Below are 56,437 nucleotides of genomic sequence, written 5' to 3'. Positions count from 1 at the left end.
TGGTTTTGCCAGCGCCGGACGGGGCGGAAATGATGTACAGGGTGCCAGTGCTGTGGGTCATGTCGGGGTAGCCTTACTCAATGTTCTGCACTTGTTCGCGCATCTGCTCGATCAACACTTTGAGGTTGACCGCAGCCTGGGTGCTGCGCGGGTCGAAGGCTTTGGAGCCCAGTGTATTGGCTTCGCGGTTGAGCTCCTGCATCAGGAAGTCGAGGCGTCGACCGGCAGCGCCGCCGGACTTGAGCACGCGGCGTACTTCAATGATGTGGGTGCTCAGGCGGTCCAGTTCTTCGGCGACGTCGCTTTTTTGCGCGAGCATGACCATTTCCTGTTCCAGGCGCTGCGGGTCGAGCTCGGCCTTCATGTCGGCAAAGCGGTCGAGCACCTTCTGACGCTGGGTGGCGAGCATCTGCGGAACCAGTTCGCGCAGGGTCACCACGTCTTCTTCAATCGACGTCAGGCGATCGTTGATCAGCCGGGCCAGCTCCGCACCTTCGCGCTCGCGGCCAGCCTTGAGTTCCTTGAGGCCTTCATTGAACAGGGCCAGCGCCTCGGCGTTGAGCGCTTGCGGGTCGCTTGCGTCAGCGACCAGCACGCCAGGCCAGGCCAGCACTTCCAGCGGGTTGAGGGCTGAAGGATTGTTGATCAGGCTGGCGACGGTCTCGGCGGCGGCGACCAGTTGCGCGGCGCGTTCGCGGTCGACTTGCAGCGGTTTGCCGGCGGTTTCTTCGGTGAAGCGCAGCGTGCATTCGAGTTTGCCGCGCGACAGGCCCTGACGCAGCGCTTCGCGCACGTTGCCTTCGAGGTCGCGAAAGGACTCTGGCAGGCGCAGGTGCGGTTCCAGGTAGCGGCTGTTGACCGAGCGCAGCTCCCAGCTCAGGGTGCCCTGGCTGCCGGCTTTTTCGACGCGGGCGAAGGCGGTCATGCTGTGCACCATGGAGGTACCTCGCGATTCAGGCCGGCGCCGAACCCTGCGGGCTCAACGGACCTGGTTAGATGAATTAAAGCCTACAGGCTGCAAAGGCGCAGGATTGTAGCGCAGTGCGGCGGATGCTCCCAAATGGCGCGTGTGACAAAGCGCTGCAGGTCGTCGCAGAGCGCGGTTCAGAGCCCTCGCTCGTCGCCCGGGTTTTTTAGAAGTGCCCAGGCGCGCCCGGTCGCCCTATAATGCTCGGCAGATTTCCGTCCTCCGTACAGGTGTTCCCCTATGAAACGTCCAAGTGGTCGCGTTGCCGATCAGCTCCGCTCGATCCGCATTACCCGCAACTACACCAAACACGCCGAGGGATCTGTACTGGTCGAGTTCGGTGATACCAAGGTGATCTGCACCGTCAGCGTCGAAAACGGTGTGCCGCGCTTCCTCAAGGGGCAGGGCCAAGGCTGGCTGACCGCCGAATACGGCATGTTGCCGCGCGCCACTGGCGAGCGTAACCAGCGCGAAGCGAGCCGCGGCAAGCAAGGCGGCCGTACGCTGGAGATCCAGCGTCTGATCGGTCGTTCCCTGCGCGCTGCGCTGGATATGTCCAAGCTGGGTGACGTGACCCTGTACGTTGACTGCGACGTGATCCAGGCCGACGGCGGTACGCGTACTGCCTCGATCACCGGCGCCATGGTTGCGCTGGTCGACGCCTTGAAAGTGATCAAGAAGCGCGGCGGCCTGAAAGGCGGTGACCCGCTCAAGCAGATGATTGCTGCCGTGTCGGTGGGCATGTACCAGGGCGAGCCCGTGCTGGATCTGGACTACCTTGAAGACTCGGCTGCCGAGACCGACCTCAACGTGGTGATGACCAGCACCGGTGGTTTCATCGAAGTGCAGGGCACCGCTGAAGGCGCGCCGTTCCAGCCTGAAGAGCTGAACGCGATGCTGGAGCTGGCGAAAAAAGGCATGAGCGAAATTTTCGATCTGCAAAAAGCTGCATTGGCCGACTGAGTATTCGAACTCATTCCAGGATAAGGAGAGCGCCATGAATGACGACCAGCTACCCGCACCCGCACCGAGCCAGGAAGTCAGGCAATGGGCGATGTTCTGTCATTTGTCGGCGTTTCTCGGCTACTGGTTTCCGTTCGGCAGCCTGATCGGGCCGCTGATCCTGTGGCAGATGAAGCGCGAGCAGGACCCGTTCATCGACGCGCAGGGCAAGGAAGCGCTGAATTTCCAGATCACCGTGGCGGTGGCGGCTACGATCTGTATTCCGCTGATGTTCGTATTGATCGGCATCCCGCTGTTCGGCTTGCTGGTGATCGCGGCGGTGGTGCTGACCATCATTGGCGGCGTCAAGGCCAATGAGGGTGTGGCTTACCGTTACCCCTTCACCTGGCGGCCGATCAAGTAATGGTCGGTGAGGATTCCTTTGTGGGAGCGAGCCTGCTCGCGATAGCAGTCTGACAGTCACCGCGTCGGTGTCTGGTCTACCGTCATCGCGAGCAGGCTCGCTCCCACATTGAATAATCAGCACCCATAGAAAAGCCGACATCTCTGTCGGCTTTTTTGTAGCTGCGAAAAAACGCTTAGATCGTCAGCGTCCAGTCGTAGTCCACGATCAGTGGCGCGTGTTGCGAGAACCGCGGCTGACGTGGCAAGCGAGCACTGCGTACAAAGCGGCGCAGGCCCGGGGTCAGCAGCTGGTAGTCGAAACGCCAGCCCAGGTTGAGCATCTCGGCCTGTTCGTTGTCTGGCCACCAGCTGTACTGATCGCCTTCGCGGCTGACTTCGCGCAGGGCGTCGACATATCCCATGTTGCCGACAATCTCGTCCATCCAGGCACGCTCTGGCGCCAGGAAGCCCGGGGATTGCTGGCTGTCGCGCCAGTTCTTGATATCCAGCTTTTGTTGCGCGACGTACAGCGAGCCACAATAAATGTACTCGCGACGTTTGCGCCGCTGTTTATCCAGATAACGGGCGAAATCGTCCATTAGCTTGAACTTCTGGTTCAAGTCTTCATCGCCGTTCTGCCCCGAAGGGAGCAGCAAGGTCGCGATGCTGACCTTGTCGAAATCGGCTTGCAGGTAGCGCCCGTAGCGGTCGGCCGTCTCAAAGCCGAGACCGCTGATGACAGCCTTCGGTTGCAACCGCGAGTACAAAGCCACGCCACCTTGGGCGGGAACTTCGGCATCGCAGGCATAAAGGAAGTAGCCATCCAGTTGGAAGGCTGGATCGTCCAGTTCAAAGGCGGAGGCGCGGGTGTCCTGCAGGCAGATGACGTCGGCATTCTGTGCCTGCAACCAACTGAGCAAACCACGCTCGACTGCAGCCTGAATACCATTGACGTTCACACTGATGATCCGCATAAATGGCCCCAAAAATCGCGTGCGTGTATGATACACGGCGTCTACCTAATTAGCTAAATCCGTGGTATTTGGGGTTTTTTTCATGCAAGCGTATCAGCGCGACTTCATTCGTTTTGCCATCGATCGCGGCGTTTTGCGCTTCGGTGAGTTCACCCTGAAGTCCGGGCGTACCAGTCCTTACTTCTTCAATGCTGGCCTTTTCAACTCGGGTTCTGCGCTGGCGCAGCTGGGTCGTTTCTACGCGGCAGCCATCGTCGAGAGCGGCATTGCGTTCGATGTGCTGTTTGGCCCTGCGTACAAAGGCATTCCTTTGGCGGCGACCACTGCCGTGGCATTGGCTGAGCACCATGGCCGCGATCTGCCATGGTGCTTCAACCGCAAGGAAGCCAAGGCCCACGGCGAAGGCGGCAGCCTGGTCGGCGCGCCATTGACCGGCGACGTGCTGATCATCGACGACGTGATCACCGCCGGTACCGCAATCCGTGAAGTGATGCAGATCATCGCTTCCCAGGAAGGCGCCAAGGCGGCCGGCGTGCTGATCGCGCTGAACCGTCAGGAGCGTGGCAACGGTGAATTGTCGGCAATCCAGGAAGTGGAGCGTGACTTCGGTATCCCGGTGATCAGCATTGTTTCGCTGAATCAGGTGCTGGAGTTCCTCGCCGACGATCCACAGCTCAAGCAGCATTTGCCGGCGGTAGAAGCCTATCGCGCGCAGTTCGGCGTCTAACGCCATTCCCCTTGTGGGAGCGAGCCTGCTCGCGATGAGGCCTTCACATTCAAATTGATGTGACTGAAAGACCGCTATCGCGAGCAGGCTCGCTCCCACAGGGAAAGCACAAACAAAAAGACCCCGCTCAGCCAGGCTGAGCGGGGTCTTTTTATGTGTGTTGCTTACGGACGCTTGCGATTGCTGATCAAGGTGCCCACACCGGTGTCGGTGAAAATCTCCAGCAGAATCGCATTCGGTACCCGGCCATCGATGATCAGCGAGCTGCCGACGCCGCCCTGTACGGCTTCCAGCGCGCAACGGATCTTCGGCAGCATGCCGCCGTAGATGGTGCCGTCGGCGATCAGTTCGTCGACCTGCTGGGTGCTCAGGCCGGTCAGGACCTTGCCGGACTTGTCCATCAGGCCGGCGATGTTGGTCAGCAGCATCAGCTTTTCAGCTTTCAGCGCTTCAGCAACCTTGCCGGCTACCAGGTCGGCGTTGATGTTGTACGACTCGCCGTTGACGCCGACGCCGATGGGCGCGATCACCGGGATGAAATCGCCTTTGACCAGCAGGTTCAGCAGGTCGGTGTTGATGCCGACCACTTCGCCCACCTGGCCGATGTCGATGATTTCCGGCTGGGTCATCTCCGGTGTCTGACGGGTGACGGTGAGCTTCTTCGCACGAATCAGCTCGGCGTCTTTGCCGGTCAGGCCGATGGCGCTGCCGCCGTGGCGGTTGATCAGGTTGACGATGTCTTTGTTCACCTGGCCACCGAGGACCATTTCCACCACGTCCATGGTCTGGGCGTCAGTGACGCGCATGCCGTCGATGAAGTGGCTCTCGATCGAGAGGCGCTTGAGCAGGTCGCCGATTTGCGGGCCGCCGCCGTGAACCACCACCGGGTTGATGCCCACGGCCTTCATCAGCACGATGTCGCGGGCGAAGCCGGTTTTCAGCTCCTCGCTTTCCATCGCGTTGCCGCCGTATTTGATCACCAGGGTCTTGCCGACATAGCGGCGAATGTAAGGCAGCGCTTCGGACAGGACCTTGGCGGTGTTGGCGGCGGCTTCGCGTTCGATGGTCATTCGGGGCTCCGGCACTTCAATAAAAGGCGCTTCAAAAAGTCAAAACGGTAGTTGGAGGTCAGGTGCAACACGTTTCAGTTGGGTGTGGAACACATCCTTGATGCGCTGCAGTTCGGCGTCGTTATCGGCCTCGAAACGCAGGACCAGCACCGGTGTGGTGTTGGACGCGCGAACCAGGCCCCAGCCTTTGGCATAGTCGACTCGCACACCGTCGATGGTGGTCAATTCGGCGCCGTCGCCCCAACGGGCATCGTGCAGTGCATCAATGATGCTGAATTTGCTCTCTTCGGTCACATGGATATTGATTTCTGGCGTAGAAATATCGTTCGGGAAGGTCTCGAACAACTCTTGCGCGCTGGATTTTTCCTTGCTGAGGATCTCCAGCAGCCGCGCGGCGCTGTAAATACCGTCGTCGAAACCGAACCAGCGCTCCTTGAAGAAGATGTGCCCGCTCATTTCGCCTGCGAGCAGGGCGCCGGTTTGTTTCATCTTCTTTTTGATCAACGAATGACCGGTTTTCCACATCAGCGGGCGACCGCCGTATTCCTTGATCAGTGGAGTCAGGCGACGGGTGCATTTGACGTCGAAGATGATCTCGGCGTTCGGGTTGCGTGCAACCACATCCCTGGCAAACAGCATCAGCAGACGGTCCGGGAACACGATGTCGCCGGTATTGGTCACCACGCCGACGCGGTCGCCGTCACCGTCGAAGGCCAGGCCCAGGTCGGCGTTGGTTTCCTTGACCTTGGCGATCAGGTCCACCAGGTTCTCAGGCTTGCCCGGATCCGGGTGGTGGTTCGGGAAGTTGCCGTCGACGTCGCAGAACAACGGGATGACTTCGCAGTTCAGCGCTTCGATCAGCTGAGGCGCAATAACCCCGGCAGCACCGTTGCCGCAGTCGACTACCACTTTCAGGCGTCGGGCGAGTTTGACGTCCTGGACGATTTCGGTGGTGTAGCGGTCGAGGATTTCTACTTTGGTGATGCTGCCCTTGCCGCTGCTCAGGTTGTTGGTTTTCAGGCGTTCGTGCAGGGCCTGGATCTGTTCGTTGGCCAGGGTGTCGCCGGCAATCACGATTTTGAAGCCGTTGTAGTTCGACGGGTTGTGGCTACCGGTAAGCATTACGCCAGACTTGCCGGCCAGCACGTTGGCTGCGTAATAGAGCGCCGGGGTTGGCACCAGGCCGACGTCGCTGACGTGGCAGCCGCTGTCGTGCAGGCCCTGAATCAGTTGCTCGACCAACTCCGGGCCGGATAAACGACCGTCACGGCCAACGGAGATGTTCGGTTCGTCCTGGGCCAGGGTCTGGGAGCCGATGGCACGACCGATCCAGTAAGCGGTTTCAGCGGTCAAGAATTCCGGGACGGTGCCGCGAATGTCGTAGGCGCGGAAGATGCTGTCGGGGAACTTCGGTGCAACTTGGGCTGGACTGCTCATCTGTGGGAATGCTCCATTTCGAAAGTGGCGGGACCTGCCTGCGAACAACGTGTCGACAGGTTCAAACTGAAGGGTATGACGGCGTTTTCCACAGAGAGTTCGTGGTGCGAAAAGGCCATGCTGCCGCTAACAGCGGGGCTTTGGCCAGCCAATGCCTTGATTTTCGGTGCTAAACCTTACAGATGACAATTTGAAATTTGTGGTGAGGGCGCTTGCTCCCGCTCCTACAGGGAGGGCTTCAGCGGATCAGTGGCTGCCCGAGTGACCGAAGCCACCCGCGCCGCGCTGGGTTTCGTCGAACTCTTGAACCAGCTCGAAGTGCGCCTGAACCACCGGCACCAGCACCAGTTGGGCAAGACGTTCACCCACCACGATGTTGAAGTCGGTCTGGCCGCGGTTCCAGCAGGAGACCATCAGCGGGCCCTGGTAATCGGAGTCGATCAGCCCGACCAGGTTGCCCAGCACGATGCCGTGCTTATGGCCCAGGCCCGAGCGCGGCAGGATCAGCGCTGCTAGGCCCGGATCGCCGATGTACACCGACAGGCCGGTCGGGATCAGCAGGGTTTCACCTGGCTTGATGACGGTGTCCTGTTCCAGCATCGCCCGCAGGTCGAGGCCGGCGGAGCCTGGCGTGGCGTACTGCGGCAGCGGGAATTCGCGGCCAATGCGTGGGTCGAGGATCTTGGCTTGTAAAGCGTGCATGCGAGTTAAACCTGGTTCAGACGTTCGGCGATAAAAGTGATCAGCTGGCGGGCGATTTTGCCCTTGCTGGTCTGGGCGAAGAGCGTTGCGTGCAACTCCCGGTCGATCACGCTGCAAGCGTTTTCCTCGCTGTTGAAGCCAATGCTCGGGTTGGCCACGTCGTTGGCGACGATCAGGTCGAGGTTTTTGTCTTTCAGCTTGCGTGCAGCGTAGTCGAGCAGGTGTTCGGTTTCGGCGGCGAAACCGACACTGAACGGACGGTCGGGGCGTGTGGCAATGGTCGCCAGAATGTCTGGGTTGCGGACCATTTGCAGCAACAAGCCGTCGCCGTTCGTAGGGTCTTTCTTGAGTTTTTGTGGGGCGACAACTTCCGGGCGATAGTCCGCTACCGCGGCAGAAGCGATGAACAGGTCGCAAGGGATCGCGGCTTCACAGGCGGCGAGCATGTCGCGAGCGCTGACCACGTCGATCCGGGTGACGCGATCCGGGGTTGGCAGGTGCACGGGGCCGGTGATCAAGGTCACTCGGGCGCCGGCTTCAACCGCGGCTTCGGCCAGGGCAAAGCCCATTTTCCCGGAGCTGTGGTTGGTGATGTAGCGCACCGGGTCGATGTTTTCCTGGGTCGGGCCGGCGGTGATCAATACGTGTTTGCCGGTCAGCGCCTGGCGCTGGAAGCAGTCGGCGGCGCATTGCGCCAGGTCGTTGGCTTCGAGCATGCGGCCCATGCCGACGTCGCCGCAGGCCTGGCTGCCGGACGCCGGGCCGAAGACCTTGAAGCCACGACTTTCGAGCAATTGGGTGTTGGCCTGGGTGGCCGGGTCGCGCCACATGGCCTGGTTCATCGCCGGGGCCAGCGCGACGGTGGCGTCGGTGGCCAGTACCAGGGTGGTCAGCAGGTCATTGGCGATGCCTTGGGCCAGGCGCGCGATCAGATCGGCGGTGGCCGGCGCGATCAGTACCAGGTCGGCCCATTTGGCCAGCTCGATGTGGCCCATCGCAGCTTCGGCCGCCGGGTCCAGCAGGTCCAGGTGGACCGGGTGCCCGGAGAGTGCCTGCATGGTCAGCGGGGTGATGAACTCGCTGCCGCCGCGGGTCATGACCACGCGCACTTCGGCCCCCTGGTCGATGAGTCGGCGAACCAGCTCGGCGCTCTTGTAGGCGGCAATGCCGCCGCCGACGCCGAGAACGATGCGTTTCCGATACAGCCGCTGCATAGGCCTGCCTTTCAATTCATTGATGACTACGTGGCGAAACCCCTCCCCAGGGTGAAATCGCCCGCAAAAAAGATGGACTACGATATCACAGCGACCGCAACGGAACAGCGGCGCCCACACACATGGAGGTGCTATGAGCATTCGCGATTGGCCGGCGGCAGAGCGTCCGCGGGAGAAGCTTCTGGAGCAGGGTTCGGCGAGCCTTTCGGACGCCGAGTTGCTGGCCATCTTTCTACGCACCGGGGTGACCGGCAAAAGCGCAGTCGATCTGGCGCGCCACCTGTTGCATCAATTCGGCAGCCTGCGCACGTTGCTGGAGGCCGATCAGCAGACGTTCGGCAGCCAGCTTGGGCTGGGGCCGGCAAAGTTCGCCCAATTGCAGGCGGTGCTGGAGATGGCGCGGCGGCATTTGGCGGAACGCTTGCGTCGCGACTCGGTGCTCAAGAGCCCGATCGAAGTGCGCAATTACCTGAAGGCGATGTTGCGCCATGAGCCGCACGAGGTGTTTGGCTGCCTGTTTCTGGACTCCCGGCATCGGGTGCTGGCGTTCGAGATACTGTTTCGCGGCTCGATCGACAGTGCCAGCGTCTACCCGCGTCAGGTGGTCAAGCGTGCACTCGCGCACAACGCCGCTGCGCTGATCCTGTGCCACAACCATCCGTCAGGCAGCGCCGAGCCCAGTCAGGCGGATCGAGCGCTGACCAAGCGCCTGCAAGAGGCGCTGGACCTGATCGATGTTCGGGTACTCGACCATTTCATTGTCGGTGACGGCGATCCGCTGTCGATGGCCGAGTACGGGTGGATGTAGTCCGGGACTATTTCAGGCTGACTTTCGAGTAATCCTGACGGCCAAACGGGCTGACCTGGTAGCCCTGAACGTCCTTGCGCGTCAATGCGTAGGCGGTCGGGTGCGCCAGTGGCAGCCACAGCGCCTGTTGCTGGATCTGCGTCTGGGCCTGTTCGTAAAGCTTGCTGCGCACGCCTTGTTCGGTTGTGGTCTTGCCGGCGCTGATAACCTTGTCCAGGCCCGGGTCGCAGAAGCGGGCGAAGTTGGTCCCGGACTGGACCGCCGCGCAGGAGAACTGTGGCGTGAGGAAGTTATCCGGGTCACCGTTGTCGCCGGACCAGCCCATGAACAGCAGGTCGTGTTCGCCGGCCTTGGCGCGGCGGATCAGTTCGCCCCATTCAATCACCCGGATTTCCGCCTGTATCCCGACTTCAGCCAGATCCGCCTGCAACAGCTGGGCGCCAAGGCTGGGGTTCGGGTTGAGCAGGCTGCCGGAAGGGCGGGTCCAGATCGTGGTTTTAAAGCCCTCCTTGAGCCCGACCTTGGCCAGCAATGCGCGCGCCTTGGCGATGTCCTTTGGATAACCTGGCAGGTCCTTGGCGTAGCTCCAGGTGTTGGGCGGGTACGGACCGTTGGCAGCTTGTGCGGTGTCTTCGAAAACGGCCTTGAGGTAGCTGGCCTTGTCGAAGGCGAGATTGATCGCCTGGCGGACTTCGGGTTTATCCAGCGGTGGGTGCTGGCTGTTGATGGCCACGAACGCGGTCATGAACGCCGGTGTGCTCTCGACCTTCAGGGTCGGTTCCTGAGCAGCGGCCTGCACGTCCAGTGGTTTGGGCGACAGGGCGATCTGGCACTCGTTGCGCCGCAGTTTCTGCAAGCGCACGTTGGCGTCCGGGGTGATGGCGAATACCAGGCTGTCCACTGCCGGTTTGCCGGCAAAGTAGTCGCGGTTGGCCTTGTAGCGAATCGACGCATCTTTCTGGAAGCGCCCGAAGATGAACGGGCCGCTGCCGATCGGCTGGCTGTTGAGCTTCTCGGGCGTGCCGGCCTTGAGCAACTGGTCGGCATACTCGGCCGAGTAGATCGAGGCAAAACCCATGCTCAGGGTGGCAAGGAAGGTCGAGTCGGGATGGTCCAGGGTAAAGCGCACGGTCAGCGGGTCCAGCGCGTCGATTTTCTTGATCAGCGCGGGCAATTGCATCGATTGAGCATGAGGGAAGCCACTTTGGGCGACTTTGTGCCAAGGGTGGGCCGGGTCGAGCATGCGCTCGAAGCTGAACTTCACGTCTTCGGCGCTCAGGTCACGGGTGGGGCTGAAGTACTCGGTGTGGTGGAATTTCACCTGTGGGTGCAGCTTGAAGACATACGTCAGGCCATCGGTCGACACTTCCCAGCTGTCGGCCAGGCTGGGGACGACTTTGCCGCTGGCGGCATCGAAATCGACCAGGCGGTTCATCAGCACGTCGGCCGAAGCATTGGTGGTGGTCAGCGAGTTGTATTGAACGACATCGAACCCTTCCGGACTGGCCTCGGTGCAGACGCTTAAAGCGGCAGCCTGGGCCAATGGGCTCAGCAAGAGTGGGGCGAGCAACAACGGTAGGGCAGCGAGGCGCATGTGTGAGTTCCTGTGCAGATCGAAGGCCCATCTGCGAGTGCAGTCTGGAAAATGGCTACCCTAGTGGGCTCTTTTACAAATGACTATCCCCTTTTTCATTTTGTGACGTGCGTCCGGCTTGTTTTTTCGGCAAAATTTGCGCCGTATGAGCCCCAGTGCAAAGCCAATCAGAGTAGATTGGCACGGGAAAACCGTCTGCGCAGACGTGGATGTCGGTACTCTGCGACGAGCGGTCGCGGCCATCGACAGCCTTTGTTCAAGGCGTCTGGCGCCGTAAAACCAGGGTTTTTGAAAAGTCTGTTCACACCGATAGTTGTTGCTACGGGGTCTTTCTGGTATAAAGCAGCGCTCTTTTCTAGGGGCCCGGTTCCTTCACTGTAGGTGTAGCCGGTAAGACCCTTAAAGAAACGCGGCGCCTGGCGCCAAATGACTGAGAGATTAAGCGGCCAACCCATGCCGGGTTGGGCATGTGGTTTTAGAGGGCTGAGGCATGTCGAGAGTCTGTCAAGTTACCGGTAAGGGTCCGGTGACTGGGAATAACATTTCCCACGCAAACAACAAAACCCGTCGTCGTTTCCTGCCGAACCTGCAGCATCACCGCTTCTGGGTTGAAGAAGAGAAACGTTTCGTGCGTCTGCGCGTATCTGCCAAAGGCATGCGTATCATCGACAAGCGTGGCATTACTGTCGTGCTGGCCGAAATCCGCAAAGCTGGCAAGATCTAAGGGAGCTAATCATGCGTGAATTGATTCGTTTGATTTCGAGCGCCGGTACTGGTCACTTCTACACTACCGACAAGAACAAGCGCACTACGCCGGACAAAATCGAGATCAAGAAATTTGATCCGGTTGTTCGCAAGCACGTGATCTACAAAGAAGGCAAAATCAAGTAATTGATTTTTCCCTCTTGAGAAAAAGGCCCGTATCGCAAGATACGGGCCTTTTTTGTTGTGGTCAGAAAAGCCTCAGGCCTTCTGTTCAAACGCCACGTAGATCTTGCGGCACGGCTCCAGCACCTCCCAGGTGCCGCGGAAACCGGCCGGAATGACAAAGCGATCGCCCGCCCGCAGGGTCTTGGCATTGCCGTCGTGGTCACGCAGCACCGAAACCCCCTGCACGATTTCGCAGTATTCATGTTCGGTGAAATTCACCGTCCATTGCCCGACTTCACCTTCCCACACGCCGGCGTTCAACTGACCGCACGGGCTGTTGTAGTGGTTATAGACGGCTTGCTCGGGGTTGCCCTTGAGGATTTTTGCGGGGTCCGGGCGGTAGCGCTCGGCGGCTGTGGTGGCCTGGCTGAAGTCGACGATGTCGTGGATGCTCATTCTTGTAATCCCCCGTGATTGCGGCGCGAGTGGCTGAAAAGCAAAGTCTATGTTTATTAAAATGAACATCGCAAGGCCGTTTACCGGACTTATGTCAAATATATTGAAACATGAGGGGCCGCTGGTTTAGGGTGGCAGTTGCCTTGGGCCGAATTGAAGACTGGCCGGGCAGAATTCCTGTAGGTGCCTGCGTAGATCGCGTGGCGCTCGTATTCAATAAGAGGAGGACTCTCGTATGACTACCTTGACTCGTGCCGACTGGGAACAACGCGCCCGCGACCTGAAGATCGAAGGCCGTGCCTACATCAATGGCGAATACACCGCAGCGGTCTCCGGCGAGACCTTCGACTGCATCAGCCCCGTCGATGGCCGTCTGCTGGGCAAGATCGCCAGCTGTGATGCCGCCGACGCCCAGCGCGCCGTAGAAAACGCTCGCAGCACGTTCAACTCGGGCGTCTGGTCGCGTCTGGCACCGGCCAAGCGCAAAGCCACCATGATTCGTTTCGCCGGCCTGCTCAAGCAGCACGCCGAAGAGCTGGCGCTGCTTGAAACCCTGGACATGGGCAAGCCGATCAGCGATTCCCTGTACATCGACGTTCCGGGCGCGGCGCAAGCGCTGAGCTGGAGCGGTGAGGCCATCGACAAGATCTACGACGAAGTGGCCGCCACCCCGCATGACCAACTGGGTCTGGTGACCCGTGAGCCAGTGGGTGTGGTTAGCGCCATCGTGCCGTGGAACTTCCCGCTGATGATGGCCTGCTGGAAACTCGGCCCGGCGCTGTCCACCGGTAACTCGGTGATCCTCAAGCCGTCCGAAAAGTCCCCGTTGACCGCCATTCGCCTCGCGGCGCTGGCCGTTGAAGCCGGTATCCCGAAAGGCGTGCTGAACGTGCTGCCAGGCTACGGCCACACCGTAGGCAAGGCGCTGGCCTTGCACATGGACGTCGACACGCTGGTGTTTACCGGTTCGACCAAGATCGCCAAGCAACTGATGATTTATTCCGGCGAATCGAACATGAAGCGCGTCTGGCTTGAGGCCGGCGGCAAGAGCCCGAACATCGTGTTTGCCGATGCACCGGACCTGCAAGCTGCGGCCGAGTCCGCTGCCAGTGCCATCGCGTTCAACCAGGGCGAAGTCTGCACCGCCGGTTCGCGTCTGCTGGTCGAGCGTTCGATCAAGGATAAATTCCTGCCGCTGGTGATCGAGGCCCTGAAGGCCTGGAAACCGGGCAACCCGCTGGATCCGGCGACTAACGTCGGCGCGCTGGTCGACACGCAACAGATGAACACCGTGCTGTCCTACATCGAATCCGGTCACACCGACGGCGCCAAACTGGTGGCGGGCGGCAAGCGGATCCTTCAGGAAACCGGTGGCACCTACGTTGAACCGACGATTTTCGATGGCGTGAGCAATGCCATGAAGATCGCCCAGGAAGAGATCTTTGGCCCGGTGCTGTCGGTCATCACCTTCGACAGCGTCGATGAAGCGATCCGGATCGCCAACGACACGCCGTATGGCCTGGCCGCTGCTGTCTGGACCTCGGATATCTCCAAGGGCCACCTGACCGCCAAGGCCCTGCGTGCCGGCAGCGTGTGGGTCAACCAGTACGATGGTGGCGACATGACCGCGCCGTTTGGTGGTTTCAAACAGTCGGGCAACGGTCGTGACAAGTCGCTGCATGCGTTCGACAAGTACACCGAGCTGAAGGCGACCTGGATCAAGCTGTAAACCATTCAGGGAGCCTGTTCTGAATCAGGCTCCCTGAACGATGCAGATCCCCTGTGGGAGCGAGCCTGCTCGCGATAGCGGTATGACAGTCGACGTCAATGTTGAATGTTGCGCCGTCATCGCGAGCAGGCTCGCTCCCACATTTGTTTTGTGCCGTTTGTAAAAAATAATTATCCACAGGAGCGTGGAGCATGCGTTGGGCGACTTATTTCGCCGTGTTGGCCTCTGTCCTGAGCGTCGGCCTGGCACGGCGCAGCTGCGATCTTGGCAATGCAAGTCGCACCACCTGACGGGGATGTTTTCTAGAGCATCCGCTCCAGCCCCACCGATTTGCTGAGCCAGGCATTGAAATGTCGCCACCAGCTCCCCGGCTCACGGCTCAGGGTGTGTGGCTGGCCGTTGTCTTCAGTGACCCACACCATCCGGCCGTTCTCTAGCCGGGCCTCGTAACTCAGGGCCGGTGACATACCTTGCAGGGCCAGTTCGCGAACCTGTTCGGTGAGTTCCGGGCTGTCCACCAATACCCCGACTTCAGTGTTCCAGAGCACCGAGCGCGGATCGAAATTGAATGAGCCGATGAACGCCTTTTGTCGGTCAAAGATCATCGCCTTGCTGTGCAGGCTGGAAACGGAGCCACGGGAGGCGGCGCTGTGGAACAGGTTCGGACCACTGCCGACATGCTCGCCGGGTTGACGGCGCAACTCGAACAGCTTCACGCCATGTTCCAGCAGCGCCTTGCGGTACGGCGCGTAGCCACCATGCACGGCGGGCACGTCGGTTGCGTCCAGGGAGTTGGTCAGCAAGCTGACGGAAACCCCGGCATCCGCGCGTCCCGTCAGGTAGACCAGCCCCGTTTGGCCTGGGACGAAATAGGCCGAGATCATGATCAGCTCGTTACTGACGCCTTGTAACTCGGGCGCCAGTTGGGTGGTCAGCAGCAGTTGCGGATCCGGCTCGTCCTTGGCCAGCACTTTGCTGGGGGCGTCCCACAGTGCCTGGTTCCAGGCCCAGATCAATTCGCGCCGCCAGACATCCAGGCGTGGATGGGTCTGGTAAATCTTCAGTTGCTGGTACAGCGCATGGTTTTGTTGGCGGGTGCCTTCCAGCGACTCCTGCAGTCGCAGTCGGGTGTTGGCCAGATCCTTTGCCGTGGGTTTGCTCGAGATAAACTCATCGATCGGTTTGCTCAGGGCGCTGTTCCAGTACTGGTCGAAACTGTGCCCGAGCTGCTCGGCCACCGGGCCGATGCCGAGCATGTCGATGTCGGTGAAGTTCAGGTCGGGCTCGGCATCGAAGTACTCGTCGCCCAGATTACGGCCACCGACAATGGCTGCGCTGTTGTCCGCCAGCCACAGCTTGTTGTGCATGCGCCGATGCTGCAAAGACAGATTGAACAGCCGCCCCATGGTGCGGGTCAGCCCGGTGCTGCGCCCCAGGTGCAGCGGGTTGAACAGGCGAATATGAATCTGCGGATGCGCAGCAAGGGTGGCGATGATCTGGTCCAGGCCATCGCTGGTGGTGTCGTCAAGCAGAATGCGTATGCGCACGCCGCGATCGGCAGCCTTGAGCAGCTCCGCCGCCAGCAACCGTGTGCTGACACCGTCGTGGACGATGTAGTACTGCAAGTCGAGGCTGCTTTGCGCATTGCGAATCAGTTCGGCACGCGCCATGAAGGCTTCACTGCTGTTGGGCAGCAGGCGGAAGCCGGAACGGCCCTGATACGTCGCAGCCTGTGCCTGGATCGAGCGCCCGAAGGCGGAGTCCGCCGCTGGCAGCGCTTGGCTCGGCTCGTGATGCACGGCGAGAGAGGTGCAGCCGCTCAGCAGCGAGATGAGCGGCAGAAGAAGCAGGGCTTGTCTGGGACGCAAATCGGAGTTTCCGCGAATGGACAGGACTCGGAGTATGGCACGGCATTTGGCAATGCTCCGTGAATGCTCAAGCGTCGGTTGATGGCCTCATCTGTCCCGTTGAGTGCTGTCCTGCTGCTCGGCCAGCAATCTGATCGCCGTCGCGCCGACCTTGCGCACCGCTTCTTCAATCTGCGGTGTCGGTTTGGCCGAATAGTTCATGCGCAGGCAATTGCGGTATTTGCCCGAGGCGGAAAAAATGCTGCCGACCGCAATCTGTACGCCTTGATCGTTCAGCGCACGATTCAGTTTCAAGGTGTCGAAACCTTCCGGCAGTTCGACCCACAGCATGAAGCTGCCTTGCGGACGGCTGGCACGGGTGCCAGCGGGAAAGTAGCGGCTGACCCAGTCGAGCATCAAGTCGCGATTGCGCTGGTATTGCGTGCGCATCCGTCGCAAATGCGGTTCGAAGTGACCGCCCTTGAGGAATTCCGCAATCGCAATTTGTGGCTGCGGGGCGGTGGATCCGGTGCTGATGTATTTCATGTGCAACACCCGCTCCAGATACCGGCCCGGCGCGACCCAACCGATGCGCAGCCCCGGCGCCAAGGTCTTCGAAAACGAGCTGCAGAGCAGGACGCGGCCGTCTTCGTCGAAGGATTTGATCGTGCGGGGGCGCGGGTAGGTGTAGGCCAGTTCGCCATACACATCGTCTTCGATGATTGCCACGTCGAAGCGCTGTGCCAGGGTCAGCAGTGCTCGTTTGCGCGCCTCCGGCATGATGTAGCCCAGCGGGTTGTTGCAGTTGGGGGTCAACTGTATGGCTTTGATTGGCCACTGTTCCAGGGCCAGTTCCAGCGCCTCGAGACTGATTCCGGTAATCGGGTCGGTGGGAATCTCCAGGGCTTTCATGCCCAACCCTTTGAGGGTCTGCATGGCGCCGTGAAAGCTCGGCGAATCCACGGCAACGATGTCGCCCGGCTCGCAGATCGCGCGAATGCTGGTGGACAGCGCTTCATGGCAGCCCGTGGTGATCACCAGGTCGTTGGCGCTCAGCTGACAGCCGGAGTCGAGCATCAGGCGGGCAATCTGTTCGCGCAGTTCCAGGGTGCCGTAGATGTTGTCGTAATACAGGCCGGGCATGTCCTGCCGCCGGCTGATCTGCGCCAGCCCACGCAGCAGAGGCTTCATGGTCGGCGTGGTGACGTCCGGCATGCCGCGACCGAGCTGCACGACGTCCTTGCGTGGGACGGCGCGAATCAGCTCCAGCACCTGATCCCACTGGGAAATGTCCACCGGGCGCTGGGCTGGACGGCCAACGACCGGCAACTCCGGCAACTCGCGTCCAGCCGGAACGAAGTAGCCGGATTTCGGCTTCGGCATCGCCAGCCCGCTGTCTTCCAGTACCCGATAGGCCTGCTGCACCGTGCTCAGGCTGACCCCGTGCTCGACGCTCAATGCCCGCACCGACGGCAGTCGGTCACCCGGACGGTAGAAGCCCTGTTCGATGCGCATGCCGAGCAATTCGGCGAGGTTGACGTAAAGGGTCATGGTGCAGCCTCGGTGAAGAGATTCAGGGACCAGTACAGATGGAGCAAAAATACAGGATTCAGTCGCTAAAGCGGGAAATCTGTATGGAAGTAATACAGCTCCTTTGAATCTGTAACGGTTTTGCCGGTCCGCGCATCATGGAATCTCTGGCGACCCAAGTAAACAGGAGCAATCAAAATGAACGGCTTGAGCGATGTGCGGCTGACGTTACACAGTCAGGAGCTGGAGGCTGGGCAGGAAAAGGGCATGCACGCGGCAACGATGTGCAATGCCCCGTCCGGTCTCGGTCGCTGGGGACTGTTCTGGCATCGTCTGCACACGCGCAAGGCCTTGCTTGAGCTTTCGCCCGAGCAGTTGCGCGATGTTGGGTTGAGTCGTGCAGAGGCGCGGGAGGAGGGGCTCAAACCTTTTTGGCGGATCTGAGTTCTACGGTGTTCTCTCAGGCCAATCGCGAGCAGGCTCGCTCCCACAATTGATCACTGGTGCTCACAAAATGTGTGTTCACTGTAGATACCTGTGGGAGCGAGCCTGCTCGCGATGAGGCCGGTAAGAACACAGGCCAGCTTTCAGACCAACTCTTTCATCCGATGCCACAACATCCCCAACGCCAACAACGGCGACCGCAAATACTTTCCGCCCGGAAAGGTAATGTGCGGCACCTTGGCGAACAGGTCGAAACCGCCACCTTGTTGACCACTGATGGCTTCGGCCAGCAGCTTGCCCGCCAGGTGGGTGGCGTTCAGCCCATGGCCGGAGTAGGCCTGGGCGTAATACACATTCGGCTGGTCCTTGAGCCGGCCGATCTGCGGCAGGCGGTTGGCGCCGATGCCGATCATCCCGCCCCATTGATAGTCGATCTTCACCCCGGCCAGTTGCGGGAAGACGTCGAGCATCTTCGGTCGCATATACGCGGCGATGTCCGATGGATCGCGACCGGAATAGTGGCAGGCGCCGCCGAACAGCAAGCGCCGATCCGCCGAGAGCCGGTAGTAGTCCAGCACCACTCGCTGATCACAGACCGCCATGTTCTGCGGCAGTAATGCGTGGGCCTGCGCTGCGCTCAAGGGTTCGGTGGCGATGATGTAACTGCCGGCGGGCAGCACTTTGCCGCTGAGTTCGGGGTTCAGGTTGTTGAGGTAGGCGTTGCAGCCGAGCACCAGGGTCTTGGCGCGGACCGAGCCTTGCGCCGTGTGGACCTTGACCTCGCTGCCATAGTCGATGCGGGTCACGGCCGATTGTTCGAACAGCTTCACGCCTAGTTGCTGCGCCGCAGCGGCTTCGCCCAAGGCCAGGTTCAACGGGTGCAAATGCCCGGAACCCATATCGATCAAGCCACCGACGTAGCGGTCAGAACCGACCACGCTGTGCATTTCATGGGCTTGCAGCAATCGGGTCTCATGGCGATAGCCGAGGCTGCGCAGCTCGGCCGCGTCATCGGCGAAACCTTCAAGGTCGCGAGGTTTGTTGGCCAGGTCGCAGTAACCCCAGGTCAGGTCGCAGGCGATCTGAAAATGCTCGACCCGTTGCCGGACGAGCTCCACCGCTTCCAGCCCCATGAGTTTCATCTGACGGACGCCGTCCGTGCCGATCACCTCGGCAAACTGATCGAGGCCATGACCGATCCCGCGAATCAGTTGTCCGCCGTTGCGCCCGCTGGCGCCCCAGCCGATTTTGCGCGCTTCGAGCAGCACCACGTTGAGGCCGCGTTCGGCCAACTCGATAGCAGTGTTCAGCCCGGAAAATCCGCCGCCCACCACGCACACGTCAGCCAGCAGTTCACCTTCAAGCACCGGATAATCGGGCTGCGGAAGGCTGCTGGCGGCGTAGTAAGACGCTGTATGCCGGTTGTTCGGGGCAGGCTGCTGAACACGGGCGTTCATGGGTGTCATCCGGGTTTCGTGTGTTTAGTAAATTTTACGGAGCATAAGCCGGGCCTTTCGGGCTGGGCAACACTGGTCGGCTAATGCTGTCTGGCGCGAGGCTTTTAGGGCAAAATCCCACCCCGTTCACTTTCCCGGTACTCGCTTCGATGAGCTGCAACAGTCAGAAAATCCGCGCTCTTCGCCAGCAAATCCCCTCGTTTGAGTGCGTGCCCGGTTGCCACGACTGCTGTGGCCCGGTGACTACATCGCCAGAAGAAATGTCGCGCCTGCCGCGTAAGACCAGGGCCGAGCAGGACGCCGCGATGGATGAACTGAACTGTGTGCACCTGGGCCCCGATGGCTGCACGGTGTATGACGAGCGGCCGTTGATCTGTCGGCTGTTCGGCACCACGGCAACCCTGCCATGCCCCAACGGCCGCCGCCCGGTGGAGTTGATTCACCCACGGGTCGAGAAGCAGATCCATGAATACATGGCCAGCACCCGGCAGGTCCTGGTTTAGAGGCGCCGTTGCTTCAGGTAGACCGAGTCGCTTCAATCGCGAGCAGGCTCGCTCCCACAGTAGATTTTCAGTGGGCACCGTTTTGTGCACGGCAGGGCCCCATGTGGGAGCGAGCCTGCTCGCGATGGCGCCTGCTCAGGCAACCATTTCCTCAGACCTGACCTCAATCCGGAATCGGCAGGTTCAGGCTCTCTTTCACTTCTTCCATCACGATATAGCTCTTGGACTCACGCACGTGGGGCAATTTGAGCAGGATGTCGCCCAGCAGTTTGCGGTACGAGGCCATCTCGGAAATCCGCGCTTTCACCAGGTAGTCGAAATCCCCTGACACCAGGTGGCATTCCAGCACGTGCGGCAGTTTCAGCACGGCGCGTCGGAACTCTTCGAAGGTATCGCCGGACTTGTAGTCGAGGCTGATCTCGACGAACACCAGCAGGCTGCCCTTGAGGTGCTGCGGGTTAAGCCGGGCGTTGTAGCCCATGATGATCCCTTCGCGTTCCAGGCGCCGCACCCGCTCAGTGCAGGGCGTGGTCGACAACCCGACTTTCTCCCCAAGCTCGGTAAACGAAATCCGCCCGTCCGCCTGAAGGATGCGCAGGATGTTGCGGTCGATCTTGTCCAGCTCGCGTTTGGTCTGAGTATTGGTCCGCATAGGGGATGCGCCTCCGTAAAAAGCTATTTCGCCGAGAATTGTCGCCAAATATAGGTGCTTATATAGTGAAAAGCACTGGCAAATGTTTTTTACACTGCGCACATCTGTGATTTGAACAACAAACGTCAGCGGTAAGCCGCGATGAGGGATACTAAAATGCGCGTTCTGGTCTTGGGTAGCGGCGTCATCGGTACCGCCAGTGCCTACTATCTGGCTCGGGCCGGGTTTGAAGTGGTGGTCGTCGATCGTCAGCCGGCTGCTGCCATGGAAACCAGTTTCGCCAATGCCGGCCAGGTCTCGCCGGGCTATGCCTCGCCGTGGGCCGCGCCGGGCGTGCCGCTCAAAGCCATCAAATGGCTGCTGCAACGCCACGCACCGCTGGCGATCAAGGCCACCGCCGATATCGACCAATACCTGTGGATGGCGCAAATGCTGCGCAACTGCACCGCCAGCCGTTATGCGGTGAACAAGGAGCGCATGGTCCGTCTGTCCGAGTACAGCCGTGACTGCCTCGATGAACTGCGTGCTGAAACCGGCATTGCCTACGAAGGCCGCACCCTGGGGACTACTCAACTATTCCGCACTCAGGCGCAGCTGGATGGCGCTGCAAAAGATATCGCCGTCCTGAAAGAGTCCGGCGTGCCATTTGAACTGCTCGACCGCGCCGGCATTGCCCGCGTCGAACCGGCGCTTGCCAGCGTGACCGATATCCTCGCCGGTGCCTTGCGCCTGCCGAACGACCAGACCGGCGACTGCCAGATCTTCACTACGCGCCTGGCCGAAATGGCCGTGAAACTGGGTGTGGAATTCCGCTTTGACCAGGACATTCAGCGCCTCGACTACGCCGGTGACCGGATCAACGGCGTGTGGATCGACGGCAAGCTGGAAACCGCCGACCGTTACGTATTGGCGCTCGGCAGCTACTCGCCGAAGTTGCTCAAGCCGTTGGGCATCAAGGCCCCGGTGTACCCGCTCAAGGGCTACTCGCTGACCGTGCCGATCACTAATCCGGCGATGGCCCCGACATCGACTATTCTCGATGAGACCTACAAGGTTGCGATCACCCGTTTCGACACCCGCATTCGCGTGGGCGGCATGGCTGAGATAGCCGGTTTTGACCTGTCGCTTAACCCGCGTCGACGCGAAACGCTGGAGATGATCGTCAACGATCTTTATCCTCAGGGCGGCGACCTGGCCGAGGCGAGTTTCTGGACCGGTCTGCGTCCGACCACACCGGACGGCACGCCGATTGTTGGCGCCACTCCGTTCAAGAACCTGTTCCTGAACACCGGTCACGGCACACTCGGCTGGACCATGGCGTGTGGCTCCGGCCGCTTGCTGGCCGACCTGATGGCGAAGAAAACGCCGCAGATCAGTGCTGAAGGCCTCGATATTTCTCGTTATGGCAACACCCCAAAGGAGTCTGAAAAGCATGTCAATCCAGCGCCAGCTCACCAATGAGCGCATGAGCCAGATCGTTGCCCACAACGGTACCGTGTATCTGGCAGGGCAAGTCGGCGACGACATGAGTGCCGGGATTGAACAGCAGACCCGTGAAACCCTCGCCAACATCGAGCGTTTGCTGGATCTGGCCGGGACCGACAAGACCAAACTGCTGTCGGTGACGATTTACCTGAAAGACATCGATGCCCATTTCGAGGGCATGAACAGTGTCTGGGACACTTGGTTGCCAAAGAACGTCGCGCCCGCCCGTGCGACGGTCGAAGCCAAGTTGTGCGAACCGGAAATTCTGGTTGAGCTGTCGGTAGTGGCTGCTTTTCCTTAAGCAACGATCCCTCTCCCGGTGCTGTTGGCGGTTCACGCCGTCAGTCAGCGCCGGTTTTTTCTTCCTCATGACCGCCTAGAAGTCTGCCGCCATGCGTCCTGCCCGTGCCCTGATCGATCTTCAAGCCCTGCGTCATAACTATCAACTGGCCCGTGAAGTCTCGGGGGCGCGCGCCCTCGCGGTGATCAAGGCCGATGCCTATGGCCATGGCGCGGTGCGTTGTGCCCAAGCCCTGGAGGCCGAGGCGGACGGTTTCGCCGTGGCCTGTATCGAAGAAGCCCTGGAACTGCGCGCCGCCGGTATTCGTGCGCCGGTCTTGCTGCTCGAAGGTTTTTTCGAAGCCGATGAACTGTCGCTGATCGTTGAGCATGATTTCTGGTGCGTGGTGCATTCGCTGTGGCAGCTCGAAGCGCTCGAGAATGCCGCGTTGAGCAAGCCGATCACGGTCTGGCTCAAGCTTGATTCGGGCATGCACCGGGTTGGCCTGCATCCGGCGGATTATCAGGCGGCATATCAGCGTTTGCTGGCCAGCGGCAAAGTCTCGAAGATCGTGCTGATGAGTCACTTTGCGCGTGCCGATGAGCTGCATAGCAGCAGCGCGGCAGAGCAGGTTGCAGTGTTTGAAGCGGCGCGTCAGGGCTTGTCGGCGCAGGTCAGCTTGTGTAACTCGCCGGCGGTGCTGGGCTGGCCGCAGGTGCCGAGCGATTGGGTTCGTCCGGGCATCATGCTTTATGGCGCGACACCTTTCGAAGAAGCCAATCCAGTGGCGGCACGCTTGCAGCCGGTGATGACCCTGGAATCGAAAGTCATCAGTGTGCGCGAACTGCCGGCCGGTGAGCCGGTGGGCTATGGGGCGAAGTTCATCACCCAGAAGCCGATGCGCATCGGCGTGGTCGCCATGGGCTATGCCGACGGTTATCCGCGTCAGGCGCCTACCGGCACGCCGGTTCTGGTGGCTGGACAACGCAGCCAACTGCTGGGACGGGTGTCGATGGACATGCTCTGCATCGATTTGACTGATGTGCCGCAGGCAGGCCTCGGTTCGACGGTCGAATTGTGGGGTAAAAACATCCTGGCCAGCGACGTCGCCATGGCTGCCGGGACCATTCCCTACCAGATCTTCTGCAATCTGCGTCGCGTACCACGGCTCTATTCCGGGAGTTGAGGCGGGCTGTCGAGACCAGAAGTCGCTTTGCCAAACAGGATTCAGACCCAAGTGTTGTAAATACTGAACGCTGTCGCCATGATAACGCTCACTATCCACACAATCTGAATCCTGGGAGGCTAATGCATTGGACGTCGGTGAACGACTGCAATCGATCCGTAAACTGAAAGGTCTATCCCAGCGAGAGCTCGCCAAGCGGGCAGGCGTTACCAATAGCACCATTTCAATGATCGAGAAAAACAGCGTCAGCCCTTCGATCAGTTCGCTGAGGAAGGTACTTGGCGGCATCCCCATGTCCATGGTCGAGTTCTTTTCCGAAGAAATTCTTCAGGAAAAACCGACGCAGATCGTCTACAAAGCCAATGAGCTGATCGATATCTCCGATGGCGCAGTGACCATGAAACTGGTCGGCAAGGCTCATCCGAGCCGTGCTATCGCGTTCCTCAACGAGATCTACCCGCCAGGCGCCGATACCGGTGAAGAGATGCTCACCCATGAGGGAGAGGAAACCGGGATTCTGCTCGAAGGTCGGCTGGAGCTGGTGGTCGGGCTCGAGACATTCGTGCTCGAGGCCGGTGACAGCTACTATTTCGAAAGCACCAAACCGCACCGTTTCCGAAATCCGTTTGATGCGCCTGCGCGACTAATTAGCGCAGCCACGCCGGCGAATTTCTAAGAAAACAGGCGTCCGGCAAGGTTTTGCGAGTCGCCCCATGCTGTATTTCGCCACGACTTAATACCCCTTGGACTTTAGGGTTGTTTCAGTGTGGCGGGCTAACCGTTATACTTGCGCCCGCCTGCGAAACCGTGGCCGTGGGCGTGACTAGCCACCATTGAGGGTGTACGCGTGAATCTAATTATGAAAATGCTGGCCGCACCAGCAACCGTATTGGCCCTTTGGGCAGTCAGCGCTCAAGCGTCGACCACTGACGATATCGCCAAGCGCCTTGAGCCCGTCGGCCAGGTCTGTGTACAAGGTCAAGAGTGCAAGGGGATGGAAGTTGCTGCTTCGGTAGGCGGCGGTGCAGCGAAGACCCCCGATGAAATCATTGCCAAACATTGCAATGCTTGCCACGGCACGGGTCTGCTGGGCGCACCGAAAATCGGTGATGCTGCAGACTGGAAAAAACGCGCCGACAAAGAAGGCGGCACTGCTGCTGGCCTGGCGAAAGTAGCGCTGACAGGTCTCAACGCGATGCCGCCAAAAGGCACCTGCAGCGACTGCGAAGTGAAAGATCTTGAAGGCGCCATCCAGAAGATGTCCGGCCTGAAATAAGCCCCATCTTCAGCGAAAAAGCCGCTTGCGAGCGGCTTTTTTGTGCCTGGGATTTGACCTCGAGACTGGTCATAACGATCAGGACCCGGCAAGCTCGGACTACCTCAATTCATGGACAGGTCGGGAGGGTCTGATGGTGCAGTCGGTATCAATCGAACAGGCAGTCGATGATGTGCTCGCACGTTTGCCAGCGCATATACACCTCGGCCTGCCGCTGGGGCTGGGCAAGCCCAACCGTTTCGTCAACGCGCTCTATCAGCGCATCGCCCAGTTGCCCGAGCGGCAGCTGACGGTCTACACCGCGTTGAGCCTGGGGCGTCCGGCATTGGGGGACGGCTTGCAGCGGCGCTTTCTGGGGCCCTTCGTCGAGCGAGTGTTTGGCGACTATCCCGAGCTGGATTTTCTCGCCGACCTGCACCGTGACAGCCTCCCGGCGAACATTCACATCGAGCAGTTCTTCATGCAGCCCGGCAGCTTGCTGCACAGCGCATCGGCGCAGCAGGACTACGTCAGCAGCAACTACAGCCACGCAGCCCGGGATATCAATGCCGCCGGGTTGAACCTGGTGGCGCAACTGGTGGCCCATGACCCGCAACAGCCGGATCGACTGAGCCTGACTTGCAACCCGGACATCACCCTCGACCTGTTGCCGATGATTGCCAAGCGCCGCGCTGCCGGGGAAACCATTCTGCTGCTCGGCCAGGTTCACCGGGACCTTCCGTACATGCCGGGGGACTCGGAAGTCGACCGTGAGGCGTTCGATTTGCTGATCGACGAGGAGGAGGGCAGCACGCTGTTTTCCACACCGAACATGCCGGTGGGCTTTCAGGATCACTTCATCGGCCTGCACGCCAGCACCCTGGTGCGGGACGGAGGCACCCTGCAAATCGGCATCGGTGCCATGGGCGATGCACTGACCGCCGCGTTGCTGTCACGGCAGGCGGATAACGACGGCTACCGTGCGCTGTTGACGGACCTTGATGTGCATTACTGGGCACCACTGATCAGTCGTGAAGGCGGCGTGGAGCCCTTCGCCAAGGGGCTTTATGGTTGCAGCGAGATGTTCGTCAACGGTCTGCTGGCGTTATCCGATGCCGGGATCGTGCGGCGTAAGGTTTATCCGAGCGTTGCCCTGCAACAGCACGCCAATGCCGGGACCCTGGATGAGTCGGCTCAAGTGGGCGGCATCTCGATACACGGTGGATTTTTCCTCGGGCCGCGCAGTTTCTATCAGCGGTTGCGGGATTTACCCCACAGCAAGCTCGCTGAATTCAACATGACCGCCATCAGCTACATCAACGAACTGTACGGTCAGGAAGAACTAAAACGCTTGCAGCGCCGGGATGCGCGTTTCATCAACAGCGCGTTCACCATGACCTTGCTCGGCGCCGGTGTCGCTGATCAATTGGAAGATGGGCGGGTGCTCAGCGGTGTGGGCGGGCAATACAACTTCGTCGTCCAGGGCCATGCGCTGGAAGGGGCGCGCTCGATTCTGATTTTGCGCAGCTGGCGTGAGTCGGGCGGTGAAGTGAGCTCGAACATGGTCTGGAGGTACGGCCACTGCACGATTCCGCGGCACTTGCGTGACATTGTGATCACTGAATACGGCATCGCCGATTTGCGCGGCAAGACCGATGCCAAGGTGATCGAGGCGTTGCTCAACATCAGCGACTCGCGCTTCCAGCCAGGCTTGATCGAACAGGCGCAGAAGGCCGGCAAATTGCCGAAGGATTTTTGCCTTGATCCGCGCTTCACCGACAATAGCCCGCAGCGCTTGCAGGCGATTGCTGCGCGGCACCCTCGGTTGTTTCCAGAGTATCCGCTGGGCAGTGATTTCAGCAGCGAAGAGCGGGATTTGTTGCGGGCGCTGAACTGGCTCAAGAGCAAGTTCAAACTCACCGAGATTTTGCCGTTGGGCAAGGCTGCGCTGGATGCGCCGGAGCCATCGGAGTACCCGGTTCATCTGGAGCGGATGCAACTGACGAAGCCTGAGGGATTGAAGGAGGACTTGTATCAGCGGTTGCTGCTGGCAGGCCTGAAGGCCACAACCCAAGCCTGATCGTTCCCACGCTCTGCGTGGGAATGCCGCCCGTGACGCTCCGCGTCACATTCCGGAGCGGACGCAGAGCGTCCTGTTGATGCATTCCCACGCGGAGCGTGGGAACGATCATTGCCTGGGGTTATTCGATGAAGGTCACGACGCCATCGGCCAAGGACTTGACCCGGGCCAGGGATTCGACGCGGTAGCCTTGCGCGTCCAGCTCGGCGCGGCCGCCCTGGAACGATTTCTCGATCACGATACCCAGGCCTGCCACAGTGGCGCCGGCCTGTTTGATGATCGAGATCAGCGCCTGCGACGCCTTACCGTTGGCCAGGAAGTCGTCGATGATCAGCACGCGGTCGCTGCTGGTCAGATGACGTGGAGAGATGGCCACGGTGCTTTCGGTTTGCTTGGTGAACGAGTAAACGCTCGCCGACAGCAGGTTTTCAGTCAGGGTCAGGGACTGGTGCTTGCGGGCGAAGATCACCGGCACGCCGAGGTTCAGACCGGTCATGATCGCCGGAGCGATGCCCGATGCTTCGATGGTGACAATCTTGGTGATCCCCGAATCCTTGAACAGCGTGGCGAATTCGTCGCCGATCAGCTTCATCAATTGCGGGTCGATCTGGTGATTCAGAAAGGCGTCGACTTTCAGGACCTGGTCGGAAAGCACGATGCCTTCTTCGCGAATTTTCTTGTGCAGTGCTTCCATGAAGCTTCCTCATAAAGCGCGTTAAGCGCCAAAAAGTCGGTTAAAAAGTAGCCGATTCTAGCGCTTTAACATCGCGCGGATATCCGCCAATGCGCTATTGCCACGCACGGCTTTGACTTCGGTCGGGGTGTCGTCGTTGCCTTCCCAGGCCAGGTCGTCCGGCGGCAGTTCATCGAGGAAACGGCTCGGCGAGCAGTCGATGATTTCGCCGTACTGTTTGCGTTTGGCGGCAAAGGTGAACGCCAGGGTCTGGCGTGCACGGGTAATCCCGACGTAGGCCAAACGGCGTTCTTCTTCGATGGTGTCGGCTTCGATGCTGGAGCGGTGCGGGAGGATTTCCTCTTCCATGCCCATGATGAACACGTAGGGGAATTCCAGGCCCTTGGAGGCGTGCAAGGTCATCATCTGTACGCCTTCGGCGCCGTCTTCCTCTTCCTGCTGACGTTCGAGCATGTCGCGCAAGACCAGCTTGCCGATGGCGTCTTCGACGGTCATTTCGCCGTCTTCGTCTTTTTCCAGGGTGTTCTTCAGCGCCTCGATCAGGAACCAGACGTTACCCATGCGGTAGTCGGCGGCCTTGTCGCTGGAACTGTTGGTGCGCAGCCAGTTCTCGTAGTCGATGTCCATGACCATGCTGCGCAGGGCGGAGATCGGGTCTTCGCCGGCGCACTGCTCACGCACACGGTCCATGAAACGCTTGAAGCGTGCCAGACGATCGGTGAAGCGGCTGTCCAGATGTTCGCCCAGGCCGATTTCATCGGTCGCGGCATACATCGAGATCTTGCGTTCGGTCGCGTAGTTACCGAGCTTCTCCAGCGTGGTCGAACCGATTTCCCGGCGTGGGACGTTGATCACCCGCAGGAAGGCGTTGTCGTCATCCGGATTCACGATCAGGCGGAAGTAGGCCATCAGGTCTTTGACTTCCTGGCGTCCGAAGAAGCTGTTGCCACCGGAAAGGCGATACGGAACCTGGTGGTGTTGCAGCTTCAGTTCGATCAGCTTGGCCTGGTAGTTTCCGCGGTAGAGGATCGCGAAATCGCTGTACGGGCGGTCGGTGCGCAGGTGCAGGCTGAGGATTTCCACGGCCACGCGCTCGGCTTCGGCGTCTTCGTTGCGGCAGCGGATCACCCGGATCTCGTCGCCATGGCCCATCTCGCTCCACAGCTGTTTTTCAAACTCGTGGGGGTTGTTCGAGATCAACACGTTGGCGCAGCGCAGGATGCGGCTCGTGGAGCGGTAGTTTTGCTCCAGCATCACCACTTTCAAGGACGGATAGTCGTCCTTGAGCAGCATCAGGTTTTCCGGGCGGGCACCGCGCCAGGCGTAGATCGACTGGTCATCGTCGCCCACCACGGTGAACTGGTTTCGGGTGCCGATCAGCAATTTCACCAGCAGGTACTGGCTGGCGTTGGTGTCCTGATACTCGTCCACTAGCAGGTAGCGGACTTTGTTCTGCCACTTTTCGAGAATGTCGGCGTGTTCCTGGAACAGCTTCACCGGCAGCAGGATCAGGTCGTCGAAATCCACCGCGTTGAACGCCTTGAGCGTGCGCTGGTAGTGGGTGTAGACGATAGCGGCGGTCTGCTCCTTGGGATTGCGGGCGTTTTCCAGGGCTTCGGGTGGCAGGATCAGGTCGTTTTTCCAGGCGCCGATCATGTTCTTGATCTCGTCGACGCCGTCGTCGCCCGAGTATTCTTTTTGCATGATGTCGGTCATCAGGGCTTTGACGTCGGTCTCGTCGAAAATCGAGAAGCCCGGTTTGTAGCCCAGCCGCACATGCTCCTTGCGGATGATGTTCAGCCCAAGGTTGTGGAACGTGCACACCGTCAGACCGCGTCCTTCACCACCCTTGAGCAATGTGCCGACCCGCTCCTTCATCTCGCGCGCGGCCTTGTTGGTAAAGGTCATGGCGACGATGTACTGGGCGCGAATGCCACAGCTCTGGATCAGGTGGGCGATTTTGCGGGTGATAACACTGGTCTTGCCGGAGCCAGCACCGGCGAGCACCAAAAGTGGGCCGCCGACGTAGCTCACGGCTTCTTGCTGCCGGGGATTGAGTCGGGACATGACGGAAAAGGGAGTCGTTTGCGAAAAGGGCAGGCATTTTAACAGGATGCACAGATTCTGCTGCCTCTCTCCGACTTGTGACGTACCACGCTATCTAAATTTGCCGGTTTTGTTACTTTCCCGCAGGATGCGTGCTGAATTGGCGACTAATGTTCGATTCACAGCGGTACAACAGAGTGTTTGATAATCAATATCATTGGTCATTGTTTATCTGCGCGTCATAATGCCCACCGCCAACATCTTTTGCAGAGTCTAGGGAGCTAGCTTGTCTACGCCTGTCGAACCCTTGCGTTTGCTGCTACTGGCCGAAGAGCCAGCGTGGGCAGCGTTGTTACGCGAGTGTCTGGCTCCTATGGGGAGCTCGGCTGTGCTGATCAGTGCACCGACCTGGGAGTCGGTGAGCAGTCTATTTGCTGACAACCGCAGTGCGGTCCTGTTGACCATTCCAGCACTTCAACCGGAGCCGGGCCGTTGCAGCCTGCCGACGGTGCTGTTGCTCGAGCATGAACCGTCCATCCCACCGGACGGTGTCAGCGACTGGCTGGTTCGCGATGCGCTGGATGTGGATACATTGCGCCGCTGCCTGCGCCATGTGCGTGAGCGCGGTGTGCTCGAAAACACCCTGCAGCGTCTCGCCGAGCAGGACCCGTTGACCGGGATTGCCAACCGCCAGGGCTTTCAGACCCTGCTGGCGGCGCGTCTGGCGGAAAACGACGGCCGTGGCCTCGCGTTGGGGCACCTCGACCTCGACAACTTCCGACACGCCAACGACGCCCTCGGCCACCAGGCCGGTGACCGGTTGATCCTGCAAGTGGTCTCGCGGCTCAAGAGCCAGCTTGAGGCCGGTGATCAACTGGCGCGTCTGGGCAGCGACGAATTCGCTTTGCTCATCGATACCCGCCGCGCGCCGCAGCGCGCGGAGTGGATGGCCGAACGCATCACCGAAGTCATGGCCGAACCTTACTGGGTCGACGGCGAAAGCCTGTTGATCGGCTGCAGCCTGGGCATCGCCCACGCGCGTGCGCAGGCTGGCGCCGACCCGCTGATGTGGCACGCACACATCGCCATGCAGCAGGCCAAAAGCACTCAAGGCTGCACCTTTCATATCTTCAATGAACGCATCAACCGCAACGCGCGCAGCCTCGCCGATCTTGAAAGCGAACTGCGCCGGGCCTTGCGCCGCGATGAGCTGGAACTGCATTACCAGCCGCGGCTGAACCTCGACGACGGGCAAATCGTCGGCCTCGAGGCTCTGGTGCGCTGGCGTCATGGCGAGCGCGGGCTGCTGCCGCCGAGCGAGTTCGTGCCGCTGGCCGAGCAGAGCGGTTTGATCGTGCCGTTGGGGTACTGGGTGATTTCCCGTGCCTTGCGCGACATGCAGGCATTACGCGAACGCGGTCTGCCGCCGTTGCACATGGCGGTCAACTTGTCGTTCCGACAGTTCCAGGACAGTCAGTTGCTGTCAACGTTGAGCCGGTTGATTGCCGAGCGCGGTGTTGAAGCGCAGTGGCTGGAATTCGAGCTGACGGAAACCGCCGTGATGCGCCGCAGCGATCTGGTCAAACAGACCATGGACGCTTTGGGGCGTCTGGGCGTGCGTTTCTCCCTGGACGATTTCGGCACCGGTTTTTCGTCATTCGTGCACCTCAACAGCCTGCCGATTGCCTTGCTGAAAATCGACAAAAGCTTTGTCGGTGGCATGGAGACGCGTGAGGAAAATCGCAAGCTGGTCCACGCGATGATCAACCTGGCCCACAACCTCAACCTGGAAGTGGTCGCCGAGGGCGTTGAAACCCCTGAACAGCTTGAGCTGCTGCGTGATTTTGGTTGTGATCAGGTGCAGGGTTACCTGATCAGCAAACCGTTGCCATTGGCCGAGCTGGTTGAATACCTGACCTTCGGTTCCAGCCAACAGGCGCTGGAAGTGGTGATTTAACCGATCTGTCATCTGGCACGAACCCTTGTGGGAGCGAGCCTGCTCGCGATAGCGGAGTATCAGTCGACATCAATGTTTGCCTGCATGGCCTCATCGCGAGCAGGCTCGCTCCCACTGAGATCTCAGTCTGGCTGAATGACCTGAAACGCCGGCCGTGACGCCGGCTCACGCCGGATCATCCGCTTCATCTTCCATTCGAACGCCAGTGTCAGGCTCACGGCCGAGCAGGCCAGCCCCAGCGCCAGACCCCACCAAACACCTGTCGGCCCCCAATGGAGGTGGAAAGCCATCAACCATGCAGCCGGAGCGCCGATCAGCCAATAGCAGGCGAGGCCGACCAGGAAGGTAGTCTTGGCATCCTTCAGACCGCGAATACAGCCCATGGCGATGGTTTGCGTGCCGTCGAAAAACTCGAACCACGCCGCCACCATCAACAGACTCACCGCAAGATTGATCACTTCGCGAAACGCCGGGTCGTTATGGTCCAGGAACAGTCCCACCAGTGGGTTCGGCAGCAGCCAGAAGACCATGGCAAACCCGAGCATCGCCGCGCCACCAAAGGCAATCCCGACCCGCCCGGCCAAGCGCGCATTGAGCAACTGCCCGGCGCCGTAGTGCTGGCCGATGCGCATGGTGATCGCATACGAAAGCCCCGCCGGAATCATGAACGCCACCGAGACGATTTGCAGGGCGATCTGATGCGCCGCCAATTGCGTACTGCCCATGGTGCCCATGCATAACGCGGCGAACGCAAACAGGCCGACCTCTACCGCGTAGGTGCCGCCAATCGGCAGGCCGAGACGCCATAGCTCGCGCAGGTACTGGCGATTGGGCCGTGACAGGCCCTTGCGCAGTGGGTACGCGTCGTAAGCCGGGTGCTGGCGAATATGCCAGGCCAGGCCCAGCGCCATGCAGTTGGCGACGATGGCGGTGACCAGACCGATTCCCATCAAACCCATTTTCGGCAGGCCGAACATGCCGGTGATCAGCGCATAGTTGAGCAGAAAATTGGCTACGGTCCCGACGAGGCTGATGACCATCACCGGTGTTGTCCGGCCAATGGCGCTGGTAAAACCGCGCAGGGCCATGAAGCTCAGGTAGCCGGGCAGGGCGAACGGCAGAATCAACAGGAACTGGCCGGCCGCGTGCACGTTGCTTTCGGTCTGGCCGAACAGCAACAGCACCGGTTTGAGGTTCCACAGCAGCAGACCCGCCACCAGCGCCATCAACCACGCCAGCCAGAGCCCGGCCTGGGTCAGCCGTGCGGCGCCTTCAATGTCGCCGGCACCCTGCCGGATCGCCACCAACGTGCCGACCGCCGCAATCACGCCGATGCAGAAAATCGACACGAACGAATAGCTCGCCGCGCCCAGGCCGCCACCGGCCAACGCCTCCGGGCTAAGCCGGGCCATCATCAAGGTATCGGTGAGGATCATCAGCATGTGCGCCAACTGCGAGGCGATCAACGGCCCCGCCAGCCGCAGGATGGCCCAGAGTTCGGTACGTGCTGGATGCTGCATGATCATCACGCTCGTTTAGTCAGAAAAATCGGGAAGGGTTGATTCTCGGCGCTCGCAAGCGTTTGCACAAAGGGATAAAAACGATTGCTCGCATGACTAAAACTCATGCCGGAGAGTTTCTGATAAGGTTTCGGGGTCGCGCTATAGGAGCTTTCCTGATGTCTCGTCGTCTTCCTCCGTTGTATGCCCTTCGCGCTTTCGAGGCCGCTGCCCGGCACAGTTCGTTTACCCGTGCAGCAGAAGAGTTGTCGATCACTCAAAGTGCCATCAGCCGACATGTGCGTACGCTGGAGGAGCATTTTGCCTGTCGGTTGTTTCAGCGCAGCGGTCGCAATCTGCAGCTGACCGAGGCCGCGCGTTTGCTGCTGCCTGGCGTGCGTGAAGGTTTTGGCGCGCTGGAACGGGCCTGCAATACGTTGCGCGCCGAAGATGACGTCTTGCGCATGAAAGCCCCTTCGACCCTGACCATGCGCTGGCTGCTGGCGCGACTCAGTCGCTTTCGGCATTTGCAGCCAGGCAACGAGGTGCAACTGACCAGCGCCTGGATGGACGTCGACTCGGTGGACTTCAATCATGAACCGTTCGATTGCGCAGTGTTGCTGAGCAACGGGCATTTTCCACCAGACTGGGAAGCCAGTTACCTGTTCCCCGAACTGCTGATCCCGGTCGGCTCACCGAATCTGTTGAATGATCAACCATGGGGTATCGAGCGGCTGGCCAGCACTGAACTGCTTCACCCGACTCCCGATCGTCGTGACTGGCGCAGTTGGCTGGAACGCATGGGGCTGTCAGAGCAGGTGTCGCTCAAGGGCGGGCAGGTGTTCGACACGCTGGAGTTGGGGATGATCGCTGCTGCCCGGGGTTATGGGGTGTCGATGGGTGACTTGTTGATGGTGGCCGAAGATGTGGCTCAGGGACGGCTGAGTTTGCCGTGGCCGACCGCTGTTGCCAGCGGTCTGAATTATTACCTGGTCTGGCCGAAAACCCGCCCTGGCGGTGAACGTTTGCGCCGTCTCAGCGACTTCCTCCAAGGCGAGGTTCAGGCCATGGAATTGCCGGATGTCGAGCGCCTCGGCTGAGTCGATGTAGCCGCCGCCATGGCAGCCTTGAGCGATATCCTTGTGAATCGCTCAAGTATTCAACCGCGCCGCCGAATCCCTGAAAGTGGGACCTTCGTTCTGAAAGGTTTCGCGCTTCCCCTATTACTGGATATTTTGCCGAGCCACGCGACGCGATCAGGATGATCCGGCTCCTCGGCCAGGAGCTGTCATGTCTCAACCTCGTGCCCGGATCGCCTCACAATTGGGGCTTGCCCTTGCCGTCATCCTGGCGGTCGTCATCAGTGGCAGCACGGTGTTCGCCCTGCGTTCGCTGGATTCCGCCAACCTCGACACGCGTGAAGAGCATCTGGCCAGTGAGGCGCGGTTGCTGGCCGACCAGTTGAGCACTTTCCACGGCACCCTTCGCGAGAGTACCCAGCGCCTGAGCGGGTTGTTTGAAAAGCGTTTCAGCAGCGGTTTGAGCGTGCACCCGGAGCAGCCTGTGACGGTGGCGGGCGTGCAGACTCCGGGCCTGCATCTGGGCAACGAGGTGCTGAACAACAACTTCGACAAGGTCGACGAGTTCAAGCAAATGACTGCCGGCGTGGCGACATTGTTCGTGCGCAGTGGCGAGGATTTCATTCGGGTCAGTACCTCGTTGAGCAAGCAGGACGGCAGCCGTGCCATCGGCACGCTGCTTGATCATGCGCACCCGGCCTATCAGCGGCTGATAGCGGGGCAAAGCTATGTCGGCCGGGCCTTGCTGTTCGATCGCTCCTACATGACGCAGTACACCCCCGTACGCGACAGCAGCGGCAAGGTGATCGCGGTGTTGTTCGTGGGTTTCGATTACACCGACGCGCAGAGCGCGCAGTTCGATAACCTCAAACGCTTCCGCATCGGCCAGACAGGTTCGCTGGCGCTGCTCGATGAACAAAACAAATGGCTGGTGCCGCCGGCCGGCGTGCAGGCGCTGGATCAGTCGACTTCGACCATCGCCGGTTTGGCCAGGACACCGGGGCAGGGCGCGTTCTGGAGCGACAAGTCCGAAGACTTCTACAGCGTTGCCGTGCCATTCGAGGGCGGGCCATGGTCAGTAGTGGCGAGCATGCCGAAAAGCGAAATCCGCGCAGTGACCTGGAGCGTCGGTATCCGCCTGGCCATTGGCAGCCTGCTGGCGATGCTGCTGGCGGTGGGCGCGGCGGTCTGGCTGTTGCGCAGCAAACTGGCGCCGTTGGGTGACCTGGTGCGGCAGGCCGAAGCCTTGGGCGCGGGTGATCTGAGTGTGCGTATGAACGTGTCGAGCCATGATGAAATCGGTCAACTGGCGCGCAGCTTCAATCAGATGAGCCAGGCGCTATCGACCATGGTCGAGCACATCCGCAAGGCCTCGGAAGAGGTCAACAGTCGCGCGCAGGCATTATCCGGGTTGTCCGGCGGTGCGTATGAAGGGATGGAGCAGCAGTCCGGCGAAATCACCAGCATGGCCGGTGCCGTGGAAGAGTTCAGTGCGACCTCGCTGAACATCGCTGACAACATGGGCAACACCGAGCGTCTGGCCCAGGAAAACGCACAACAAACACGGATCGGTCGTACCTCGATGGAAGAAGCCTCTTCGTCCCTTGAGCAGATTGCTAGTGCCCTCAATAGCACGGCGACGGTGATCAACACCCTGGGTCAGCGTTCCCAGGAAATCGGCGGCATTGTCGGGGTGATTACCGCGATTGCCGATCAAACCAATTTACTGGCGCTCAACGCCGCCATCGAAGCCGCGCGTGCCGGCGAACAGGGCCGTGGTTTTGCGGTGGTGGCAGACGAAGTGCGTAACCTGGCCTCGCGTACTCGCGAAGCGACTGACGAGATTTCCGGGATGATCCAAAGCATTCAGCAGGAAACCGGTAACGCCATCAGCACCATGGAGCAAGGCAAACTGCTGATGCACGAAGGCCTGACGCGCAATGCCAATGTCGCGTCGGCGCTGGCACTGATCGACGAACAAAGCCGCTCGGCCGGCCAGCAATTCGCCGCGATCACCACCGCCACCCAAGAGCAGAGCAGCACCGCGACCTTGCTCAGCAGCAACCTGCAAAGCATCGCCATGGCCAACAGCGAGCAGCGTGAAGTGGTGTCGAACCTGGCAATTACTGCCAAGGAACTGGAAAACCTGGCGGCAGAGTTGCGGCATGAGGTTGATCGTTTTCGCTGAGGTCATCTCTGGAATCGCCTTCGCTGACAAGCCTGTTGTTGGCGATTGAACCCGCCGACTGAGGTTTGCGGGAGTTATGCATTTTTAAGCTTGCTGAAACGTTTCATCAGCGCTATAAAAATCGCACAACTCCAAGAAAGGCTTTCCCCATGACCCCGCTCAAACTGCTTGTCACTCTCGGCGCAATGACCGCTGCCTCCCATGTTATGGCTTGGGATTACGTGCTGCTCGATACCGACAAGGCTGCCCAGAACCAGCAAATCACCAGCCAGCAGCTCGGTGTGAAAACCGACAAACCGTTTTCCGTGACCCTGCGCACCCTGCACGGTGGTCGGCAGGAGGGCGTCAGTATCGTCGACATTGATAACGGCACGATGAAACTCTCGGTGGTGCCGACCCGTGGGATGAACGTCCTGCAGGCATCGGTAGGCAATGTGCGCATGGGTTGGGATTCGCCGGTCAAGGACGTGGTCAATCCATCCTTCATCGAACTCAACGGGCGCGGCGGATTGGGCTGGCTCGAAGGCTTCAACGAACTGGTCGCCCGCTGCGGCTACGAATGGGTCGGCCACCCCGGCATGGACAACGGCGAACTGCTGACCCTGCATGGCCGTGCCGCGAACATTCCGGCCAGCAAAGTCACTTTGCACATCGATGAAAAACCGCCCTATGCCATCAGCCTGCGCGGTGAGTTGAAAGAGCAGGCGTTCAAGAAAGTCGACTTCTCGGTGAGCACCGAACTGGTCACCGAGCCTGGCAGCGTGCGCTTCGCCCTCAATGACACCCTGACCAACAACGGCGACTATCCGAAGGAATACCAGGCGCTCTACCACAGCAACTTCAGCACCCCGTTCCTGGAACAGGGCGCCCGCTTCGCTGCGCCGGTGAAACAGGTGTCACCGTTCAACGACAAGGCCAAGGGGGATTTGCCCGACTGGCAAACCTACCGCGCACCGACCAAGGACTACGACGAAACCGTCTACAACGTCGTGCCGTATGCCGATGCCAAGGGCGACACGCTGACGGTGCTGCACAACAAGGCGGGCAGCCTTGGGGTGTCGGTTGGTTTCAATACCCTGCAATTGCCGGTGTTCTCCCTGTGGAAAAACACCGATACCCAAGGCCAGGGCTATGTCACGGGGCTGGAGCCGGGGACGAGCTTTTCCTATAACCGTCGGTATCAGCGGCCTCTGAACCTGGTGCCGACGATTGCGGCCAAGGAGCAGAAGCAGTTCCAGATCAGCTACAGCTTGCTGGCGGATAAAGCGGCTGTGGATAAAGCGTTGGCGCAGGTGAGTGAGATTCAGGGTGGGCGGGAGACTGAGGTAAGGCAAACACCGTTGGTGGATCTGACCAAGGAATAACCTCGACTAGTTTGCGCTCGGTCGATACTGCAACGCCTCGGCCAAATGCTCGCGGGTGATGCCATCGACTTGTTCAAGGTCCGCCAGGGTGCGCGCCACCTTGAGCAACCGATGGGCCGCCCGCAGCGACAAGGTCAATCGTTCGCACGCGGTTTCCAGCCAGGTTTCGTCGGCTGTGGATAACGTGCAGTGTCGCCGCAGGCCCGGCAAATCGAGGAAGGCATTGGCGCAGCCCTGGCGTTTGTGTTGCCGCTCCCTTGCGTCCGCGACCAGGGCTGCGGCGGTTACGGTGTCATCGCCGGGTTTTGGTGCCGGATTCAACGCCGTGACTTCGCGGGCAACCGTCAGGTGCAGATCAATTCGGTCCAACAGCGGCCCCGACAGCTTATTCCGATAACGCTGGATCTGGTCCGGAGAACAACAGCAGCGTCCGCTCGGCTCGCCAAGATATCCACAGGGGCACGGATTCATGGCGGCCACCAGTTGAAAGCGCGCGGGAAAACGTACGCGGTCACGGGCCCGGGAAATCACGATGCACCCCGACTCCAGCGGCTCTCTCAGCACCTCCAGCACCTTGCGATCAAACTCCGGCAGCTCATCGAGGAACAGAACACCATGGTGGGCGAGGGTGATTTCACCGGGCTGTGGTTTCGAGCCTCCGCCCACCAGTGCCGGGCCGGATGCTGAATGGTGTGGTTGGCGGAACGGTCGTTGAGGCCAATGGCTCAACGGCACACAACTGGTTACCAATTGAATCGCCGCGACTTCCAGCGCTTCGCTCTCGGCCAGTGGCGGCAACAGCCCAGGCAAACGACTCGCCAGCAGGGTTTTCCCTGTTCCCGGTGGCCCGCTGAACAGCAGGTTATGAGCCCCCGCAGCTGCAATCAGTAATGCACGCTTGGCCGCAATCTGGCCCTGCACTTCATTTAAATCGGGGTAGGGTTTGCTGGCGTAGAGCAAACCATTGGAAACAAACGGTTCTACCGGTGTGTGGCCATTGAAGTGCGCGACCGCCTCCAGCAGATGATCCACCGCAATAACCTTGAGTCCTGACGCCAGGCACGCTTCCTCGGCATTTGCCCGCGGCACCATCAGCGATCGTCCCGCCTTGCGCGCCGCGAGTGCCGCCGGCAACACACCACGAACCGCCCGCACCGCGCCTGACAGCGCCAGCTCTCCCAGACACTCCACATCATCCAGCGTCAGGGCCGGCACCTGCACACTGGCAGCCAGAATCCCAAGGGCGATCGCCAGATCGAATCGTCCGCCGTCCTTCGGTAGGTCAGCCGGGGCGAGATTCAAGGTGATGCGCCGTGCCGGGAATTGCAGCCCGGAATTGATGATCGCACTGCGCACCCGGTCCTTGCTTTCCTTCACCGCGGCCTCCGGCAACCCCACCATCGTCAGCGACGGCAAGCCGTTGGCCAGATGGACTTCTACGGTAACGGCGGGCGCTTCCACACCGACTTGGGCGCGGCTATGGACGATGGCCAGAGACATGATCATTCCTTGAGCTTGCGAGAACCGCTTCCTGCGGTTTTTTGAAGGGTAGTTGCGGCGTAGCGGTTTAGCGCGGCGGCAGAGGAGCGAAACCTTCGCAGGATGTTGCGGGTGTCGGCGTTATGTTCGATGCAGCCGTGGATGTGCATTGTCACGGTTTGGTGTTGATCAGGGTCGAGTTTGCGTAGTGCTCGTTCGTCGAGGAAAAGTCGAAGTAATCGACCGAGGTCGCGGGCACTGAACCAAGGCTGGTTTTCCAGCAGCAGGGCGTGGAGGTGGAGTTTGTGGCGGGTGAAGACGTGGGGGATCGGATAGGCCGACCTCGAATTTGAGACGTAGCACTTCTCGAATTTTACGCATGGATAACCGCTCCACGACGACCTCTCTGCTTCGATAAAAGAGGTCGATGGTAGTGAATTAATCCTGCGTTGCTGCCTGCCTTAAGGGTGGCCGGATGAGCGTGGAACGGGTGGCCGGATCACCGTGGAATCAGTGGCCGGATGTTCATGGAATGGGTGGCCGGATGGCCGTGGAATCCGCACCCTCATGGCCTCGCAGCCATGAGGGATCTTCCGCCTTCGCCATCAGTCTGCGACGCGGTCGCTATTTTTGAGGATTTCGATCACCACTCTGGCTGCCGCGGACAGCAATGACATAGGGCGTGCGATCACCGAGATGCGCCTCTTCAGATGCATTGGCAGCGGCATGTAGCGGATTTTCCTAGGTGAGGGGGGCAGCACGGTGCTGGGCAGGATGGACCAGCAGTGGCCTGCGCCGATCAGGCTCAGTAACGTCTGCACGCAGCTTATTTCGCCGCGCTGGGTCAGGTAGGGAAGTTCGGCCAACTGACTCATCAATCTCTCGCCGCCAGCGTGGCGATAGCCCAGGTAGGGCATTGAACCAAACAGCTGCGCGTGGGTTTGGCGCTCATAGCCTTGAGGCACTACCAGTACATAGTGGCCTGACCAATGAGAGTGCTCCAGGTGTTGGCCGTCCAGGATTGTGCTCGGGGCGATGAAGATATCGGCTGTTTCGCGTTTCAACAGGTCTTTTGAAAGCTCTCGTTCGCTGAGGTGCACGGCCGTCAGTTGCACCATTGGATAGAGTTGCCACAAGGTGTCGAACACCTCGTTGAGGTGCGTCTCTTCGATGTCCGTCAGATAGCAGAGCCTGACACTGCCGCTGACCTCATTTTTTTTAGTTGCTCAAGTGTCGCCATGACATGGTTGAGGCTTTGCAGCACGGTATGTCCTTCAGAGGTCAGGGTGCAGCCACTGCGGGCGCGGGCGAACAGGCGTTTTTCAAAGTAGCGTTCAACTTCGTTGATGGCGTAACTGATATTGGACTGGCTACATCCCAGCACGGCCGCTGCTTCAGAAAAAGAACCGAGGTCTGCGACCGTCTGGACGACGCTGAAGAAGTGGGTTTTCATTTGAAAAATCCTTAGAGGGATGGGGTATGAAAGAGCAGGCGCAAAAGCTCCGCTGAGCGCAGGCTCAGCGGAGGTGGGCGATTGGAAGTGGTGCAGAGAATGCGAAGAAGCGTCAGCGCGGTGTCCGGAATTTGTTGACCACTACAGGGCTCAAGGGGCAACTCAATCCATCAGGCGAGGCATCAGACGTTTGTAGGGGCCGGTAGGCAGGAAAATGTCCGAACGTTCGGGGGGCGGATGGTGTGTCGAGACGTTTTAACCTGGCGTTCAGTGCTCGAGCCACTGACAAGTCAATTATTCTCGGTCCAGTCGAAGTCAAGCTGTAGCGCTGTGCGTTCAGCCAGTTCACGATCGCCCAACCGCTCCACCAGATGCAGACTCATATCGATACCGGCAGAAATGCCGGCCGAAGAAATCACTGCACCTTCATCGACCCAGCGCAACCCACTGATGACATTCACCGCTGGGAACATTTCTCGCATGTCCTCGATATCTTCCCAGTGGGTGGTGGCCTGCTTGCCATCCAGTCGACCGGTTTTGGCCAGCAGGAAGGCACCGGTGCACACCGAGGCGGTCAAGCGCTCGGGGGTCGCCAAGCGCGCAATCCAGTCAATGACTTCGGCTTTATTCAGTTCAGCGATAACGACCCCGCCTGGAATGATCAGGCAGTCGAGGGAGGGATGATCGTGTATGGAGAAGTCAGGGTGCACTTTCAGCCCGGCGCGGGCTTTTACCGAGGCGGTGCTCTGGCCGATAGTGAATACGTTGAACAGCGGCGCCTGGTCTCCGCTGCGGCGAGTGTGCATCCGTGAGGCCGTGGTGAATACTTCGTAAGGACCGGCGAAGTCCAGCACTTCTACTTCATCAAATACATAGATACCGATATTCAGGGACACAAGTAACTCCTTTGACGGTCAGTGCGACCGAGCTGTATTGACCCGGTCTGACAGACCAGTGGCAGCAAGATTAGCCAGTCCCCGTGTTCGCAACTACTGTCTCAAATGACAATGTGCGGTAATATCGTGCCATGGATAAACATTTGGTCGTCGCCCTTATATATAATCAACTCTGCACCTTCGAATTCGGTTGTGTAGTTGAGGTTTTCGCCCTCAAACGCTCCGAACTCGGGGTCGACTGGTACTCGTTCGCAACCTGCGCCGTAGAGTCTGGAGTGATTACCGCCGCCGGCGGAGTTACTATCGGGCCTACCCATGAGCCCAACCTCATTGACCAAGCAGATACCATCATCGTGCCCGGCTGGCGTGATGTGGAGGCAAAGGTGCCCGAGACGCTAATCGCTCAGCTCAAGGCCGCCCATCAACGCGGCGCGCGGATCTGCTCGATTTGTACGGGCGCCTTCGTGCTGGCGGAGGCTGGCTTGCTGAATGGCCGCGCGGCGACTACGCACTGGCGCTTCACTGATCTGCTGGCGCGCAAATACCCCAGTATCAACGTGCAACCCAATGCCTTGTATGTCGATCAGGGGCAGATTGTCACGGCCGCAGGCTCCGCGGCGGGGCTGGACATGATGCTGCATCTGGTGCGCTCCGATCATGGCGCGCGGGTGGCCAATATGATCGCGCAACGGTTGGTGATTGCCCCCCATCGTGATGGCGGTCAATCGCAATACGCTTCGCGGCAATTGATCTATGCCCATGAAGGGCCGATTTCGCGGGTTATGGATTGGGTGCGTAACAGCCTCCAGAGCCCATACACTATCGAAAAAATGGCCCGCTACGCAGCCGTTAGTCCGCGTACCCTGCACCGCGGTTTCATCGACAGTACCGGACAGACGCCTTATGAGTGGTTACTGGGAGAGCGCATTGCTTACGCCAAGGAGTTGCTGGAGTCGTCGCTGTTACGCTTGATTGAGGTGGGGGAGTTCGCAGGGTTCGGTTCGGAAGAGTCGTTCCGCCGACATTTTCGCAAACGCCTGGGGATCAGCCCCAGCCAATACCGTAAGCGGTTTGCCAGGGTCTGAGGAAGACCCAGGCAGGAGACCGGAGGGGCTTGGTCTGCCTAGGTGCAACCTCAGTCTCTCTCAAGTATAAATCGCCTCGACGAGTGCATCGGCAAAGCCCCCCCATGCCCCCACCACGCCAGTATTGGTGACTGCTACCAGGCTGAGGCCGCTACGCGGATCAACCCAATAATGGCTGCCATAAAGCCCACACCAGGACCATGTTCCTGCGCCCTGCGGTTGTCCGGCCGCCTGCGGATCACGCAACAGCAATGTGCCCAAACCAAAACCCCAGCCCGGTCCGCGTCGCTCGATGCCGCGTCCACCCAAAGCATCACTGAATAGGTCGGCGGTCGTGGCAGCACTCAAGAGCGGTGCACCACCCAGCCGCAGGCATTCCAGCAAGCGCAGGTAGTCATCGGCGCTGCTCAGCAAGCCAGCGCCCCCCGACGGATAAGCACCGGGGTCCAGCGCCCGCTCGGAGTTGAGCCATGCCCGGCCCGTGTCAAGCGCTAGCGTCGTTTGGCCACTGATGGCCCGCGGCCCGCCCTCGGCATCCTGATAGACCCTGGCCAGCACTGTCCCGTCCATAGGCGCAAAACCGCTGGCCGACATCCCCAGCGGCGCCAGTACCCAGTGCTGGCAAGCCTGAGCCAGTGACAGCCCGGTGACCTGTTCGATCAGCGCACCCACCACGTCAGTCGCCAACGAGTATTGCCAGCGACTGCCGGGCTCGAACAGTAGCGGTAATCTGGCCAACCGCTGCAGGTTCTCGGCCAGGCTTATCCCTGAGTGAGCGAGGCCATCGCAGACGCCGGCCCTCTCATAGGCGTTACCCGGCGGCTGCTCAAACCCGTAGGACAACCCCGCCGTGTGCGACAGTAACTGGCGCAAATTGATCGACGCCTGGCGCCCGTTGCTCAAGCCCGGACGGAAATCCGCCAGCCACTCGCTGATGGGTCCGTCGAGATTCAGCAGGCCCTGCTCACACAGGCTCAGGGCCGTTACCGAGGTGACCAGTTTGGTCAGCGAGGCGAGACGAAAGCGGGTGTCGCGGGTCACCGCAATTCGCTGTTCGCGGTCGGCCCAACCTCGTGCCGAGGCGTAGCGAAGCTCGCCATCCTGAGCCAGTAGCAGCACGCCACCGACGATACGTCCGCTGTCGACGAAGCCAACCCAGTTCTGCGCCAGCGCTTCCAGGGTGGCAGTATCGATGCGTATGCGTCGCTCGGCCGTGGACACCTAGCAGCCCTCCACGGCCTGGCGGAAGATTCGCGCATAGCCTTCGGCATCATGGCGGATCGGATTGGTGTGCGAGCAGCCGTCCAGGAAGGACATCCGCCCGACCAGCTCGGCGTCGGTGTCATCAATACCGATGGCCCTGAGCGTGTGCGGGATGCCGATCTGCTCGCGCAACCCCAGCACCCAGTCCATGACCCCGCTGAAGCCGGGCTTGGGCAGACGCAGCTGGTGCGCCAGTTCGGTCATGCAATCGCTCAACACCGAGGCGTTGGCCTGCAGCACATAGGGCAGCACAATCGCATTCAACAGCCCGTGGTGTTGGTCATACAGCGCGCCGAGGCTTTGCGCGATGGCATGCACGCCGCCCAGCCCGCGTTGAAACGCCGCCGCCCCCAGGCTTGAGGCCACCAACATCTGCTGGCGAGCAGGCAGATCCTGACCGTCGGCCATCACCGCTGGCAGGGCGTCGCGGATCATGCTCATGCCTTTGGCTGCCAGCGCTTCGGCCATCGGGTGGTAGACCGGTGAGCACCAGGCCTCCATGCAATGGGTCAGGGCGTCGGCGCCGGTGGCAGCGGTCAGGTGGGCGGGCATCCCGGCCGTCAGTTCCGCGTCGAGGATGGCGATGCGCGGCATCATGCGCAGGTGCAGGATGGTGCGCTTGACCCGCGCCTGTTCATCGGTAATCACCGAGGCGCGGCCCACCTCCGAGCCGGTTCCGGCGGTGGTGGGCAGGGCGATCACCGGGGCGATGCCGGCGAGGTTGACGAAACCCTGGTTACCGGCGCTGTCCTCGAAATCCCACAGGGGGCGGGTCTGGCCAGTCATCAAGGCGATCGCTTTGGCGGCATCCAGGGCCGAGCCGCCGCCGAAGGCGATCACCCCGTCGTGCCCACCACGGTGATAGGCCTCCAGGCCTTGGGCGACGTTATTACCGGTGGGGTTGCCCTTGACCTCGCTGAACAGGCCGCAATGGCCCAGTACCGTCTGACAATGGTCAACCGCGCGGGCGATCATCTCTGTGCCGCCCAGAAAACGGTCAGTGACCAACAGGGGCCGGCGCATGCCGATCTCCTCGCAGGCCTGTGGCAATTCGCTGGCGCGCCCGGCGCCGACGCGGATGGAAGTGGGGTAGTGCCAATCGTTACTGTGCATGGAAAGGGGTCCTGATTGAATGACGGAAAGGAGGTGTCAACACGCCGGTCAGCTAAAGGTTCCAGCGGGTAGCAAGCCCGACAGCAGGCGCAGGCCGAACGCGACCATGAACAGGCCGGTGGCGATATCGATGGCTTTTTTGCGCCGTTGGTAGCGGACCTGGATCGCGGGAATGGAAAACAGCGTGGCCAGCAGCACGAACCAGGAAATGGCCAGCACGCCGATGATCGAAACGCCGGCGCCGCGCACCCACATCGGCAAGCCGGGCGAGGTGACGGTTGAGAACACACTGGTATAGAACGCCAGGGCTTTGGGGTTGGTGAGATTGGTCAATAGACCAAAGCGATATGCCCGCCCCAGGCTGCTGATGCCCAGGGCGCCAAGGTTGCGGGGCTGGGGCTGGGTGCCGGCATTGCGCAGGCTTTTGTAGCCAAGCCAGCTCAAGTAAGCGCCGCCCAGCAGTTGCAGCGAGGGCTGCAACCACGGCAGGTATTGGAAGATGATGCCCAGCCCGGTTGCGGCCAGCAACGCCCAGAGGATACTGCCGGACGCTACCCCCAGCCCGGCAGACACGCCTTGCTGACGAGACTGTCTGAACGACAGTTGGGTGATGACCAGAAAGTTCGGGCCAGGGCTTACGATCAGCACGATAAAAGCGCCGGCGAGGGCGCACAGCAGAGTGATCTCGGACATGGAGATAAACCTCGTTTCTTAGATTGAAAAGCTGGATTGAAAAGTCAGATCGATCAGTAAGTCCGTCAGGCCCGTGCCTGACGGAGGTCATTCATGCGCAGGCAACGGCCAGGTGTTGGCCGATGCCCAGTGCCTCAAGGCAATCGGCTGTTAACAACCTGGCCTCCCGGATGGCAGCGCACTGTGGGTCGGGTGTCGCGACGTAGTGGTTGTAAAAGGTGCAGCCTTCCACCGCCGGCCCCAGCACCCACAGACGTTGCTGCGGCCGGCCATCAGCCGCAGAAGCGCGACCGCTGTTGTCGATGACGATGCCGTCGGCAGGGCCGGGGTGCGCGGCGCGGATCAGCCCCTGCGCCTGCAAGTCGTGCATCAGTGCGCTGTCAGTGGCGCGCAGGCCACTGTGGGGCACCCTGGCGACGATGACCCGCTCGCAGTCCACCATTGCTATTTCGCGGGCGTCGGGGGCCAGTACTCTGACCACGCCAGCCTCGATCAACGCCAGCAGATCTTCGTAGCGCTCCTTCTGCGGCCCTCCGACCAGACGGTTGGACAGCCCCGCCCAGGTGCGGAAAAACCTCAGGGTCGAGGCCTCGTTCAAACCGTTGCGATCCACCGCCTGGCGCAATTGCTCGCGGCAGTCGCGCCAGACCTCCAGCGCGGCTTTCAGCGGGCTGCCCGAGGTGCCCAGATGGCTGTCCGCCAGGTCTCGGCTGATCCACTGACGGAACCATTCGCCGTAATGTTGCGGGTCACCGCTCCAGCGTTCGGTGGGCATCCAGTCGCGCGGTTCGAACGGCCCCAGAGTATAGGCAAGCCTTGCAAAACACTCGGCCCTTGAGGTCGGCTGTGTGGCGGCTTGCAGCGTCGACTCCAGCGCCGCGCTGTCGACCCCGTCGAGCCGCGCCTGGGTCCGATAAAAGGCGCAACGCATTTCGTCCTCGATCAGCGGCAGCAGATCAGCGTCGAAGTCCAGGCGCCGATCCGCATGCTGCTGGCGCAATTGCTCAATGGCAGCAGTGGTGAAGAACAGCGCTGGCGGCCTGTCTTGGGTCGGCGCCTGCCATTGCGGCCGGGCATGGAAGGGCAAGCCTGAGCGCGAGTACAGGTCAATCTGCGGCTCCTGGCCCGAGCGCTGGTAACGCCATTGACCCTGGGCGCGGACAAAGCGCCCGCCACGGCCTTCGGTCAACTGCGCAAGCAGGTCCATGGCGCTCAACCCCAGCCCTTCGATGGCGACCCGGTGTTGGTTGCCGATCTCTGGTTGCGCCAGCGTACCGTGGCCGGTGGTCAGAATCAGGCCGTCGACCTGCATGCAGCGACCCTGGTCGGTCTCCAGCAAAAAGGCTGTTGTGCCGTGCTCTGCCTTGGCGCCGATGACCTGCTCGGTGTGTACAACGATGGTCACCCCGGCAGGGCAACGCGCCAGCAATAGCTGCCAGCAATCCTCCAGGTATTGCCCCAGCAAGCGGCGTGGGAGGAAGTCGCCGAACCCTATGGCGCGACCCTGTTCGTCGGAGCATACATGCCCGCGGGCGTCGAGGCGCAGCGCCTGTGCCTGGCACCATTGGAGAAAGTCCGGGCCTTGCACCAGCGCCTGGATCTGCCCGGCTATGGTGTTGAGCATCAGGTAGTCGGGCTGGTCACTGCTGTGCAAGCCGCTGCCAGGCAGGCGCGGTTCGAACACCTCGATTCGCAGGTCAAGGCCGTCAAGTTCACACAGTCTGATGAGCAGTTGCTCAAGGACACTAAGCCCACGGAAACCCATGCCGACGATGGCGAGGCGTGTGTGTCTGGTGTGTAAGTGGTCCATGTTCACCACCTCGCCGATTCGAAGAAGAAGTTCGGCACAGGCAATGCGCTGCCTTCATTCAGGGCCTGGCGGTAGAGTCGCTGACCGACGGCAAGGTCCAGTATGCCGAGGCCGAAGGGTGAGAAAATCGTCGCCCGGTCAGGGCAGGTTTCCACTTCGCCGCACATCAGCTGCGCCAGGGTGCCGGTGATGAACGAGCGATCCTGGAAGTGCTGCACCGCCAGGTCCAGTGACGTCTGGGCCTTGAGGCAATGCTCGACGTCGTCGACGATGTTATTGGCTCTGGCAATCAACTGAGGGCCAATGTCGCGCAGGGAAATGTTAAGGATGATCTGGCCGGGCTGGAACTCATGGTCCAGCACGTAGGGTTGCGCGGCGGTGGTGGCGAAGACCACCAGGTCTGCCTGCAGGGCGTGGCTGAGATCCTCGGCCGCAGCAGTCGTCAGCCCATGGGCCTGGGTGGCATGGTCGATCAGCGCCTGGGCCGACGGCGCATGGGTGTCGAACACGCTCAACTGGCCGATGTCCCAGCCATCGTGGACAAACAGGTCGAGGATATTGCGGGCGATGAAGCCCGCGCCAATCACGCTCATGCGCGTTACCTGGCGCCGCTGCCGGTTCAGCCAGCGGGCACCGAGCACCGCCGAGGCCGCCGTGCGCATGGCGCTGATCCGCGACGCCTCAAGGCAGGCATAGGCGTAGCCGGTGTGCGGATCGTTGAGCAGCAGCACCGCGCTGGCGCGTTGCAGGCCTGACTCGGTATTGCCCGGAAAGCTTGAAATCCACTTGATGCCACTGACCGCCGGGTCACCGGAGAGGCTGGCCGGCAGGGCGATGATGCGGTTGGCCGGGGCCTGAGGAAAGCGTAGAAAGTAGCTGTCCGGGTTTACCGATTGGCCACGGTGGTGGGCCTGATAGGCGTTGCGCACATCGTTGATACAGGCCAGCGGATCTTGCTGCAGCAAGTGGGCCACGGTTTTACCGTCAACCACATGAAAGGGCATCTGTTGCACTGATTTTTCCTCCAGGTAGAGCGTGCTACCTGCTGTGCTGTCCATGGTCGACAGCTGCGGTTGCAAGGCCTCGGCACCAAAGTGCTGATGCACCCACTGGTCGTCGTAGATGCTGTCCAGATAGCGGTCGCCCCAGTCCGGCGACAACGCCACCACCACCGCCCCCGGCTCGATGCGATCGCGCCAGGCGTAAATCGCGGCAATCACCGAGCCCGTCGAACCACCGGCCAGAAGGCCTTTGTTGCGCGCCAGCCACCGGCACATGGCCACGGCCCGCGACTCCGCCACCAGCTCCAGCGCATGAATGCCTTCGGGCTTGAAAATCGGCGGCCGCTGGCTGGTGCCCAGGCCCGGAATGTAGCGACGCGCGGCAGGGGTGCCGAAGGTCACCGAGCCGAGGCTGTCGACCGCGATGATCCGGGTGTTCGGCCGATGGCGGCGGAAGTACTCGACGCACCCCATCAAGGTCCCGGTGGTGCCTGCGCCAATAAACAGGTAGTCGACCTGCCCGAAGTGCTGCCCTATCGAGTGCGCCGTGGTCCGGGCATGGGCCTGCGGGTTGGCGGGGTTTTCATACTGGTTGAGCCACACGTAGCGCGAATCGCATTTGAGCGTGTCTTTGATCAGCGCGATCCGGCTGCCCAGAAAGCCGCCATTGGCATCAAGGGTGTCGACCAGGATAACCTCGGCGCCATAGCTGCGCATCATGCTCACATTGTGTGCAGCGGTATTGGGGTCGATCACGCAGGTAAAGTGGAGGCCGCGCTCGGCGCAGACCATCGCCAGAGCCACGCCGAGGTTGCCGGACGAAGATTCGATCAGCCGGGTTGTCGGCTGAATCAAGCCCTTGGCCTGCAAGTCATCGATCAGCCCGACAGCGGTCTTGAGCTTGATGGAGCCAGCGGGGTTCAGTGATTCCAGTTTCAGGTGGAAGTCAGGGCCCAGCCCGTGGACTTCGAGAAAGGCCTGGTCGTGAATGATTTCAGAGACATTCTGGTACATGCAAATCACTCTCTTCCTTGAGGTGGGAGTTTTGGGCTTGAGCTTCAACAGCCCGCTCCAGGGCCTTGGCGATGCGTCCGGCACGCAGGGCCATCAGCGAAAACGACTGGCTGTCACTGATGCCGTGGCTGCGCTCGGAAAGACCGTTGACCCAGAGGCCGACGTCGGCGTCGTCGTGCAGCGCCATGCGATAGTCGCGGTCAATCATCAACCCGCCGTCCACATCGGTGCGCAGCCAGGGTTGCAGGCACGCCAGCAACGGTGGCAAGAGTGGCTGCTGGTAACCGGTGGCGAGGATGATGGCGTCGACTTCCAGCACCTCTTCCAGGCCGCTGAAGGTATCGGTGAGGGTGACCTGATAACCGGCGTCGGTCTGCACCACAGCGCCCACTTCGCGGTAAGCGTAGGTGCGCAGGCGCTGGCGACCGGCCAGGTTGTCTTCGTAGATCAACGAAAACAGTTTCTGGCTCTCGTCCGGGTCGATGCCGGCATAGTTGGTGGCACGGCTCCAATCGAGGAATTTGCGTCGCGCGCCATGATCGAGGCGATGGAAGTAGTCGACATGTTCGGGTGAGAACACCCGGTTCGGAAACTGCCCCAGCTGGGTCAATTTAAACCCGGCCGATCGGTGCGACGAATGGATTTCAATGTCTTGCCGGCGCTCCACCAGCTCCAGCACCGATTCGCTGGCGCTCTGGCCGGAACCGATGACCAGCCAGCGCTTGGGCAGTTGCTCACCGAAGGCGTGCAGGCGGCTGAGGAACTGCGAGGTATGGAACACCCGTGGTCCAAGCAGCGGCACAAAAGCCGTCGGTATCCGTGGCAGGCTGCCACTGGACAGCACCAGATTGCGGGTCTCCAGGCGGCCTTGAGGGGTTTGTACGGCCAGCGCGCTGAGCCGGCCGTTGCGCACCACCGGCAAAATCTCGCTGACCGGTGTGTTGTAGAGGGTCTGCTGGTCGACCTGACGGGCCACCCAGTTCAAGTAGTCGGACCACTCGTGACGGCTGGCCGGACGGCCCAGCAGGCCGAAGTCGAACATACGCCCCTGCTGGTGCAGGTACATGGCGAACGAGAATGGGCTGCGCGGGTTGCGCGGCGTGACCAGGTCGCGAAACACATGGTGGTTGATGTCCGTGCCCTTGAGCAGCAGTTCCTTGTGCCATTGGCTATCGGCGGCGGCTTCCAGGTAGCGCACCTGAAGGTGGGAAAGGGTATCGCCGGCTTCCCGGGCCTCTTCGAACACACAGGATAAAGCGATGCCCGCAGGGCCGAAGCCAATGCACAGGGCATCGGGACGGGCAGGGGATGACGTCGAGCTGAACATAAGCAGTTCTCGTTGATTGAAAGGGTTTGCAGCAGGTGATTGCTAGCCGGCTAATCGCCGGGCGGTCCCAGGCCTGTTGGGCCCAGTTGCCAGATGCGGTGGTGCGCACCCAGGCATTCGCCGTCCTTGAAACGGACCTCGCCCCAGGGGCTTTGAAAGGTGAACGGCGTCAGCCGCTTGATCCAGCCACCGGGGTGTTCCGGCACGGCAATCAGCGCATCCAGCACGTACAGCAACTTCAGGCTTTCAAGCCCGTAGGTCTGCGGCCCGGTGCCGAACCAGGCTTTGTGCTCCAGCAGCACCGCACAGCCAGTGGTCAGTTCGGTGGCTGCGTCAAAGCCGATGACGTAGGTGTTGCGGTCATCCTCGTCAGCGCAACCCAAGTGCACAGAGGCGGCATCGTCGGTCAGCATGATCGGTCGTTGAATCCCCGAATCGCGGCGCTTGCGCCAGTACTCGCGGCTGCTGCGCAAACGTCCGGAGAAGACTTCAACCTGCGCCTGTTCGGGATCTTCGACCGGCTGCAGGCCAGCTTGTCGGGCGGTCTGGGTGATGACGCTGCGCAAGGCCTGGCCGTGAGCACTGGGGTCAGCATCGAGGTACAGCCGGTGCCAGCCGCGAGCGTCAAGCCAACGCACCAGGTCCACGGCCAATTGGCGATCCGAAGGGCAACCGCGCAAGACGTTGGGATGCTCGACAGTCAGGCTGTCGAGGGTCGCTGCCGGTGTCAGCAGCAGGATCCCGGCGGCTTGGTACAACGGCGCCGCGGCCATGGCGGCGTCCGAGGAAAAATGCCCGATGACGATGTTCGCCTGCCAGGCAATCAATTCCCGCGCTACCTCTGCGGCGCGCACGGGATGGGCGCCGTCGTCGAGGAAGCGCCACTGCACCCTGGCCAGTCCTGGCAGGGTATTGCGCGCTAACGCCAAGGCACGCATGAAGGTCCGCGCATGGGGCGTGTCGGCGGGGTCGAACAAGGCACTGACCGCGACTTTCATGGTTGTACCCCCTGACGCGCCAGCGCCGGTTGGTGCAGCCCGCGACGCGGCGACAGCACCGACCATTCCGGGCCGACTGCGGCCGAGCCACGGAGTCGGCGCTGGATCTGCTCACACGCGATCTGCGCCAGCCCTGGGGCGAGTTTGAAACCCACTCCACTCATGCCAGTTGCCACGAACAGCGGGCTGTCGTCGGCGAGAAAGCCGAGAAGGGGCCTGCCATCGGCACTGTAACCATCGAAGCCGGGCAAGACATCCAGCACCTGACCGTCTGGCCCGCCGCACAAACGAGCCCGAGCTTGCAGGGCATCGGCGGCCTGGCGGGCGTCGGGGCGCGCCAGGTCTTCGGGAAACGCCACGCGCTGACGCAGGTTGCTGCCCGTTTGCGACACCGTGCTGTTCAGCGGTATCGCGTAGGCGTGGGCCACCTCGTCGATCACCGGCATCGTCGCCAGCTGCGGCGTGACAATTCGCGCCAGCGGGATTGAGCGGGTCTGCAGGTCCAGTTGCGGCACTAACTGCCCGCTCCAGGCGCCGGTGGCCAACACCACGACGCGACAGCGCAGGGTCGCCTGACCCATGTCGATACTGACATCGCCGTCGGGCAGGTATTCCAGCGCTTGCACCGACATGTGCTCCAGCAACAAGCCGTGCTGGCGCACCACATTGGCCAGTGCGCTGGTCGCCAGACGCACATTGCCGACACAGGCATTGGCTTCATACAGGTTGATGCGCTCAGCGTCCGCGCAGCGCGGGTAGCTTTGGCCATCCAGGACCGCATTGGCGATCAGTACCAGTGGATACTGCGGGCTGTCGTACTGCTCGATCGCCTGGGTGAGGTCATCGAGCCGCTCGGCCGCCGTCCGGTAGATCACCCCGGTGCGGCGCAAGGCTGCCGCGTAGGTGTCGGCGAAAACGCCCTGGTGCATCAACCCGATGGACAGTGCCGCCAGTTCCCTGAGCACCGGGTCCGGGTCATAGAGCCGGACCAGGCCGCCCGACCAGGCACTGGACCCCGCGCCGCCACACACACCGCGCTCGATAAGCGCAGTGTTGATGCCTGCACGGGATAACCGGGCGGCCACGCTTGCGCCAATGATGCCGGCGCCAATCACCGCGACTTCACATTCCATGAACATACTGCGTCCTCGTTCAGATGGAGTAGTCGGCGGCCGATCCGGTGAGCACCGTGGCGGTCACGCTGGCCTGCGGCAGCCCGAATGCCGTGATCAGACGTTTACTCATGTCCGGGATCAAGGGTTCGCCGATCACCGCCATGAACGCCGCGAAGTGCGTGACCGGCCGGCCCTCATCGAGGCGTTGGCGGGTGATGTCGATCAGTTCCAGCAGCACTCTGGCCATCTTTTTCATCGAGAACTGTTGCGGATCCCCGGCTTCCATCCACTGCAAGCGCAAGCGCTTCATCAGGCTGGCATCGGCACCGGCCATGCCGCTCCACCAGTCACCCTCCGAGGGTTCGCCCGCCGCGAGCAATGCCGGAAAGAAGGTTGCAAACACGTTCTCGCGCCAGTCCAGGAACGGCTCCAGACGAAAGTCACCCTCGACCTCTTCCGGGGCAATACTGGCCAGGTACAGACGGGCACTGTCGGCGCAGGCTTGGCGCGCCAGGTCGGCCACCCAGATCGCATGATTGCGGCTGGTGGAGAGGTTCAGGCCGTCGAGCTTCAAGAACTGGTTGGGAATGAATTGCTGCTGAATATTGACGCCGTCCAGCGTCGACAGCAGTGCCGGATACACGATGGTATGGCTGTACACACAGTCGAAGCCGAGAAAGTGCACCAGCGTGCCATCACCCGATTGCCAGAACTGCTCGAACAGCTGCGCTTGCCCGCTGCGATCGGCGTATTCGCGAAACGCCGCCATATAGCCGGCCAGGCCCATGAACCACGTGTGCACGCGGCAGCTGCCGTCGGCGGCCAGGTCGAGGCCGGCATCGCCCGGACGGGTAACGCCCCAGTCCTGCAGGTGCGACAAACTGTCGTGCAGCCAGGTATTCAGCGGCGCGCGCCAGCCCCGACCCAGCAGCGTTTCGCGCAACAGCGGCTTGAACGACGCGAGCTTCAGAAAACCAATGTGGGCGCTGCGCCACTGCATCGGCTGGCTGCACAGCTTGCAGCGCAGGTCGTGCATCTTTTGCGCATCGGGCGCCTGGGCACAGTTCTCACATTGGCTGGCGTCGGATTCGACCCCGCAAAAATTGCACTGCCCACGAGCAAAGGCCTCATAGCCCCATACATCACAGGGCGGGCAATAGGGCGTTTGCTCGTCGCGAAAAGCGATGGCACCCGCCGCGCTGGCCTGATCGAACACCTCGCGGACAGCGTCGGCAAAGTATCGGTTGTCGAGCGGGCGCATCCAGTTGTCTGGCTGAATGTTGATCGCCGCCAGTGACTGCACGATACGGTCGGTATTGCGCGCGGCCAGCTCGGCCACCTCCACGCCCAGCTCAAGGCCGCGACGGACCATGTACGACTGGTAGTCATCGGAGTACGACACGAACACGCATTCATGACCGCGCTGACGCTGGGTGCGGGTGAACACGTCCGCGCCCAGGAAAGGTCCGGCGATATGGCCGATATGCAGATCACCATTAGGCGTGGGCGGGGTGATGGTAACGACGAACTTAGGCATCGAGACACCCCGTTTTTTCGTCATGCTCAGCGACGAATTGGTTGACATGATTCATGTCCCACCACACGACATAGAAGTGGAAGTCGTCGTCGCTGTCGTTGATTACGTAATGGTTGGTGTGCTTGGGAATGGCCGCAATATCGCCCATCGAGAAGGGGTATTCAGTCTCTCCAACCACCAGCCGTGCACTGCCTTTGATCGCGATGAAAAGTTCTTGATCGATCTGAGTGTGTGCTTCGCTGCTGGTGCCAGGGCGCACTACACACCAGCCGCCACCAAACGGCATCGGATAGCCGGACCATGGCAGCAGACGGCTGCCGTCAAGGCCATATTCGTGAACCAACGCATCAAACTGGGTGTTTCGATGTATCTGGAACTTCTGCATAAGTGAACGCTCGTCCATGTGAAGGCGGCGCCAAGGATGCGGTGAACGTGAGGGGGCGGACTATCCAAAACCTGGATAGTTGAAGGCCGGGTGAACGAGTTATTCGATGGATGATTCGCGGCACATGGATCGTGTCCCAGGAAGTGGTGTAGACCACTACAAATACCCTGAGCTTGGAGAGCCTCCATACGATGAGTTTGGTTGCTCTTCGTTTGGCATTTCGATGCGATTACACCACTTGTGATTGATCAGGAGCCTACCGGACGGTTGGCGGGAGGCTCACGCAGTCCTGCTCCCAGGTCCAACACTTAACCTTTCAGTGTGGTAATCAGTGGCGTTTTTTCCTGTGCTGAGTGCAGGGAAGAGAGCTGTAGGAAATGGCGATACCTCATGAGATAGCGCTCGACATACTCGCCTCTCACGCTGATCTTGGCAGAAGCCACAGATCCTTGGGCCATATGGTAAGTACGTGAGGAGAGATCCTTTATCGTCTCAGCCGCCCGCCAGCTTGTGCTCATGTTTAGAAACGACGCAACATCCGCCGAAAAAGGGTCGAGACTACATCCTGAAAATATGTGAAAAAATATGTGAAGAAAGCTCTAGCTAAAAATCACTGACGTGCTTGTTCTAGAGCGGCCAGCTTGGTTAAGAAAAATGTGTAGTCGACATCACGAGCGTTCGCGCTGATTGACCAACTGAGCGTCCACGAGCCGGTTGATTGGCTGTGCAAGGCGTTTGAAGTCACCCGCTCGTGTTTCTACACTCAGCGTCTCAGACGCCGGACTCCTGATGTTGAACGGCTTCGGCTGCGCAGTCGGGTCAATGAACTGTTCTCGCAAAGTCGCAGTGCTGCCGGCAACCCCACCATCGTCAGCGACGGCAAGCCGTTGGCCAGATGGACTTCTACAGTGACGGCGGGCGCTTCCACACCGACTTGGGCGCGGCTATGGACGATGGCCAGAGACATGATCATTCCTTGAGCTTGCGAGAACCGCTTCCTGCGGTTTTATGAAGGGTAGTTGCGGCGTAGCGGTTTAGCGCGGCGGCTGAGGAGCGAAACCTTCGCAGGATGTTGCGGGTGTCGGTTTAAGGATTTCGGGTGTGAAAAGAACCACTATTTAGACTAATGCCTGTCAGTTAAGCCGTAACGCGATCCGTAGCAGCTGCCGAAGGCTGCGTTCGGCTGCGAAGCGGTCGTAAAACCTCGCTATGCGGTCTTTCAGATTAACCGTGCAAGCAGGATCTACGAGTGCTGCGCCCGAGCGCGGACCGACCCGAACGCAGCCTTCGGCAGCTGCTACGGGTCATACGTCGCGCCCTGAAGATCATTAAAGCGACTGAAGCACCCGTGAAGCCCGCTTCCACCACGGTGCATTGACTGTACGTCGTGGCCGCTCCCCATCAGGCAACATGTGTGGAACATCTTGCAACCGGATCCACGGCTGGTTGTTCCAGTGCAGCAAGCTCAGCGACATTTCCGGCCAGTTCAGCAGGCTCAGTATTGGGCGTTCGGCTGTGGTGGGTTGCTGGGCGTCTCTAAGGGCAGGGACCACGTCGTGGGTCAGCCATTCGCGCAGGCCCCGGTATTCGGGGCAGTAGTGATAAACCAGCAGCGCATAGACGCCGGATTCGCTGATCAGCAGCGTATGTTCGATGCAGCCGTGGATGTGCATTGTCACGGTTTGGTGTTGATCAGGGTCGAGTTTGCGTAGCGCTCGTTCGTCGAGGAACAACCGAAGTAACCGACCGAGGTCGCGGGCACTGAACCAAGGCTGGTTTTCCAGCAGCAGGGCGTGGAGGTGGAGTTTGTGGCGGGTGAAGACGTGA

The 56,437-nt window shown here is 60.7% G+C and carries 49 protein-coding genes and 5 pseudogenes (2 of these 54 cut by a window edge); 21 read left to right on the top strand and 33 right to left on the bottom strand.

Annotated elements, in window-relative coordinates; translation table 11 throughout:
* Together gmk and BK658_RS03660 are read right to left on the bottom strand one after the other, a co-directional pair.
* On the bottom strand, positions 1-61 hold the beginning of the coding sequence (gene gmk, locus BK658_RS03665; protein WP_019694279.1) for a guanylate kinase. Its footprint begins 560 nt before the window's first position; the window shows 61 of its 621 coding nt (coding positions 1-61); the start codon lies at positions 59-61; its stop codon lies off the left edge, out of view.
* A 12-nt stretch (positions 62-73) separates the two neighbouring features.
* Entirely contained in the window at positions 74-937 is an 864-nt protein-coding gene (locus tag BK658_RS03660; RefSeq protein WP_123581099.1) for a YicC/YloC family endoribonuclease, read from the bottom strand.
* 270 nt (positions 938-1,207) lie between these two features.
* On the opposite strand from BK658_RS03660, the gene rph reads away from it, so the two are divergent.
* Together rph and BK658_RS03650 are read left to right on the top strand one after the other, a co-directional pair.
* Positions 1,208-1,930, top strand: coding sequence for a ribonuclease PH (gene rph / locus BK658_RS03655; RefSeq protein WP_123581098.1), 723 nt, complete (start codon positions 1,208-1,210; stop codon positions 1,928-1,930).
* A 34-nt stretch (positions 1,931-1,964) separates the two neighbouring features.
* Positions 1,965-2,333 (top strand): DUF4870 domain-containing protein, encoded by a 369-nt coding sequence (locus tag BK658_RS03650; protein ID WP_123581097.1) that lies wholly within the window; start codon positions 1,965-1,967, stop codon positions 2,331-2,333.
* A 175-nt stretch (positions 2,334-2,508) separates the two neighbouring features.
* Here BK658_RS03650 and BK658_RS03645 read toward each other — a convergent pair whose 3' ends face one another.
* Entirely contained in the window at positions 2,509-3,288 is a 780-nt protein-coding gene (locus tag BK658_RS03645; RefSeq protein ID WP_003176915.1) for an exodeoxyribonuclease III, read from the bottom strand.
* A gap of 82 nt (positions 3,289-3,370) precedes the next feature.
* Between BK658_RS03645 and pyrE the strand changes: the two genes are divergently transcribed.
* On the top strand, positions 3,371-4,015 hold the full coding sequence (pyrE, locus tag BK658_RS03640) for an orotate phosphoribosyltransferase (protein WP_123581096.1): 645 nt from the start codon (positions 3,371-3,373) through the stop codon (positions 4,013-4,015).
* A 164-nt stretch (positions 4,016-4,179) separates the two neighbouring features.
* Here the strand turns inward: pyrE and argB are convergent, their stop codons facing one another.
* From argB to coaBC, 4 genes and pseudogenes are all read right to left on the bottom strand, one after another.
* On the bottom strand, positions 4,180-5,085 hold the full coding sequence (gene argB / locus BK658_RS03635; RefSeq protein ID WP_123581095.1) for an acetylglutamate kinase: 906 nt from the start codon (positions 5,083-5,085) through the stop codon (positions 4,180-4,182).
* Between the two features lie 39 nt (positions 5,086-5,124).
* Positions 5,125-6,501 (bottom strand): annotated as a pseudogene (locus tag BK658_RS03630) (phosphomannomutase/phosphoglucomutase); the annotation flags it as partial.
* 267 nt (positions 6,502-6,768) lie between these two features.
* On the bottom strand, positions 6,769-7,224 hold the full coding sequence (gene dut / locus BK658_RS03625; protein ID WP_123581093.1) for a dUTP diphosphatase: 456 nt from the start codon (positions 7,222-7,224) through the stop codon (positions 6,769-6,771).
* A gap of 5 nt (positions 7,225-7,229) precedes the next feature.
* Positions 7,230-8,438, bottom strand: coding sequence for a bifunctional phosphopantothenoylcysteine decarboxylase/phosphopantothenate--cysteine ligase CoaBC (gene coaBC, locus BK658_RS03620; protein ID WP_071552794.1), 1,209 nt, complete (start codon positions 8,436-8,438; stop codon positions 7,230-7,232).
* Between the two features lie 133 nt (positions 8,439-8,571).
* Here coaBC and radC point away from each other — a divergent pair, with 133 nt between their 5' ends.
* Positions 8,572-9,246, top strand: a complete 675-nt coding sequence (radC, locus tag BK658_RS03615) for a RadC family protein (RefSeq protein ID WP_123581092.1) — start codon at positions 8,572-8,574, stop codon at positions 9,244-9,246.
* A 7-nt stretch (positions 9,247-9,253) separates the two neighbouring features.
* Here radC and BK658_RS03610 read toward each other — a convergent pair whose 3' ends face one another.
* The gene (locus BK658_RS03610) at positions 9,254-10,840 is read right to left on the bottom strand and encodes an ABC transporter substrate-binding protein (RefSeq protein ID WP_123581091.1); all 1,587 of its coding nucleotides are present in this window, start codon (positions 10,838-10,840) and stop codon (positions 9,254-9,256) included.
* Between the two features lie 490 nt (positions 10,841-11,330).
* Here BK658_RS03610 and rpmB point away from each other — a divergent pair, with 490 nt between their 5' ends.
* Both rpmB and rpmG read left to right on the top strand, forming a co-directional pair.
* Entirely contained in the window at positions 11,331-11,564 is a 234-nt protein-coding gene (rpmB, locus tag BK658_RS03605) for a 50S ribosomal protein L28 (protein ID WP_007894701.1), read from the top strand.
* A gap of 11 nt (positions 11,565-11,575) precedes the next feature.
* On the top strand, positions 11,576-11,731 hold the full coding sequence (gene rpmG, locus BK658_RS03600; protein WP_007894709.1) for a 50S ribosomal protein L33: 156 nt from the start codon (positions 11,576-11,578) through the stop codon (positions 11,729-11,731).
* A gap of 72 nt (positions 11,732-11,803) precedes the next feature.
* On the opposite strand, the gene BK658_RS03595 is transcribed toward rpmG, so the two are convergent.
* Positions 11,804-12,166 carry a cupin domain-containing protein gene (locus tag BK658_RS03595; RefSeq protein ID WP_123581090.1) on the bottom strand — a complete coding sequence of 121 codons (363 nt, stop codon included), beginning with the start codon at positions 12,164-12,166 and terminating at the stop codon, positions 11,804-11,806.
* Between the two features lie 235 nt (positions 12,167-12,401).
* On the opposite strand from BK658_RS03595, the gene BK658_RS03590 reads away from it, so the two are divergent.
* On the top strand, positions 12,402-13,895 hold the full coding sequence (locus BK658_RS03590; RefSeq protein WP_123581089.1) for an aldehyde dehydrogenase: 1,494 nt from the start codon (positions 12,402-12,404) through the stop codon (positions 13,893-13,895).
* 302 nt (positions 13,896-14,197) lie between these two features.
* Here BK658_RS03590 and BK658_RS03580 read toward each other — a convergent pair whose 3' ends face one another.
* Entirely contained in the window at positions 14,198-15,763 is a 1,566-nt protein-coding gene (locus BK658_RS03580) for a phospholipase D family protein (protein ID WP_123581087.1), read from the bottom strand.
* Positions 15,764-15,850: 87 nt separating this feature from the next.
* Complete coding sequence (locus BK658_RS03575; RefSeq protein WP_123581086.1) at positions 15,851-17,293, bottom strand: aminotransferase-like domain-containing protein; 1,443 nt, start codon at positions 17,291-17,293, stop codon at positions 15,851-15,853.
* A gap of 177 nt (positions 17,294-17,470) precedes the next feature.
* Here BK658_RS03575 and BK658_RS03570 point away from each other — a divergent pair, with 177 nt between their 5' ends.
* A complete protein-coding gene (locus BK658_RS03570) occupies positions 17,471-17,716 on the top strand; it encodes a DUF1127 domain-containing protein (protein WP_123581085.1) in 246 nt (81 codons plus the stop codon).
* A gap of 143 nt (positions 17,717-17,859) precedes the next feature.
* On the opposite strand, the gene BK658_RS03565 is transcribed toward BK658_RS03570, so the two are convergent.
* Positions 17,860-19,173 (bottom strand): NAD(P)/FAD-dependent oxidoreductase, encoded by a 1,314-nt coding sequence (locus BK658_RS03565; RefSeq protein ID WP_123581084.1) that lies wholly within the window; start codon positions 19,171-19,173, stop codon positions 17,860-17,862.
* A gap of 149 nt (positions 19,174-19,322) precedes the next feature.
* Between BK658_RS03565 and BK658_RS03560 the strand changes: the two genes are divergently transcribed.
* Positions 19,323-19,676, top strand: coding sequence for a YkgJ family cysteine cluster protein (locus BK658_RS03560; protein WP_054594636.1), 354 nt, complete (start codon positions 19,323-19,325; stop codon positions 19,674-19,676).
* Positions 19,677-19,839: 163 nt separating this feature from the next.
* Here BK658_RS03560 and BK658_RS03555 read toward each other — a convergent pair whose 3' ends face one another.
* The gene (locus BK658_RS03555; protein ID WP_003206849.1) at positions 19,840-20,328 is read right to left on the bottom strand and encodes an Lrp/AsnC ligand binding domain-containing protein; all 489 of its coding nucleotides are present in this window, start codon (positions 20,326-20,328) and stop codon (positions 19,840-19,842) included.
* A 156-nt stretch (positions 20,329-20,484) separates the two neighbouring features.
* Here BK658_RS03555 and dadA point away from each other — a divergent pair, with 156 nt between their 5' ends.
* The 6 genes from dadA to BK658_RS03525 all read left to right on the top strand — a co-directional run bounded on the left by dadA (position 20,485) and on the right by BK658_RS03525 (position 26,614).
* The gene (gene dadA / locus BK658_RS03550) at positions 20,485-21,789 is read left to right on the top strand and encodes a D-amino acid dehydrogenase (RefSeq protein ID WP_019694261.1); all 1,305 of its coding nucleotides are present in this window, start codon (positions 20,485-20,487) and stop codon (positions 21,787-21,789) included.
* The gene (locus BK658_RS03545; protein ID WP_123581083.1) at positions 21,761-22,114 is read left to right on the top strand and encodes a RidA family protein; all 354 of its coding nucleotides are present in this window, start codon (positions 21,761-21,763) and stop codon (positions 22,112-22,114) included. The genes dadA and BK658_RS03545 overlap by 29 nt, the downstream gene beginning before the upstream one ends.
* A gap of 91 nt (positions 22,115-22,205) precedes the next feature.
* Positions 22,206-23,279, top strand: a complete 1,074-nt coding sequence (gene alr, locus BK658_RS03540) for an alanine racemase (RefSeq protein ID WP_123581082.1) — start codon at positions 22,206-22,208, stop codon at positions 23,277-23,279.
* Positions 23,280-23,406: 127 nt separating this feature from the next.
* On the top strand, positions 23,407-23,955 hold the full coding sequence (locus tag BK658_RS03535) for a cupin domain-containing protein (protein WP_019694258.1): 549 nt from the start codon (positions 23,407-23,409) through the stop codon (positions 23,953-23,955).
* Positions 23,956-24,138: 183 nt separating this feature from the next.
* Entirely contained in the window at positions 24,139-24,555 is a 417-nt protein-coding gene (locus BK658_RS03530) for a c-type cytochrome (protein WP_019694257.1), read from the top strand.
* A gap of 133 nt (positions 24,556-24,688) precedes the next feature.
* Positions 24,689-26,614, top strand: a complete 1,926-nt coding sequence (locus tag BK658_RS03525; RefSeq protein WP_123581081.1) for an acetyl-CoA hydrolase/transferase C-terminal domain-containing protein — start codon at positions 24,689-24,691, stop codon at positions 26,612-26,614.
* 121 nt (positions 26,615-26,735) lie between these two features.
* Here BK658_RS03525 and BK658_RS03520 read toward each other — a convergent pair whose 3' ends face one another.
* A complete protein-coding gene (locus tag BK658_RS03520) occupies positions 26,736-27,308 on the bottom strand; it encodes a xanthine phosphoribosyltransferase (protein WP_054594631.1) in 573 nt (190 codons plus the stop codon).
* A gap of 57 nt (positions 27,309-27,365) precedes the next feature.
* Complete coding sequence (rep, locus tag BK658_RS03515) at positions 27,366-29,375, bottom strand: DNA helicase Rep (RefSeq protein WP_054594630.1); 2,010 nt, start codon at positions 29,373-29,375, stop codon at positions 27,366-27,368.
* Positions 29,376-29,640: 265 nt separating this feature from the next.
* Here rep and BK658_RS03510 point away from each other — a divergent pair, with 265 nt between their 5' ends.
* Complete coding sequence (locus BK658_RS03510) at positions 29,641-31,311, top strand: putative bifunctional diguanylate cyclase/phosphodiesterase (RefSeq protein WP_123581080.1); 1,671 nt, start codon at positions 29,641-29,643, stop codon at positions 31,309-31,311.
* A 122-nt stretch (positions 31,312-31,433) separates the two neighbouring features.
* On the opposite strand, the gene BK658_RS03500 is transcribed toward BK658_RS03510, so the two are convergent.
* The gene (locus tag BK658_RS03500; protein WP_123581160.1) at positions 31,434-32,831 is read right to left on the bottom strand and encodes a NorM family multidrug efflux MATE transporter; all 1,398 of its coding nucleotides are present in this window, start codon (positions 32,829-32,831) and stop codon (positions 31,434-31,436) included.
* 158 nt (positions 32,832-32,989) lie between these two features.
* Between BK658_RS03500 and BK658_RS03495 the strand changes: the two genes are divergently transcribed.
* From BK658_RS03495 to BK658_RS03485, 3 genes are all read left to right on the top strand, one after another.
* Positions 32,990-33,910: a LysR substrate-binding domain-containing protein gene (locus tag BK658_RS03495; protein ID WP_123581078.1), complete on the top strand. Its 921-nt coding sequence runs from the start codon at positions 32,990-32,992 to the stop codon at positions 33,908-33,910.
* Positions 33,911-34,100: 190 nt separating this feature from the next.
* Positions 34,101-36,077, top strand: coding sequence for a methyl-accepting chemotaxis protein (locus BK658_RS03490; protein WP_123581077.1), 1,977 nt, complete (start codon positions 34,101-34,103; stop codon positions 36,075-36,077).
* Between the two features lie 149 nt (positions 36,078-36,226).
* Positions 36,227-37,441 carry an aldose 1-epimerase family protein gene (locus tag BK658_RS03485; RefSeq protein ID WP_123581076.1) on the top strand — a complete coding sequence of 405 codons (1,215 nt, stop codon included), beginning with the start codon at positions 36,227-36,229 and terminating at the stop codon, positions 37,439-37,441.
* Positions 37,442-37,447: 6 nt separating this feature from the next.
* On the opposite strand, the gene BK658_RS03480 is transcribed toward BK658_RS03485, so the two are convergent.
* The 5 genes and pseudogenes from BK658_RS03480 to BK658_RS03460 all read right to left on the bottom strand — a co-directional run bounded on the left by BK658_RS03480 (position 37,448) and on the right by BK658_RS03460 (position 41,269).
* Positions 37,448-38,941, bottom strand: coding sequence for a YifB family Mg chelatase-like AAA ATPase (locus BK658_RS03480; RefSeq protein WP_123581075.1), 1,494 nt, complete (start codon positions 38,939-38,941; stop codon positions 37,448-37,450).
* Positions 38,942-39,063: 122 nt separating this feature from the next.
* Positions 39,064-39,249 (bottom strand): annotated as a pseudogene (locus tag BK658_RS30250) (BRO-N domain-containing protein); the annotation flags it as partial.
* Between the two features lie 276 nt (positions 39,250-39,525).
* Positions 39,526-40,092: a LysR substrate-binding domain-containing protein gene (locus BK658_RS03470; RefSeq protein ID WP_259740045.1), complete on the bottom strand. Its 567-nt coding sequence runs from the start codon at positions 40,090-40,092 to the stop codon at positions 39,526-39,528.
* 5 nt (positions 40,093-40,097) lie between these two features.
* Positions 40,098-40,373 (bottom strand): LysR family transcriptional regulator, encoded by a 276-nt coding sequence (locus BK658_RS03465; protein WP_123581073.1) that lies wholly within the window; start codon positions 40,371-40,373, stop codon positions 40,098-40,100.
* Between the two features lie 290 nt (positions 40,374-40,663).
* On the bottom strand, positions 40,664-41,269 hold the full coding sequence (locus BK658_RS03460) for a DJ-1/PfpI family protein (RefSeq protein WP_123581072.1): 606 nt from the start codon (positions 41,267-41,269) through the stop codon (positions 40,664-40,666).
* A 131-nt stretch (positions 41,270-41,400) separates the two neighbouring features.
* Here BK658_RS03460 and ftrA point away from each other — a divergent pair, with 131 nt between their 5' ends.
* Positions 41,401-42,354, top strand: coding sequence for a transcriptional regulator FtrA (gene ftrA, locus BK658_RS03455; RefSeq protein WP_123581071.1), 954 nt, complete (start codon positions 41,401-41,403; stop codon positions 42,352-42,354).
* 60 nt (positions 42,355-42,414) lie between these two features.
* On the opposite strand, the gene BK658_RS03450 is transcribed toward ftrA, so the two are convergent.
* The 10 genes and pseudogenes from BK658_RS03450 to BK658_RS03405 form a co-directional block, all read right to left on the bottom strand.
* Positions 42,415-43,575 carry a serine hydrolase domain-containing protein gene (locus tag BK658_RS03450; protein ID WP_404943162.1) on the bottom strand — a complete coding sequence of 387 codons (1,161 nt, stop codon included), beginning with the start codon at positions 43,573-43,575 and terminating at the stop codon, positions 42,415-42,417.
* The gene (locus tag BK658_RS03445) at positions 43,576-44,730 is read right to left on the bottom strand and encodes an iron-containing alcohol dehydrogenase (protein ID WP_123581070.1); all 1,155 of its coding nucleotides are present in this window, start codon (positions 44,728-44,730) and stop codon (positions 43,576-43,578) included.
* Positions 44,731-44,778: 48 nt separating this feature from the next.
* A complete protein-coding gene (locus BK658_RS03440) occupies positions 44,779-45,423 on the bottom strand; it encodes a LysE family transporter (protein WP_123581069.1) in 645 nt (214 codons plus the stop codon).
* A 91-nt stretch (positions 45,424-45,514) separates the two neighbouring features.
* Positions 45,515-47,273 (bottom strand): annotated as a pseudogene (locus tag BK658_RS03435) (FAD/NAD(P)-binding protein).
* Complete coding sequence (gene sbnB / locus BK658_RS03430) at positions 47,236-49,248, bottom strand: 2,3-diaminopropionate biosynthesis protein SbnB (protein WP_123581067.1); 2,013 nt, start codon at positions 49,246-49,248, stop codon at positions 47,236-47,238. The pseudogene BK658_RS03435 and the gene sbnB overlap by 38 nt, the downstream one beginning before the upstream one ends.
* Positions 49,229-50,575 (bottom strand): SidA/IucD/PvdA family monooxygenase, encoded by a 1,347-nt coding sequence (locus BK658_RS03425; RefSeq protein WP_123581066.1) that lies wholly within the window; start codon positions 50,573-50,575, stop codon positions 49,229-49,231. Before BK658_RS03425 ends, sbnB begins: the two co-directional genes overlap by 20 nt.
* A 50-nt stretch (positions 50,576-50,625) precedes the next feature.
* Positions 50,626-51,573, bottom strand: a complete 948-nt coding sequence (locus BK658_RS03420) for an ABC transporter substrate-binding protein (RefSeq protein ID WP_123581065.1) — start codon at positions 51,571-51,573, stop codon at positions 50,626-50,628.
* Complete coding sequence (locus tag BK658_RS03415) at positions 51,570-52,712, bottom strand: NAD(P)/FAD-dependent oxidoreductase (RefSeq protein WP_123581064.1); 1,143 nt, start codon at positions 52,710-52,712, stop codon at positions 51,570-51,572. Before BK658_RS03415 ends, BK658_RS03420 begins: the two co-directional genes overlap by 4 nt.
* Before the next feature lie 13 nt (positions 52,713-52,725).
* The gene (locus BK658_RS03410) at positions 52,726-54,225 is read right to left on the bottom strand and encodes a methionine--tRNA ligase (protein ID WP_123581063.1); all 1,500 of its coding nucleotides are present in this window, start codon (positions 54,223-54,225) and stop codon (positions 52,726-52,728) included.
* A complete protein-coding gene (locus BK658_RS03405; RefSeq protein WP_123581062.1) occupies positions 54,218-54,610 on the bottom strand; it encodes a cupin domain-containing protein in 393 nt (130 codons plus the stop codon). The genes BK658_RS03410 and BK658_RS03405 overlap by 8 nt, the downstream gene beginning before the upstream one ends.
* 668 nt (positions 54,611-55,278) lie before the next feature.
* Here BK658_RS03405 and BK658_RS03400 point away from each other — a divergent pair.
* Positions 55,279-55,509, top strand: a pseudogene (locus BK658_RS03400) (IS3 family transposase); the annotation flags it as partial.
* On the opposite strand, the pseudogene BK658_RS30650 reads toward BK658_RS03400, so the two are convergent.
* Both BK658_RS30650 and BK658_RS03390 read right to left on the bottom strand, forming a co-directional pair.
* A pseudogene (locus BK658_RS30650) lies at positions 55,464-55,577 on the bottom strand (hypothetical protein); the annotation flags it as partial. The pseudogenes BK658_RS03400 and BK658_RS30650 overlap by 46 nt on opposite strands.
* A gap of 361 nt (positions 55,578-55,938) precedes the next feature.
* A protein-coding gene (locus BK658_RS03390) for a BRO-N domain-containing protein (RefSeq protein ID WP_123581061.1) crosses the window boundary here: on the bottom strand, positions 55,939-56,437 show its 3' portion. 29 nt of this gene lie beyond the right edge of the window; only the last 499 of its 528 coding nucleotides appear in the window; its start codon lies beyond the right edge, outside the window — the gene reads right to left on this strand; its stop codon occupies positions 55,939-55,941.

It is taken from the genome of Pseudomonas brassicacearum, assembly GCF_003732175.1.
GTDB classification, from domain to species: Bacteria; Pseudomonadota; Gammaproteobacteria; order Pseudomonadales; family Pseudomonadaceae; genus Aquipseudomonas; species Aquipseudomonas brassicacearum_G.
This window is presented reverse-complemented; position numbering and strand designations above follow the sequence as displayed.

Bases quoted from the DNA above. Each gene is read 5' to 3' on its own strand.
- BK658_RS03575 (WP_123581086.1), bottom strand. From the start codon at position 17,293: ATGACCCTTTACGTCAACCTCGCCGAATTGCTCGGCATGCGCATCGAA.
- dadA (WP_019694261.1), top strand. From the start codon at position 20,485: ATGCGCGTTCTGGTCTTGGGTAGCGGCGTCATCGGTACCGCCAGTGCC.
- pyrE (WP_123581096.1), top strand. From the start codon at position 3,371: ATGCAAGCGTATCAGCGCGACTTCATTCGTTTTGCCATCGATCGCGGC.
- BK658_RS03560 (WP_054594636.1), top strand. From the start codon at position 19,323: ATGAGCTGCAACAGTCAGAAAATCCGCGCTCTTCGCCAGCAAATCCCC.
- BK658_RS03590 (WP_123581089.1), top strand. From the start codon at position 12,402: ATGACTACCTTGACTCGTGCCGACTGGGAACAACGCGCCCGCGACCTG.
- rpmG (WP_007894709.1), top strand. From the start codon at position 11,576: ATGCGTGAATTGATTCGTTTGATTTCGAGCGCCGGTACTGGTCACTTC.
- BK658_RS03610 (WP_123581091.1), bottom strand. From the start codon at position 10,840: ATGCGCCTCGCTGCCCTACCGTTGTTGCTCGCCCCACTCTTGCTGAGC.
- BK658_RS03520 (WP_054594631.1), bottom strand. From the start codon at position 27,308: ATGGAAGCACTGCACAAGAAAATTCGCGAAGAAGGCATCGTGCTTTCC.
- BK658_RS03445 (WP_123581070.1), bottom strand. From the start codon at position 44,730: ATGCACAGTAACGATTGGCACTACCCCACTTCCATCCGCGTCGGCGCC.
- radC (WP_123581092.1), top strand. From the start codon at position 8,572: ATGAGCATTCGCGATTGGCCGGCGGCAGAGCGTCCGCGGGAGAAGCTT.
- rep (WP_054594630.1), bottom strand. From the start codon at position 29,375: ATGTCCCGACTCAATCCCCGGCAGCAAGAAGCCGTGAGCTACGTCGGC.
- dut (WP_123581093.1), bottom strand. From the start codon at position 7,224: ATGCACGCTTTACAAGCCAAGATCCTCGACCCACGCATTGGCCGCGAA.
- BK658_RS03405 (WP_123581062.1), bottom strand. From the start codon at position 54,610: ATGCAGAAGTTCCAGATACATCGAAACACCCAGTTTGATGCGTTGGTT.
- BK658_RS03425 (WP_123581066.1), bottom strand. From the start codon at position 50,575: ATGTTCAGCTCGACGTCATCCCCTGCCCGTCCCGATGCCCTGTGCATT.
- BK658_RS03650 (WP_123581097.1), top strand. From the start codon at position 1,965: ATGAATGACGACCAGCTACCCGCACCCGCACCGAGCCAGGAAGTCAGG.
- BK658_RS03660 (WP_123581099.1), bottom strand. From the start codon at position 937: ATGGTGCACAGCATGACCGCCTTCGCCCGCGTCGAAAAAGCCGGCAGC.
- alr (WP_123581082.1), top strand. From the start codon at position 22,206: ATGCGTCCTGCCCGTGCCCTGATCGATCTTCAAGCCCTGCGTCATAAC.
- BK658_RS03570 (WP_123581085.1), top strand. From the start codon at position 17,471: ATGAACGGCTTGAGCGATGTGCGGCTGACGTTACACAGTCAGGAGCTG.
- sbnB (WP_123581067.1), bottom strand. From the start codon at position 49,248: ATGTACCAGAATGTCTCTGAAATCATTCACGACCAGGCCTTTCTCGAA.
- BK658_RS03645 (WP_003176915.1), bottom strand. From the start codon at position 3,288: ATGCGGATCATCAGTGTGAACGTCAATGGTATTCAGGCTGCAGTCGAG.
- argB (WP_123581095.1), bottom strand. From the start codon at position 5,085: ATGACCATCGAACGCGAAGCCGCCGCCAACACCGCCAAGGTCCTGTCC.
- BK658_RS03440 (WP_123581069.1), bottom strand. From the start codon at position 45,423: ATGTCCGAGATCACTCTGCTGTGCGCCCTCGCCGGCGCTTTTATCGTG.
- BK658_RS03545 (WP_123581083.1), top strand. From the start codon at position 21,761: ATGTCAATCCAGCGCCAGCTCACCAATGAGCGCATGAGCCAGATCGTT.
- coaBC (WP_071552794.1), bottom strand. From the start codon at position 8,438: ATGCAGCGGCTGTATCGGAAACGCATCGTTCTCGGCGTCGGCGGCGGC.
- BK658_RS03565 (WP_123581084.1), bottom strand. From the start codon at position 19,173: ATGAACGCCCGTGTTCAGCAGCCTGCCCCGAACAACCGGCATACAGCG.
- BK658_RS03465 (WP_123581073.1), bottom strand. From the start codon at position 40,373: ATGAAAACCCACTTCTTCAGCGTCGTCCAGACGGTCGCAGACCTCGGT.
- BK658_RS03530 (WP_019694257.1), top strand. From the start codon at position 24,139: ATGAAAATGCTGGCCGCACCAGCAACCGTATTGGCCCTTTGGGCAGTC.
- rpmB (WP_007894701.1), top strand. From the start codon at position 11,331: ATGTCGAGAGTCTGTCAAGTTACCGGTAAGGGTCCGGTGACTGGGAAT.
- ftrA (WP_123581071.1), top strand. From the start codon at position 41,401: ATGGATAAACATTTGGTCGTCGCCCTTATATATAATCAACTCTGCACC.
- BK658_RS03490 (WP_123581077.1), top strand. From the start codon at position 34,101: ATGTCTCAACCTCGTGCCCGGATCGCCTCACAATTGGGGCTTGCCCTT.
- BK658_RS03410 (WP_123581063.1), bottom strand. From the start codon at position 54,225: ATGCCTAAGTTCGTCGTTACCATCACCCCGCCCACGCCTAATGGTGAT.
- BK658_RS03595 (WP_123581090.1), bottom strand. From the start codon at position 12,166: ATGAGCATCCACGACATCGTCGACTTCAGCCAGGCCACCACAGCCGCC.
- BK658_RS03495 (WP_123581078.1), top strand. From the start codon at position 32,990: ATGTCTCGTCGTCTTCCTCCGTTGTATGCCCTTCGCGCTTTCGAGGCC.
- BK658_RS03480 (WP_123581075.1), bottom strand. From the start codon at position 38,941: ATGTCTCTGGCCATCGTCCATAGCCGCGCCCAAGTCGGTGTGGAAGCG.
- BK658_RS03485 (WP_123581076.1), top strand. From the start codon at position 36,227: ATGACCCCGCTCAAACTGCTTGTCACTCTCGGCGCAATGACCGCTGCC.
- BK658_RS03555 (WP_003206849.1), bottom strand. From the start codon at position 20,328: ATGCGGACCAATACTCAGACCAAACGCGAGCTGGACAAGATCGACCGC.
- BK658_RS03420 (WP_123581065.1), bottom strand. From the start codon at position 51,573: ATGAAAGTCGCGGTCAGTGCCTTGTTCGACCCCGCCGACACGCCCCAT.
- rph (WP_123581098.1), top strand. From the start codon at position 1,208: ATGAAACGTCCAAGTGGTCGCGTTGCCGATCAGCTCCGCTCGATCCGC.
- BK658_RS03500 (WP_123581160.1), bottom strand. From the start codon at position 32,831: ATGCAGCATCCAGCACGTACCGAACTCTGGGCCATCCTGCGGCTGGCG.
- BK658_RS03415 (WP_123581064.1), bottom strand. From the start codon at position 52,712: ATGTTCATGGAATGTGAAGTCGCGGTGATTGGCGCCGGCATCATTGGC.
- BK658_RS03525 (WP_123581081.1), top strand. From the start codon at position 24,689: ATGGTGCAGTCGGTATCAATCGAACAGGCAGTCGATGATGTGCTCGCA.